This window comes from Bacillus cereus group sp. BfR-BA-01381 (genome assembly GCF_022663555.1).
In the GTDB taxonomy this organism is placed as follows: Bacteria; Bacillota; Bacilli; order Bacillales; family Bacillaceae_G; genus Bacillus_A; species Bacillus_A pacificus.
Genome location: NZ_JAKUFR010000008.1, coordinates 57,263 through 100,697, shown reverse-complemented (window position 1 = coordinate 100,697; position 43,435 = coordinate 57,263). Strand labels below are relative to the sequence as shown.

The following is a 43,435-nucleotide window of genomic DNA, read 5'->3' as shown; positions in this document are numbered from 1 at the left end:
GAAGAAGAAAAGAAACAAAATGAACAAAATAATGGTAATGGTCAAGGAACGACCCCTCCAGCAAATAACGGAGGAGGCCAAGGAAATACAACCCCTCCAGCGAATAACGGAGGAGGTCAAGGAAATACGACCCCTCCAGCAAATAACGGAGGAGGCCAAGGAAATACGACCCCTCCAGCAAATAACGGGGGAGGTCAAGGAAATACGACCCCTCCAGCGAATAACGGAGGAGGTCAAGGAAATACGACTCCACCAGCGACCACAGAACCCAATACTGGCGGTAATGCAGGAGAGGCCCCTGCTAATAATGGGCAGTAAGAAAAAATTATTAAAAAGCACTTAAGATTTGTAAAAATTACAATCTTAAGTGCTTTTTTCTTTTAAATGCATTAGCAGTGAGACAATGTATTTTAAATATTAAAAGTACCATAGAAGTTTTGAAAATAAATTGAAGGAAAATGATAAAAAATTTGAGACTGTGGTAACGGAGGATAAGCGTGGCTTTGAAAGGTGGTACTACTTGGATGTGCGCCATGATGCCAAAATGAGGGAGTAATTTGACCTGGAATTTGATATTGTTGCCAAGTTGCAGGAAGTTCAATTCCAACATCGGAACTAGCCGTATGAACGGCTGGAACGTGTATTTCCGGGGTCGAAGGAACTACGGCAGTTACTCTTGATGATACCCACATAAAAATATTCACTCCTAAGTTGCGATAATAAAGTAGTATATTCTTTTCACACATATAAAGGTACAAATAAATGGGACTTTAGGCTAAAACATACGTATAAAGTTGTAAGACCAATTTAAATTGATTTTGGACCATTTATTATAAAAAGATACGTCTATTTACGGAAGGCAAAGGAACGAAGAAAATGTAAAATGGAGGTGTTAATTGCAATAACTTATGTGTTTATGGAGGAATATGAATGGAACGATTATGGACGAAATCATTTATTCAAATGACTTTCGCAATGTTATTTTTATTTACAGGATTTTATTTACTTGTTCCAACGCTTCCGATTTTTATTAAAGAGATAGGTGGCAATGAATCTCAAGTCGGACTCATGATGGGAATGTTTACAATAGCTGCAGTTGTAGTACGACCGATTATTGGAGGGATATTGGATCAATATGGTAGAAGATCCTTTATTATTTTCGGACTCATCTTTTTTGGGTTAACGATGTACTCTTATAATTTAGCAACGACTATTGTCTTTTTGGCTGTTTTACGTATTATTCATGGAGTAACATGGGCTGTTTCTACAACAGCTGTTGGAACAGCGATAACGGATATTATTCCAGATTCACGCCGTGGTGAAGGTATGGGGTGGTATGGGATGGCTATGACGATTGCAATGGCAATCGGTCCAATGATTGGATTATCGGTTGTACAAAATTATTCATTTCATGGCCTTTTCTTATTAGCCACTCTTTTATCCTTTATGGCAGTCTTATTATCGTTAATGACGAAAATGCCATTCACACCACAAAAAGAAAAAGGGAAAATGCAACTGTTTGAGAAATCCGTTCTATCCATTACGGTAGTTGTATTCTTTTTATCATTTGCATATGGAGGGATTACGACGTTTTTACCGCTATTTGCATCGTCAATTGATGTGAATCCTGGGACATTCTTTCTTGTATATGCAATTGCATTAACAATTATAAGGCCAATTTCAGGAAAACTATTAGATAAGTATGGAGAAGTATTTATCATACTTCCGGCACTATGCATTACTATTGTTGCAATAGTTGTATTAACGATTTCAAATAATTTAATAGGTATAGTTATAGCAGCTACATTATATGGTGTTGGATTCGGTTCCGCACAGCCAGCATTGCAAGCCTCGATGCTCTCAATTGTTGACCCGAGTAAAAGAGGAGTTGCTAACGCATCGTTCTTTACCGCATTTGATTTAGGGATTGGACTTGGGGCGATTTTACTTGGAGTTGTTTCACAAATGTTTGGTTACCGTATTTTATTTGCTAGTAGTGCAATTTCAGGATTAATTGCTTTCATTATTTTTATCTTTTTTGTAAAACAGCAATTAAGTAAAAAAGAATTTGCGTAAACTGGAGGAAACAAAGATGGAAATTTCAATTGATTATAAGGCTCTACAATGGTTTAAAGATGAATTACGTATAAAAACGTGGAGAGTCTATACGGTTTAATGTAAGATACGGAGGAGATAGCTCCATTCAGCCTGGATATTCTTTAGAGATTGTTGCAGAGAAACCAGATGGGGAAATCGTGTCATTTGAGAAAGAAGGCATTCTATTTTTTGTAGATGTTGATGACCTTTGGTATTTTCAAAACGATGATTTAGTTGTAGGTTATCATGAGGAAATAGAAGAAATTTAATTTAATTACGTAAAATAATAACTTTATTAAAAATAAATAAATTTTATATGGAAATTATATTTAGAGAATAGTGAAATAAATATAATGCGAAAAACGAGCTGTATATGAATACAGCTCGTTTTTTTATTTAGTAAAAGAAATTGTAAAGTAGGTATATATTTAACGGGATTATATGAATCAACTTTATATTTTGTTTTAAAGATAAATAAAGAGAAGTCTGTCCTTTCTTTATAAAATATGAAAATTATTGTTGAAAAACTGTATTGTTACATCGGTAAAAGTATAGGAAACTTATCATTATAAAATAAATTGAAATCTTCTAAAAACTCTGATACATTGAAATAGAAATGTAGTTTCACAATATTGTAAAGGCTTACAGTTATGTGCACGAAGATCTATTAGGATTGGAGGAAATAATGATGAAAGCTGAAGAAAAATTTTCCCCGGGATTAGATGGTATAGTGGCAGCGGAGACGAAGATCTCGTTTCTTGACACAGTGAAAGGTGAAATTGTAATTCAAGGGTATGATTTAATCGAACTCTCAAAAACAAAAGAGTATCTAGACATTGTGCACCTTTTATTGGAAGAACATCTACCGAATGAAGATGAAAAAGCAACACTTGAAAAGAAATTAAAAGAAGAATACGCAGTACCAGAAGGTGTATTCAACGTACTGAAGGCATTACCGAAAGAAACGCACCCTATGGATGGATTGCGTACAGGTGTGTCCGCATTAGCTGGTTACGATAATGATATTGAAAACCGCTCGTTAGAAGTAAACAAAAGCCGCGGATACAAATTATTGAGTAAAGTACCAAACATTGTAGCGAATAGCTATCATATTTTAAATAATGAAGAGCCAATCGAACCACTTAAAGAATTATCATATAGCGCGAATTTCTTCTATATGTTAACAGGTAAAAAACCAACTGAACTTGAGGAGAAGATCTTTGATCGTTCCCTTGTTTTATATAGTGAACATGAAATGCCAAACTCTACATTTACAGCGCGCGTTATTGCATCTACACAATCCGACTTATATGGTGCTTTAACAGGTGCGGTTGCATCTTTAAAAGGTAGCTTACATGGCGGTGCGAACGAAGCGGTTATGTACATGCTTTTAGAAGCTGGTAATGTTGAAAAGTTTGAAGAGTTATTACAGAAGAAACTATATAACAAAGAAAAAATTATGGGATTTGGACACCGTGTATATATGAAGAAGATGGATCCAAGAGCTTTAATGATGAAGGAAGCTTTAAAGCAGTTATGTGATGTAAAAGGTGATTATACACTATATGAAATGTGTGAAGCTGGAGAAAAGATTATGGAGAAGGAAAAAGGAATTTATCCAAACCTTGATTATTACGCAGCTCCAGTATATTGGATGCTTGGTATTCCAATTCAACTGTACACACCAATCTTCTTTAGCTCTAGAACAGTAGGACTTTGTGCGCACGTTATTGAGCAACACGCGAACAATCGTTTATTCCGTCCACGTGTAAATTATATTGGCGAGCGACATGTGCTTAGTAAATAAGAACAACTGGGGAGTTGTTAGCGCCGCCCGCCAGATGGGTGTTTGACCGACACCCATCATTAATAATAACGAATTTTCGACAGAAAGGGAAGAATAGCATGATTAAAACAAATGAAATTAAACAAAAAGATGCATTATTAGAAGAGATTACGGATTATGTATTAAATAAAGAGGTAACAAGTGCAGAAGCATTCAGTACTGCTCGTTATGTATTACTTGATACACTTGGATGCGGAATTTTAGCATTACAATATCCAGAATGTACGAAATTATTAGGACCAGTTGTACCAGGAACAATCGTGCCAAACGGTACACGTGTACCAGGTACGTCTTATGTGCTAGATCCAGTGAAAGGTGCATTTAATATCGGATGTATGATCCGTTGGTTAGACTATAACGATACTTGGCTTGCAGCAGAATGGGGACATCCATCTGATAACTTAGGCGGAATTTTAGCAGTTGCAGATTATATTAGCCGAGTTCGTATTTCGGAAGGAAAAGAACCGTTAAAAGTACGTGAAGTATTAGAAATGATGATTAAAGCACATGAAATTCAAGGTGTACTTGCTTTAGAAAACAGCTTAAACCGCGTTGGCCTTGACCACGTGTTATATGTAAAAGTAGCAACAACTGCTGTAGTTGCAAAAATGCTTGGCGGAACACGTGAAGAAATCTTTAATGCATTATCACATGCGTGGATTGATAATTCTAGTCTTCGTACATATCGTCATGCTCCAAATACAGGCTCACGTAAATCATGGGCAGCAGGTGATGCAACGAGCCGCGGTGTTCATCTTGCAATGACTGCCTTAAAAGGTGAAATGGGTTATCCGACAGCATTATCTGCACCGGGCTGGGGATTCCAAGATGTATTATTTAATAAACAAGAATTAAAATTAGCAAGACCACTAGAGTCATATGTAATGGAAAATGTATTATTTAAAGTTTCATATCCTGCAGAATTCCATGCACAAACAGCTGCAGAATGTGCTGTGAAATTACATCCAGAAATTAAAGAAAGATTAGATGAAATTGACCGTATTACAATTACAACTCATGAATCAGCAATTCGTATTATTGATAAAGAAGGTCCATTAAATAACCCGGCTGATCGTGATCACTGCTTACAATACATTACGGCAATTGGTTTATTAAAAGGAGATATCGTTGCGGATGATTATGAGGATGCAGTAGCAAATGATCCACGTGTAGATGAATTACGTAATAAGATGGTTGTTGTTGAAAACAAACAGTACAGTTTAGATTACCTTGACCCGAACAAGCGCTCAATCGCCAACGCTGTTCAAGTTCATTTCAAAGATGGAACTGTAACAGAAAACGTGGAATGTGAATATCCACTTGGTCACCGTTTCCGTAGAGACGAAGCAATTCCAAAAGTTGTTCAAAAATTCACTGCAAATATGGCAGGTCATTATTCTAGTAAGCAACAAGAACAAATTCATGAAGCTTGTTTAAATGAAGAGAAACTAGAAAATATGAATGTAAATGAATTTGTAGATCTATTCTTAATTTAATAATAGGGGGAATTTAGAATGGCTTGGGTTGTGAATAAACAGTCAACACAAGAGGAGCTTGCGAATCGCTTCCGAGCTTTAGTAGAAGCAAATGAAATTTTGCAAATTCCAGGTGCTCATGACGCAATGGCAGCTTTAGTTGCGAGAAATACAGGTTTTTCAGCTCTTTATTTATCAGGAGCTGCTTATACTGCAAGTAAAGGGCTACCGGATTTAGGAATCGTGACTTCTACTGAAGTAGCAGAGCGAGCGAGGGATCTAGTAAGAGCTACAGACTTACCAGTTCTTGTTGATATTGATACTGGATTCGGTGGTGTCCTAAATGTAGCGAGAACAGCAGTAGAAATGGTGGAAGCAAAAGTAGCAGCTGTTCAAATTGAAGATCAACAATTACCAAAGAAATGTGGACATTTAAATGGTAAAAAACTCGTTACGACAGAAGAATTAGTTCAAAAGATTAAAGCGATTAAAGAAGTTGCACCGAGCTTATATATTGTAGCGCGCACAGATGCTCGCGGTGTAGAGGGCTTGGATGAAGCAATTGAAAGAGCAAATGCCTATGTAAAAGCAGGTGCAGATGCGATATTCCCTGAAGCGCTTCAATCAGAAGAGGAGTTCCGTCTATTTAATAGTAAAGTAAATGCACCTTTACTTGCCAATATGACTGAGTTTGGGAAAACGCCATATTATAGTGCAGAGGAATTTGCGAATATGGGCTTCCAAATGGTTATTTATCCTGTAACTTCACTTCGTGTTGCAGCGAAAGCGTATGAGAATGTGTTTACTTTAATTAAGGAAACTGGTTCTCAAAAAGATGCACTTTCAAATATGCAAACGAGAAGTGAGTTATATGAAACAATTTCATATCATGACTTTGAAGAATTAGATACTGGAATTGCAAAAACAGTATTATCAGAAGATCAATAGATAAAACAACTAAGGCGATGAGAGTACATCTTTGGCAAAATAAACTGCTTGATGTGAAAATTCATCGCCTTCTGTTTTCAAAAATAAGATATTCCACTCATCGTAGACGAGTATATGTAGTAGCAAGTAAGGCCGAAATGATAGGGGGATTCAGATGGAGAAAACGAAGTTACCGTGGGATGAATTTTTTTCACTTAATAAAGATGTGAATCATGCTTTCTTTACGCCAGAAGATTTTTCAGGAGATGAAGATTTAATCGCAAAAACGACAGAACAATTCGTTAAACAAGAAATTGTTTCACAAATGGAGAATATTGAACAACATAACTATAAAGTTTCTCGTCAATTGTTTGAGAAAGCTGGAGAACTTGGATTATTAAGTATCGAAGTCCCAGAAGAATATGGCGGATTCGAATTAGGAAAGGCAGTTTCAGGGCTTGTAGCAGAAAAAATGGGATACGCTGGTGCATTTAGCGTTTCATTTAATATACACGCTGGTGTAGGTACATTGCCTTACATATATTACGGAACGAAAGAACAAAAAGAAAAATATTTGCCGAAAATTGCATCAGGAGAATGGGTTGGGGCTTATGCTTTAACTGAGCCAAATGCCGGTTCTGATGCATTAAGCGCAAAAACGAGCGCAGTATTAAATGAAGATGGAACTGCTTGGAAGTTAAATGGTGAGAAGCAGTGGATTACAAATGCTCATATGGCAGATGTATACGTTGTTTTTGCGAAGACAAATAAAGGAATGACAGCGTTTATTATCGAAAGAACATGTGAAGGCGTATCCATTGGACTAGAAGAAAAGAAAATGGGGATCAAAGGTTCTTCAACGGCTACCCTTATTTTAGAAGATGTAGTTATACCAGCTGAAAATGTTTTAGGGGAAGTTGGAAAAGGGCATCACGTAGCTCTTAATATTCTAAACTTCGCTAGACTAAAGCTCGCTTTTGGAAATATTGGAACAGCAAAACAAGCAATTGGCTTGTCAGTTCAATATGGAAAAGAACGAAAACAGTTCCAAACAGAATTAGTAGACTTTACGATGATTCAAGAGAAAATTGCAAATATGATCATTGCTACATATGGAGCAGAAAGTGCAGCTTATCGTACAGCAGGTGTAATTGATGAAGCGATTCATGAGAGTGATGAAGATCTTATGAAAAAAATGTCTCAATTTGCTATTGAATGTGCACTGAATAAAGTAAATGCTTCTGAAACACTTGGTCATATCGTAGATGAAGCTGTACAAATTCATGGTGGTTACGGTTATATGCAAGAGTATGAAGTAGAACGATTATACCGTGATGCTAGAATTAGTCGTATTTTTGAAGGGACGAACGAAATTAATAGATTAACAGTTGCCAAAATGTTAATGAAACAAATGGAACAAATTGAAGATACTGAAATACAGATTGATGTAGAAAATGTCGAAAGAAACCATCGTTACATTTTATTAGCGAAAAAATTGTTGAAACAATCTTTGAAAACGCTCTCTAAAACTCCAGGTTTAAAAATTGATCAAGAGCAAGAATATTCACGTGTATTATCAAATATGTTAACGGACGTGTACGTCATGGAATCAGCATTTTTACGTACGAGTAAAGCAATTAGTAAAAATGGTGCAGAAAAAGAGCGTACGAAACAAATGATAACTGACGTTATTTGTGAAGAAGGCTATCGCAAAGTAGAAGAAGCAGCGATTTCTATACTTTCCGCGGCTATTACAGAAGAACAAGATAGACACGTGATTTTAACTGAAATTCGTCAATTACTAGTGCCTTTATACACGAACGTATTTACAAAAAAGAGAGAAATTGCGAAAGCTATTATAAATCGCGGAAAGTATATTGTGTAAATAGGAGGAAAGCGATATGAAAAAGATTGGTTTTATCGGTTTAGGTAACATGGGTCTTCCGATGTCTAAAAATTTAGTTAAATCAAGTTACACAGTATATGGTGTGGATTTAAATAAAAATGCTGAAGCTTCTTTTGAAAAAGAAGGCGGAATTATCGGCTTATCAATTTCAAAACTAGCAGAAACATGCGATGTAATTTTTACAAGTTTACCTTCACCTCGCGCTGTTGAAGCGGTATATTTTGGCGAAGAAGGATTATTTGAAAATAGTCACTCGAATGTAGTTTTAATTGATACAAGTACTGTATCTCCACAGTTAAACAAACAGTTAGAGGAAGCTGCAAAGGAAAAGAAAGTAGACTTTTTAGCAGCACCTGTTAGTGGTGGGGTAATTGGAGCTGAAAACCGTACATTAACATTTATGGTTGGTGGATCAAAAGAGGTATATGAGAAAACGGAATCTATCATGGCTGTACTAGGTGCGAACATTTTCCATGTTAGTGAGCAAATTGATAGTGGTACAACAGTTAAATTAATTAATAACCTATTAATTGGTTTTTATACAGCTGGTGTGAGTGAAGCTTTAACATTAGCGAAAAAGAACAATATGGATTTAGATAAAATGTTTGATATTTTAAATGTAAGCTATGGTCAAAGTAGAATTTATGAACGTAATTATAAAAGTTTTATAGCACCCGAAAACTACGAGCCAGGATTTACTGTGAATTTATTAAAGAAAGATTTAGGCTTTGCAGTTGACTTAGCTAAGGAAAGCGAACTCCATTTACCAGTAAGCGAAATGTTATTAAACGTATATGACGAAGCGAGTCAAGCTGGATATGGAGAAAACGATATGGCTGCATTATATAAGAAAGTTAGCGAGCAATTAATTTCTAATCAAAAATAAATTATACAAAGGAGAGAATACAATGATTACAACTGAAATTAAACGAGTAAAAAATCATATTAATGGTGAGTGGGTAGAATCTACTGGTACAGAAGTAGAAGCAGTTCCAAATCCGGCGACTGGAAAAATTATCGCTTACGTGCCGCTATCTCCGAAAGAAGATGTTGAAAAGGCTGTTGAAGCAGCAAAAGCAGCATACGAAACATGGTCTAAAGTACCAGTTCCGAATCGTTCAAGACAATTGTATAAATATTTACAGCTTTTACAAGAAAACAAAGAAGAACTTGCAAAAATCATTACGCTTGAAAATGGTAAAACATTAACGGATGCAACTGGTGAAGTACAACGTGGTATTGAAGCAGTAGAACTTGCAACATCTACGCCCAATTTAATGATGGGACAAGCACTTCCGAATATTGCTAGCGGCATTGATGGATCAATTTGGCGCTACCCAATTGGAGTTGTTGCTGGAATTACGCCGTTTAACTTCCCGATGATGATTCCATTATGGATGTTCCCGCTTGCAATTGCTTGTGGTAATACATTCGTATTAAAAACATCTGAAAGAACACCACTTTTAGCAGAGCGACTTGTAGAGTTATTCTATGAAGCTGGTTTTCCAAAAGGGGTATTAAATTTAGTACAAGGCGGAAAAGATGTTGTAAATAGCATTTTAGAAAATAAAGATATTCAAGCTGTTTCGTTCGTTGGATCTGAGCCGGTAGCTCGTTACGTTTATGAAACAGGTACGAAACACGGGAAACGTGTACAAGCGTTAGCTGGTGCGAAAAACCATGCGATTGTAATGCCAGATTGCAATCTTGAGAAAACAGTACAAGGTGTAATCGGATCTGCATTTGCAAGTAGTGGAGAGCGCTGCATGGCTTGTTCAGTAGTAGCAGTAGTTGATGAAATTGCAGATGAATTCATCGATGTATTAGTGGCAGAGACGAAGAAGTTAAAAGTAGGAGACGGTTTCCACGAAGATAATTATGTTGGACCATTAATTCGTGAATCTCATAAAGAACGCGTATTAGGCTATATTAATAGCGGTGTAGCAGATGGAGCTACTTTATTAGTAGATGGCCGTAAAATTAAGGAAGAAGTTGGAGAAGGTTACTTTGTAGGTGCGACAATCTTTGATGGTGTAAATCAAGAAATGAAAATTTGGCAAGATGAGATTTTTGCTCCAGTATTAAGCATTGTACGTGTTAAAGATTTAGAAGAAGGTATTAAACTAACAAACCAATCTAAATTTGCAAATGGAGCGGTTATTTATACATCAAGCGGTAAACATGCACAAACGTTCCGTGATAACATCGATGCGGGCATGATCGGTGTAAACGTAAACGTTCCAGCACCAATGGCATTCTTCGCATTCGCAGGAAATAAAGCTTCATTCTTTGGGGATTTAGGTACAAATGGTACAGATGGCGTTCAATTCTATACACGTAAAAAAGTTGTAACTGAGCGCTGGTTTTAATATAAAGTAGACAGCCAAATCAGTTGTTAAGAAGAAAACCACCACTATGAATAGTGGTGGTTTTCTTCTTGTTAATTGCTTTTTTCAAAAGCTAGTTTAATACCAAAACCAATTAAGACAATTCCCGTTAACCCTTGAATATAACGTTGTGTCTTCGGTTTTTTCATAAAAGCACTAATTTTATCAATTAAAAATATATAAAAAGCGAACCAAATAACTGTTAAAACTAGGTAAGTAAGGCCCATTATAAGAAGTTGGATAAACGTATTATGATTTGGATTTAAAAATTGCGGTAAAAATGTTAAAAAGAAGACTGCGATTTTAGGGTTTAATAAATTTGTAAGAAACCCTTGGCGAAAGCAAGAAGTATGCTCGTTTGCGTTATTCAAAGATATATCGTTCGTATTGACGCCTTCTTTATTTCTTACTGCTAAAAGGGCTTTAATACCAATATAAATTAAATATAGAGCTCCAACGTACTTGAAAATAGAAAATAAAAGAGCTGACTTTACAATAAGTGCGGAAAGTCCGATTACTGCTGCTAAAGTATGAATCAATAGTGCAACACATGTACCGAACACTGTTTTCACCCCGCCTACCTTACCAGCAACTAATGTGTTTTTCGTAGCCATTGCAGTATCAGGACCAGGTAAAATAATAAGACAAATAGACATAATGATGAAAAGAAAATAATTTTCAATCATAGTCGCTCCTCCTTCTTTTATTTTTAGAATATTTAATTAAAAATAGTGTAGCACATAATTTGATTTAATAAAATTAAATTTTATTAAAATTTATTAAATAGGAAAAAGGCTATATAGGCGTGTAATTATACGACCCTATAGCCTCAATTTTATCCCGTATGAAAGGGCGATTGCTTCTACTAATAATAAGAGGGAGATCAACCCTACTTATTAAATTTTCACTTTACGCATTAAGTAAGTTAAAGAACCGGTTTACATCTTCTTCTGAAACATCACTTAACAGCTTATATTTATAATTTGGATTTTGGTCTTTATCAACGACAACAGATCGTACTCCTTCAAAGAAATCTTCATGTCTCATGAAGTTTTTAGCAAGTACAAGGTCAGTAGCGAAACATTCTTCAACGGACTTATCTTGTCCATCAATAAACTGTTTTAATGTTACTTTTAGTGAAATAGGAGATTTTGATAATAACGTTTCTTTCGTTTGTAAAGCAAAGGAACTTTGATCTTTTTCTAATGAATGAATAATTTCTTCAATTGTATCGAATGCAAAATGTGAATTAATTTCTTCTAATGAAGGGGAAAGCTCGCTTTCTAATGTTGGAGCAGTTGCAAATGTACGAATGACTTCTTTTAAATGAGTATGTACATCATCTTCTTTATGCCAATGTACACTTTCCAGTTCAGTAAGGAAATTTGGTAATGAATCAGATGCCATAAAATAATCAGCAGCGTTTATAAATAATACGTCAGAAGCTTTTAAAATAGATGCTGTTAAAGCGACATAGCGGCCAGCATACCCTGGAGCTTTATTTAAGAAATAAGCAGCACCGACGTCTGGGAAGAAGCCAATATTCATCTCTGGCATTGCCCATTTCGTACGCTCAGTTACAATTCGATATTTCGCACCATTTGTAAGACCGACACCACCACCCATTACAATTCCATCTAAACAAGCGATAATCGGTTTTTTATATTGATAAATATATGTATCAATTTCATACTCTTCTTCAAAAAAACGTTCCGCATGCTGCAATGCAGCTTCATTTGAACGTGCTTCATAAAGAGTTTTAATGTCGCCACCTGCACAAAAACCTTTTGTGCCAGCTCCTTTTAATACGATAAGCGCAATTCGCTCATCATGTTCCCACTCTTTCAGCTTTTGCCCAATTGGTTGCAACATGTCATAAGATAAAGAATTAAGTGCTTTTGGGCGGTTTAAAGTAATTGATGCAACGCCGTTTTCGCTAACAGAAAATAAAACGTGTTCAGTCATAATTCATCCTCCCTTACATATCTTCTTATTCTTAATTCTTTATACGTACTGAAATGTCCTTTATAAATTTTGTCTAAAGTTAGCGGTATATGTTAATTTGTCCACTGCATATTTTGACGAGTTATATTTGCAGGATTTTGGAGGTTGAAAATGAATATTACAACATTACTGTAATTGTAATTATTTGAAGTTACCATGATAAACAAGCTATTATATATGTGTAAATTGTACATAATCACTTCGAAAAGAGTATTTGAAGTGATTATAATGAAAGAAAAATTGCTTTTCATTAGAAATAGAGAAAGGAGAAATCGGAATGCCAGTACCTTTACTATTGTCGGTGATTATTTTGTCTTCTTTAATGATAGGGATAACGCAGTATTTTCATCATACAGATACGACAGAGGAAGTGAAGGATAAAGTACGACTTGTATTTCCGATTTTTATCATATCTATTTCTTTTTGCATTTTATTAAATAAAGATGGGTACATTGTTGCAGTATTTTCATTTTTTGTAGCGATTGTTTTCATTACAGTTTTATATTATGTAATGAAAGACTTTATCCAAAAATAAAGATGTCATATGAGACATCTTTATTTTTGGAAAGAATAAAATTTCACATACCGTACTATATGTAAAAATAAAAAAACATATCGCAATAGAAAAGTATGTACTTTACCGTGTATTTACTTGTCAATCTTGCATAGCCAATATACTATTAATAGTGTAGAGATTAGAAAAAGGGGTTGTATCTATCATGAAATTTGAGATGCACACAAAAATTATTTCAAATGAAAAAGAAGTAAGATTACATATAGAAGAAAACATATTTCAATTAAAATTGGATGGTTATCACTTATTTACAGTTCAAGAAATATTACCTTTATATAAATCAAATGAAGAAAGAATCGGTAGTGCAATGATACAAAAGTTAGAATGGGAGAACGGAAAAACTACAATAAACTATCAACTTGTATCACTAAATTCAGTAAATTAAAAGGAGCAGGAAACCATGAAGTTATTTCATACAGCCGATTGGCATTTAGGAAAGCTTGTTCATGGCGTGTATATGACTGAAGATCAAAAGATTGTACTAGATCAGTTTGTACAAGCTGTTGAAGAAGAAAAACCAGATGCCGTAATTATTGCAGGGGATTTATATGACCGAGCAATTCCACCTACAGAAGCAGTAGACTTATTAAATGATGTGCTGCAAAAAATAGTGATTGATTTACAAACACCAGTTATTGCAGTTGCTGGGAACCATGATAGTCCAGATCGTATTCATTTTGGAAGTAGTTTAATGAAAAAACAAGGCTTATTTATTGTAGGGCAATTTCAATTTCCCTATGAACCAATTATTTTAAATGATGAATATGGCGAGGTTCACTTCCATCTCATTCCATACGCGGATCCAAGTATAGTTAGACATGTATTGAAAAATGAAGACGTACGTTCTCATGATGATGCGATGCGTATTTTTATGAATGAGCTATCTGAAGCGATGGATAAAGAAGCTAGACATGTATTTGTTGGTCATGCATTTGTAACTTCTGCTGGAGAAGCGGAAGAGAATACAAGTGATGCTGAACGACCACTTTCAATTGGTGGTGCTGAATACGTAAATAGTCATTATTTTGATAAATTTCATTACACAGCGCTTGGACATTTACATCAAGCGCATTTCGTACGTAATGAGACAATTCGATATTCCGGTTCGCCACTTGCCTATTCTATTTCTGAAGAAAAGCATAAAAAAGGATATTATATTGTGGAACTGAACGAGCAAGGTGAAGCAACAATTGAAAAAAGGTTACTTACTCCACGCCGTAAAATGCGAACAGTAGAAGCGAAAATAGATGAATTGTTACAACATCCAGTAAGTGAAGATTACGTGTTTGTAAAATTATTAGATGAAAATCCTGTCTTGCAGCCAATGGAAAAAATACGCTCTGTTTATCCAAATGCAATGCATGTTGAAAGAGCCATTCAAAGACGAGAGTTCACTGAGTCAAATGAAGTAACTGTTTCAAGACATAAAATGGATGATTTATCATTATTAAAGGCTTTTTATAAAGAAATGAAAGGCTTAGATTTATCAGAAGAGAAAGAACGTCTATTTGTAGAAGTATTACAAACAGTGCAAGAACGGGAAGGTGAACGAGGATGAGACCGATTCAGCTTATTATGACGGCATTTGGCCCATATAAACAGAAAGAAGTAATTGATTTTGACGATTTGGGAGAGCATCGTATTTTCGCCATTTCTGGGAACACGGGCGCTGGAAAGACAACGATTTTTGATGCGATTTGTTATGTTTTATATGGTGAGGCAAGCGGAGAAGAACGAAGTGATACGAGCATGCTCCGCAGTCAATTTGCTGATGATAATGTGTATACAAGCGTAGAATTAACCTTTCAGTTAAAAGGGAAACGTTATGAAATAAAACGACAACTGGGACATAAAAAACAAGGGAACAAGACGATTACGGGACATGCAGTAGAATTATATGAAGTAATTGATGAAGAGAAGATTCCGGCTGTTGATCGTTTCCATGTAACGGATGTAAATAAAAAAGTAGAAGATTTAATTGGTTTAAGTAAACATCAATTCAGCCAAATTGTTATGTTACCGCAAGGGGAATTCCGAAAACTATTAACATCTGAGACAGAAAACAAAGAAGAAATTTTGCGTCGTATTTTTAAAACAGATCGTTATAAGTTAATGCGTGAGTTACTTGATCAAAAACGAAAACAATGGAAAGACGTCTTACAAGAAAAACAGAAAGAGCGAGAGCTATATTTCCGTAATGTTTTTAAATTACCAATTCGAGATGGAGCATTATTAGAGACTTTAGTGGAACAAGAGCATGTAAATACACATCAAGTAGTAGAAGCATTAGAACAAGAAACAGCTGTGTATAAGGCAGAGGTTGAGCAATTACAAGTAGAACAAGATGTTCAAACGAAGCAATTAAAGGATGCTGAAACACGTTTTCATGCAGCGAAGTCTGTAAATGAGAAATTTATAGATTTACAACAAAAGAATGAGAAATATAATAATTTACAAGAAAACCGTTCAGTAATTGAAATGAAAGAAATATCTTTTAAGCGTGCGGAACAAGCGAAGCGCTTATTACCATTTGAACAATGGCACGAAGAAGCGATGGAAAATGAGCAGAAAGCTGAAAGTTTGTTAAAACAAATTATCGCTAAAAAAGAAAATATAATGAATAATTTTGAACTTGCTCAGGAGAAATATGAAGCAATAAAGAATAAAGAACCTGAGAGAGAAAATGCAAAAAAACTTGTTCAAAGATTAGAAGAGTTACAACCGATTATTGCATCATTAGCTGAGAAACAATTGAATTTACAAAATGCAGAAATTCAACTAGGAAAATTAAAAGAAAGTATGAAAAACTTAGATCGACAATTAGAAGAGCATACAAATCAAAAACAGCTAATGTCTGGTGAATTACAGCAATTGGAGCGAGCGCTTGAACGATATGTAGATAAAGTAGAAGAACTAACGAATATGCGAGAAGATGCAAAAGTTTTAAAGCAAGCATATGATGTATGGCAAGAAAAACAAAAATTCGAGCAAGAAAAAGAAACTGCATTTACTAAGATGCAAGAGACAGTTCGTGCATATGAGAATATGGAGCGTCGCTGGTTAAGTGAACAAGCTGGTATATTGGCTCTTCATCTACATGATGGTGAATCTTGTCCAGTATGTGGCAGCACGAACCATCCGAAAAAAGCTTCAGAGCAAAGTGATGCCATCAATGAAAAAGAGTTAAATGATTTAAGAGACAAGAAGAATATTGCCGAAAAATTACATGTGCAAGTAGAGGAGAAATGGAATTTCTATCATCTTCAATATGAGCAAGTAATAGAAGAGGTTAAGAAGCGAGGCTACCAATCGGAAGAATTAGCTGAAACATATAGTGCGCTTGTTCAAAAAGGAAAACAATTAGCAACTGAAGTGAATACGTTAAAAGCAAGTGAAGAAACGCGTAAGCAAACAGCTGTGAAAATAAAAAGCATAGAAGAAAAAGTAGATGCACTTCAGAAACAAAAACATGAGGTAGAAACAGAGCAGCACCGTATAGAAATGGATTGTATGCAGCTTCGTACGTCATATGAACATGATAAGAAAAACATTCCTGAAAACTTACAAACAGTCCAAGCTTGGAAAGTCCAGTTTGACCAAGCTATGCATGAGCTCAAATTAATGGAGGACGAATGGAAGAAAGTGCAGGAGGCGTATCAACATTGGCAAAATGAAAATATACGTATTCAAGCAGAACAGGAAGGTGCTTCTAATCAATTTGAAAGTGCAAAATCGAAGAAAGAAGAGACTTTCACGCGCTTTATGAGAGAGCTTGAACAGAGTGGATTTACAGCTCAAATTACGTATAAAGAAGCGAAATTAAGTGATGCCGAGATGGATATGTTACAAAAAGAAATTCAAAGCTATTATTCATCTCTTGAAGTACTTGCAAAACAAATTGAAGAGTTACATGCTGAATTAAAAGATAAAGAGTATATGGATATTACGACGTTAGGTGAACACATTAAAGAACTAGAAATTAACCTTGATATCATTAAAGAAAAACGTCAACGTGCGCAAAATGCGGTAACATATATTTCTGATTTACATGAAAATATTAGACGTATCGATGAGCAAATTCATGAGGAAGAAAAAGCTTTCCAAGAACTTGTTGACTTATATGAAGTAATGAAAGGTGATAACGAAAGCCGTATATCATTTGAACGTTACATCTTAATTGAGTATTTAGAACAAATCGTTCAAATCGCAAACGAACGATTACGCAAATTATCAAATGGACAATTTTATTTAAAACGAAGTGAACGAGTAGAAAAGAGAAATCGTCAAAGTGGATTAGGGTTAGATGTATACGACGCATATACTGGCCAAACACGCGATGTAAAAACACTATCTGGCGGCGAGAAATTTAATGCCTCACTTTGCTTAGCGCTCGGCATGGCAGACGTCATTCAAGCGTATGAAGGCGGTATTTCAATCGAAACGATGTTTATCGACGAAGGATTCGGTTCATTAGATGAGGAGTCATTAACAAAAGCGGTTGACGCCTTAATTGACTTACAAAAATCAGGTCGATTTATCGGTGTCATTTCACACGTGCAAGAGCTAAAAAACGCAATGCCAGCTGTATTAGAAGTAACGAAGCAGAAGGATGGGTGTAGTCAGACAAGGTTTGTGGTGAAGTAAGTTCAATTGTAATTCATATTATTTGTGATTCTTTAGTATAGAACTTTTGATAAAATAAATGCCTCCTCTGTATTGAGGAGGCATTTATTTGTTATTCAAAATTAGATAATTTATCTATGAGTTATCTGTAGACGGCGGCGTATTTTCCAAACGGTTATAAGTTTTAAAAGCCGAAATTGCAGATATAACACCACCTACTAAAAATAAAGCCGATCCACCGACCAAGATGATACGACTGACATATGTTTCGCGCGCTTCTTCAACTTCTTCTTGTAACATTGTTGGCATTTGAAATCCCCCTTAACAACATTTATTTTGTAGATAGTATATACAAATGCCTAAAATATGTTAAAATCACTGGATAGTGTTAGGAGGAAGTGAATAGTTACATGTGAATTGTTTGAAAAATCTTCATTACAAATTTATGCGAACTTCACATAGAGCACATATTAACATTGTATTATGTATATGTACCAAATAAATAAAGTGAATTGTATTTCGTTCTGTTTTTAAAAATTTAAAATTCTATTATTTTTATATAAAGGTTTCCCGTCGGAGTTTTAAATATTTTGGAAATAGATCTAAATAAGAGAAATTCACATAAAAGGGGAATGTCTTATGACAACATATACGAGTGAAATGAGAAAAAGTTTAGTTTCAGAAGAAGATGTAGATATTTTAAAAATTATGGCTCACCCAATCCGATTACAAATTGTAAATGAATTAAGTACGAGAAAAACTTGTAATGTAACGCAATTAACAGAATTACTAAATATTCCACAATCGACGGTTTCACAACATTTATCAAAAATGAAGGGTAAAGTGTTACGAGCTGAGAGAAGAGGTTTGGAAATTTATTACCATATTAATAATTTAAAAGCGAGTAAGATTGTAAGTGTTTTAGGATATATAAACTAATGAATTATTTTCATATATAATAGCCGCTGCTGATGAGCAGGGGCTATTTTGTGTTGTTTTATCCCGCGTTAACGGAAAGTAAAACTCCCATCTCAAAATTCAGTTGGAGCAAAGAAGTTAGATGGGAGTCGGGCTGTCCGTAAACGTCCGATTGGTTCAACTAATAATCAGTGGGGGATGAACAAAACCCCCACTGATTAAAGTTTCACTTTATGTATTCGCATTTAAAATTTTATAGTTTTTATGATTTACAATTGTTCGATCAAATTCAAAAGTACCACCGCTTACATTTGTAATTTCAACTAAGACCGATTCAGTATAAAGTTTTAGTACAGATCCTGTAATCTTTAAATTGTTTCGTTGAAAAAGTATAGTATCCCCTACGTTTGCTTTCATAGTACCTCCTCATTAAAGACAGAAATATTTTTTATTATATATATTAAACCACGTATAAGTATATTAGTGAATATTTAGTTTTATTTATCAAAAAAATATTTGTTGTCTATGTGTGCAGAATGAAAAGAAATTTTAACAAGACTTATTAAAAATGCTTTCATTATGGTGGGATTTGTAGAGCCAATTGTTACATTTGAAGAAACAATGATAAACGTATAAAGAAAGTCAAGCTTATGAATTGATCTAATAAAACCGTCTTTTTAATAAATATTAAAGAGACGGTTTTTTTGTTTCACTTTTTAAAAAGGGGTTCAAAAACAAATGTAAATCGAACTTATACAAACCAATATAAATAACTGTTACGTATTTAATAAGTGCTTTTTTGTATTTCGTCCTTCGTTTTCTGTAACTGATTCCATGTTTTTAACGCTCTATCTTGTAAGTGCTTACATAAGTGGAAACATCTTATACAATGAAGGTGTTAAATCAAAAGAGGTGACCAAAATGAACATAAAAAAACAAGACTTAGCGAAAAGCATTGAAATAGAAAGAGGAGGCGAAAAGGTATGAAAAAATCAAATGTTAATCCATGGCTTGTTGTCCTTGGTACAGTCATAGTTCAAATGGGACTTGGGACGATATACACATGGAGTTTATTCAATCAGCCTTTAGTTAGTAAATACGGTTGGAGTCTTAACGCAGTTGCGATAACTTTCTCAATTACTAGTCTTTCCTTAGCATTTTCAACTTTATTTGCGAGTAAATTGCAAGAAAAATGGGGACTTCGTAAACTTATTATGATAGCTGGACTAGCATTAGGACTAGGATTAGTACTTAGTTCACAAGCTTCCTCATTAATTTTGCTTTATGTACTAGCGGGGGTTGTTGTGGGTTATGCAGATGGTACAGCATATATCACTTCATTATCTAATTTAATAAAGTGGTTTCCAGAGCGTAAAGGTTTAATTGCTGGAATTTCTGTCTCTGCATATGGTTCAGGTAGTTTAATCTTTAAATACGTTAACGCACAGTTAATCGAATCAGTTGGTGTATCCCAAGCATTTATATACTGGGGTTTAATTGTTACAGCTATGATTGTCCTTGGATCTTGTTTAATCCATCAAGCTGCTGATCAAGGTGCAGTTCAGGAAACAAACACTCATGAATATACAACGAAAGAAATGTTAGGCACAAAACAAGTATACTTATTATTTATTATGTTATTTACATCATGTATGAGTGGCTTATACTTAATTGGTATGGTAAAAGATATTGGTGTTCAACTTGTAGGACTTAACGCAGCAACAGCAGCTAATGCGGTGGCTATGGTTGCAATCTTCAATACATTAGGTCGTATTATTCTAGGACCGTTATCAGATAAAATCGGCCGCTTAAAAATCGTTACTGGTACTTTTGTTGTTATGGCAAGTTCAGTCTTAGTTCTAAGTTTTGTAGATTTAAATTACGGTATCTATTTCGTATGTGTAGCAAGTGTAGCGTTTTGCTTTGGTGGAAATATCACGATTTTCCCAGCTATTGTTGGTGATTTCTACGGTATGAAAAATCATAGTAAGAACTACGGAATTGTGTATCAAGGATTTGGATTTGGAGCGCTTGCAGGTTCCTTTATCGGTGCACTTCTGGGTGGATTCAAACCAACATTCATGGTGATCGGTGTATTATGTGTCGTGTCATTCATTATCGCAATTTTAATTCAAGCACCTAAACAGAAAAAAGAACAAGAAGAAGAGTATCGCAGTGTAGCATAAGTATATAAATCTTCTATAACACTATAGTTACGAAAAAGCATCCTGTTAAATAGGGTGCTTTTTTTGAGTTATTTTAACAAGGTTAAATTACTTTTTATTTTTTTTGATATAAAAGTGAGTGAAATGTCCATTTGGATTATATTGGAATATAATAAATCGATACATCATATTCGAAATATGTATTAAATCTTAAATAATAAAGAAAATATGCATTGATGTTTGCAAGATATATTTTCAGAAAAATATTGAGAAAATAAATGCTCGATTTTTTGTTAAGGATTTGTAACTGAAGGGATCTCCAGTTTATCATCTTTAATTTTTACAAAGAGGAGTAAGAATTAAAGTATTAATGTAAGTGTTTATTAATACTTTTAGATGTAATTGTATTGAAAATCACTAAAGTATTTATCTGAAAAATAAAAATATGTTGACAAGTTTATTGAGAAAGATTATCATTTCGGTGTAAGAACGTTAAATGAAAAACATTATCAATGAATAACATTTTAATGAAAAGTACACTTGACCAATTACTTTAGTAAGTGTATTATTTTTTACATCGATAATGATAATCATTATCATTATTTGTTTGATTAGATTAATTTTCAAATGAAAGGATAGAGGAAATGAACGTAGGGGAATTTGATGGGAAAACTGTTTTAGTAACAGGTGCAGCCCAAGGTATAGGTAGTGTTGTTGCCAAAATGTTTTTAGAAAGAGGAGCTACAGTTATTGCGGTTGATCAAAATGAAGAGGGATTAAACGAACTCTTAAATGAAATACATTTGAAAACGTTTTGCTTAGATGTAAGTGATAGTACCGCAGTTGAACAGATGGTAAATGATATTGAAAATGAAATAGCACCGATAGATATATTAGTGAATGTTGCAGGGGTTTTATGTATGGGAGTGATTCACTCGTTAAGTGATGAAGATTGGAATAAAACATTTTCTGTAAATTCTACAGGAGTTTTCTATATGTCCCGAGCGGTAAGTAAACATATGATGCAAAGAAAGTCAGGGGCAATTGTTACAGTTGGTTCAAATGCAGCAAATACTCCGAGAATGGAGATGGCTGCGTATGCTGCATCAAAAGCTGCAACGACGATGTTTATGAAATGTTTAGGATTAGAACTTGCAGCATACAACATTCGCTGTAACGTAGTTTCTCCAGGTTCAACTGAAACTGAAATGCAAAGGTTACTATGGGCTGATGAGAATGGCGCAAAAAATATAATAGCAGGTACTCAAAGTGCATATAGACTCGGTATACCGTTACAAAAAATTGCACAGCCTTCAGAAATTGCTGAAGCGGTATTGTTTTTAGCTTCAGATAAAGCAAGTCATATTACAATGCACAATTTATGTGTCGATGGCGGAGCGACATTAGGAGTTTAATAAAAAAATTCAGGGGGTTAGTATACAATGAATGAATTTACGGCTGTAAAGGAACTGTCAGAAAAATTACTAGAAGATTATAAGACTGAATCTTCATTCTTTTTCGCTTCACCAACTCGAACGATATTAGCAGAGGGAGAGTTTACTACAATAAAGCATCATGAAATTGAAAGTTTTCCAGAGTTTGTGCAAGCAGAATTACGTAATGCAAAACAAGCAGGAAATCCGAATCCTATCGTTGTCGGTGCTTTGCCATTTGATCGTAGAAAAGAAGTTCAACTTATCGTACCAGAATATAGTAGGACTTCTGAGCGATTACAATTGGATACAACAAATCAGCTTGAAATAAATGAGAACTTAACATTCGAAATGACGCCTGTACCAGCGCCTGAAGTGTATATGAATGGTGTGAAGCAAGGGATTAAAAAAATACAGGACGGGGATTTAAAGAAAATCGTTCTATCCAGATCGTTAGATGTAAAATCTTCCGAAAAGATTGATAAGCAAAAACTTCTTCGAGAATTAGCAGCGCATAATAAGCGCGGATATACATTTGCTGTGAATTTACCGAAAGATGAAAAGGAGAATAGTAAGACGTTAATTGGAGCGAGCCCTGAATTACTCGTCTCACGTAATGGTATGCAAGTTATTTCTAATCCGTTAGCTGGTTCAAGGCCACGTAGTGAGGATTCAGTTGAAGATAAGAGAAGAGCAGAGGAATTACTTTCTTCTCCAAAAGATTTACATGAACATGCGGTAGTAGTAGAAGCAGTTGTTGCAGCGCTTCGTCCGTACTGTCATACATTACATGTTCCGGAAAAGCCATCCGTTATTCATAGTGAAGCGATGTGGCATTTATCTACTGAAGTGAAAGGTGAACTAAAAGATCCGAATACTACTTCTTTGGAATTAGCAATTGTTCTTCATCCGACGCCAGCAGTTTGCGGAACACCGATGGAAGAAGCGAGAGAGGCGATTCAAAAAATTGAGCCATTTGACCGTGAATTCTTTACAGGAATGCTAGGGTGGAGTGATTTAAATGGAGACGGTGAATGGATTGTTACAATTCGTTGTGCTGAAGTACAAGAAAATACACTCCGTTTATATGCAGGAGCGGGCGTTGTTGCTGAGTCAAAACCAGAAGATGAATTAGCAGAAACATCAGCTAAGTTCCAAACAATGTTGAAAGCTTTAGGGTTAAATGATAGTTCACTTAATGAAAAGTAGGGGGCAGAAAGAATGCTAACAGGTTATACAAAATGGCCAAAAGAATTTGCTGATCGTTATCGAGAGGAAGGGTGTTGGCTTGGGGAAACATTTGGCGTGATGTTAAGAGAGCGAGCTGAAAAATATGGCGATCAAATTGCAGTTGTAAGTGGTAATACGCATATTACGTATAGTGAGCTTGATAAAAAAGTAGATCGATTAGCTTCAGGTCTACTGAATTTAGGAATAAAGCAAGAGGATCGAGTTGTAATCCAGCTACCTAACGTTATTGAGTTTTTCGAAGTATGTTTTGCGCTATTTCGAATTGGGGCACTTCCTGTTTTTGCATTACCTTCACATCGAAGCAGTGAAATTAGTTATTTTTGTGAGTTTGGTGAGGCGAGTGCTTACGTTATTTCAGATAAAGCTCTCGGTTTTGATTATCGAAAACTAGCAAGAGAAGTGAAAGAGAAAGTGCCGACTTTACAACATGTAATTGTAGTGGGAGAAGAAGAAGAATTTGTGAACATAAGTGATTTATATATAGATCCCGTTCCATTACCAGACATTCAGCCAAGTGATGTTGCGTTTCTCCAATTATCAGGGGGGACAACAGGACTTTCTAAATTAATTCCTCGAACGCATGATGATTATATTTATAGTTTACGTGTTAGCGCTGAAATTTGTAATTTAAGTGCAAAGAGTGTCTATATGGCCGTTCTTCCAGTAGCACATAATTACCCGATGAGCTCTCCTGGAACATTTGGAACTTTCTATGCGGGTGGAAAAGTAGTGCTGGCAACTGGAGGTAGTCCAGATGAGGCATTTGCACTTATTGAAAAAGAAAAAGTTACGATTACTGCTCTCGTACCGCCATTAGCAATGATATGGCTTGATGCTGCATCTTCACGTAATAACGATTTATCGAGTCTAGAAGTGATTCAAGTAGGTGGTGCGAAATTTAGTGCTGAAGTTGCAAAACGTATACGCCCTACATTTGGATGTACATTACAGCAAGTATTCGGTATGGCGGAAGGATTAGTGAACTATACAAGATTAGATGATCCTGAAGAAATTATTATTCATACACAAGGTAGACCAATGTCTGCACTCGATGAAGTACGAGTTGTTGATGAAAATGACAACGATGTAAAACCGGGCGAAGTAGGTAGTTTATTAACAAGAGGGCCGTATACAATTCGTGGTTATTATAAAGCAGAAGAGCATAATGCACGATCGTTTACAAAGGATGGATTTTATCGTACAGGAGATCTTGTGAAAGTAAATGAACAAGGTTACATCATTGTAGAAGGAAGAGATAAAGATCAAATTAATCGTGGTGGTGAGAAAGTTGCCGCAGAAGAAGTTGAAAATCATCTATTAGCACATGATGCAGTACATGATGTAGCGATTGTATCTATGCCTGACGATTATTTAGGAGAACGTACTTGTGCATTTGTTATAGCTCGTGGACAAGCTCCGGCAGTAAGTGAATTAAAAATGTTTTTAAGAGAACGCGGTATAGCAGCTTATAAGATTCCAGATCGAATTGAATTTATTGAATCATTCCCGCAAACAGGCGTTGGAAAGGTAAGTAAAAAAGAATTACGTAAAGTCATTGCTGAAAAACTTATTACAGTAAAACAATAATAAAAACAGGAAGGAAGTGATTAGATGGCTATCCCATCTATTTCAGTATATAAAATGCCAATTGAATCAGAACTACCAAAAAATAAAGTGAATTGGACACCAGATCCGAAACGTGCAGTACTTTTAATTCATGACATGCAAGAATATTTTCTTGATGCATATAACGATAAAGAATCACCGAAAGTAGAACTTATTTCAAATATTAAAATGATAAGAGAAAAATGTAAGGAACTTGGTATACCAGTTGTTTATACAGCGCAACCTGGTGGGCAAACGTTAGAACAACGAGGTTTATTACAAGACTTTTGGGGTGACGGTATTCCTGCTGGACCAGATAAAAAGAAAATTGTTGATGAACTTACTCCTGATGAGGATGATATATTCCTAACAAAATGGAGATATAGTGCATTTAAAAAGACAAATCTATTAGAAATTTTACATGAACAAGGAAGAGATCAACTCATTATTTGCGGTATTTATGCGCATATTGGCTGCCTTTTAACAGCTTGTGAAGCATTTATGGATGGTATAGAGCCGTTCTTTGTAGCAGATGCAGTTGCTGATTTTTCACTAGAGCATCATAAACAAGCATTGGAGTATGCATCAAATAGATGTGCAGTAACGACATCAACAAGCCTACTGTTAAACGATTTACAAAGTGTCAAAGGTGATGAGAGTGAAGGGATCACTATACAGGAAGTGCATGAATTAGTTGCACAACTACTTCGTGAGCCAGTAGAGAGTATTGATATTGATGAGGACTTATTAAATAGAGGGCTTGATTCGGTCAGAATTATGAGTTTAGTAGAGAAGTGGCGTCGTGAAGGGAAAGAAATCACTTTTGCAGATTTAGCAGAACGTCCAACTGTTGCGGGTTGGTACAGTTTACTATCTTCACAAACAGCACAGGTGCTGTAACAAATAGACTACATAATAAAGGGGTAGTAAAGAATGCCTAACAGTCAAAAGATTCGTCATTCGTTATCATCTGCGCAGTCTGGCATGTGGTTTGCGCAACAATTAGATCCGCTTAATCCAATTTACAATACTGGGGAATATGTAGAAATAAACGGAAATATTCATCAAGAAATTTTCGAATTAGCTGTACGTAAAGTTGTAATGGAAGCTGAGGCACTTCATGTTCGTTTCGAAGAAGATGAAATTGGCCCATGGCAAGTTATTGAAGAATCACAGTTTCATATGCATTTTATTGACGTTCGTAAAGAAGAAAATCCTGAAGAGGCTGCTAAAGCATGGATGAAAAATGATTTATCTATGCCAGTCGATTTGAAAAAAGATACTTTATTTATTGAAGCGCTTATTCAAGTTGAAAATAATCGTTTCTTTTGGTATCAGCGCATCCATCACATTGTGATGGATGGCTATGGATTTTCACTTCTTAGCCAAAAGGTAGCGAATGAGTATACATCACTTATAGAAGAAACAAACAAGAATGAAAAGACATTTGGCTCTCTTGCAAAAGTTGTGCAAGAAGATATGGAGTATCGTGAGTCTAAACAATTTCAGGAAGATCGTGCTTTTTGGTTAGAAAAATTTGCGGATGAACCAGAAGTTGTAAGTTTGGCAGAACGAGCACCGAGAACATCAAATGGATTTTTACGCGAAACAGCTTGTTTATCTAGTTCTAGTACAAAAACTTTACTAGAAGATATCAATATTTCGTTAACAAGTTGGCCGGAATTCATTGTCGCTGTAACAAGTATTTATATGCATAAATTAACAGGTGAAAATGATATTGTTTTAGGTTTACCGATGATGGGGCGTCTAGGTTCTGCATCTATTCATACACCTAGTATGGTAATGAATTTAGTACCACTTCGTCTTACTGTAACTCCAAATATAACTCTCGTAGAATTATTACAGCAAGTTTCTAAAGAAATGCGAGATGTACGTCGCCATCATAAATACCGTCATGAGGAATTAAGAAGAGACTTTAAGTTATTAGGTGAAAATCAAAGATTATTTGGACCGTTAGTGAATGTTATGCCTTTTGATTACGGGCTTAACTTTGGTGGGAATCGTGGGATAACACATAATTTATCAGCGGGACCTGTCGATGATTTATCAATAAATGTATATAAACGTTTTGATCAAAATGAGCTAATGATTCATTTTGATGCGAATCCGGAAGTATATAATGGTGCGGAGCTAGCATTGCATAAAGAAAGATTTATGCAATTATTAGAATTAATGATAAATGCTTATCAAAAAGACGAGTCGATTGGAAAGATAAACATTACTCTTCCTGAAGAAAATCATAAAGTTTTATTGGAATGGAATGAAACGAAGGAAGACGATGAGTTAATCAGTCTACCTATATCATTTGAAAAACAAGTGCAAAAAAATCCCAATAAACTAGCGATTACTTGTGACGGTGTAAACTTTACGTATAAAGAGCTAAATGAACGAGCGAATGAACTAGCACATTATTTAGTAGAAGAAGGAATACGACCAAATCAGTTTGTAGCTTTAGTATTTCCAAGATCAACGGAAATGGTAGTTAGTATGCTAGCAGTTTTAAAGGCTGGTGCAGCGTATTTACCAATAGATCCAGAATATCCAGCTGAGCGAATAAATTATATAGTAAATGATGCAAAACCAATTTGTATCATAACACATTCATCTGTTTCATCTAAGTTAGTTATAAAAAATGATATAAAAAAAATTGTATTAGATGACGAAGAAACGAAACTAGCATTACTTACATATTCTCGTATGAATATAGCATGTAAGAATGATGTATCGCTTTTAAACTCAGCCTATACAATATATACTTCAGGCTCAACAGGAAACCCAAAAGGTGTAATTGTTCCTATGAGAGGTTTAAGTAACTTTTTAATGTTCATGCAACAAAAGTTTTTGTTACATGAACATGATCATTTATTAGCAGTTACAACATTTGCGTTTGATATTTCTACTCTAGAAATTTATTTACCTCTTATTAGTGGTGCAAGTTTAACAATTGCGCAAAAGGAAGACATACAAGAGCCTTCTGCATTAACGACACTTTTACATGAAGAAAGAGTGACCATTATGCAGGCTACACCGACGCTTTGGCAGGCGTTAGTAACTGATTATCCAGAGAAGCTACAAGGGCTAAACATACTTGTTGGTGGTGAAGCTCTTCCAGGGCATTTAGCAAATAAATTAAGAGAATTAGGCTGCTCAATAACTAATTTATATGGACCAACTGAAACGACGATTTGGTCTACCTTCATGAACATTGATGAAAGTGAAAATGGGATACCTCCTATCGGTAAGCCAATTTGCAATACAGAAGTGTATGTATTGGATGCAGGGTTACAACCAGTTCCACCTGAAGTTATTGGTGAATTATATATTGCAGGGGAAGGACTTGCAAGCGGATATTTAGGAAAACCAGAGTTAACAGCTGAACGGTTTGTTGCAAATCCTTATGGAAAACCAGGACAACGTATGTACCGTACAGGTGATCTAGTAAAATGGCGCAAAGATGGTGTTTTAGAGTACATGAACCGCGCAGATCATCAAATTAAAATTCGTGGTTTCCGAATTGAATTAGCTGAAATTGAAATGGTAATACAACGACATGAAAATGTTAAGCAAGCAGTGGTTATGGTACGAGAAGACCGCCCGAACGATAAACGAATCATTGCGTATATTGTTGCCGAAGAGAAGGAAACGATTAATCTTTCAGAACTTCGTTTTTATGTTTCAGAAAGTTTAGCGAATTATATGGTACCATCAGCATTTGTGTTGCTAGAAGAATTACCATTAACACCAAACGGAAAGATCGATAGAAAGAAATTACCTGCGCCAGATTTTAATGGAACAAATAATGAGAGAGTTGCTAGAAATCCGAAAGAAGAAATATTATGTGATTTATTTGCAGAAGTACTTGGAGTTTCTCGCATTAGCATTGATGATAATTTCTTTGAAATGGGTGGACATTCGCTTCTTGCATCTCGTTTAATGGCAAGAATTCGTGAAACGTTAAGTGCTGAATTAGGAATTGGAAAACTATTTGAATCGCCAACTGTTGCTGAACTAGCGAAGCAATTGGATCAAGCGAAAACTGCAAGACCAGCGATTAAGAAAGTAAGAAGACCAAATGAAGTTCCACTTTCATTTGCACAACGTAGGTTATGGTTCTTGAATTGTTTAGAAGGTCCAAGCCCTACTTATAATATTCCGTTAGTTATACGTTTGTCTGGAAAGTTGAACGAGGAAGCATTGCAAGGTGCCTTTAATGATGTAGTCGAGAAACATGAAACACTTAGAACAATTTTCCCTAACGTATTAGGTAGTTCCTACCAGGAAATTTTAGATATGGAAAATTTAAATCTAGAAATGATTAAAACAAAAACATGTAAAGGTGAATTAGAGAGTGCACTTGCGGAAGCGGTAAGATATAGCTTTAGCCTCGATGTTGAACCAGCAGTTCGTTTGCAACTTTTTACAGTGAGTGAAAACGAACATGTAATACTAATTCTATTACACCATATTGTAGGGGATGGCTGGTCATTACAACCGTTAACTAGAGATTTTACAGCGGCGTATAAAGCGCGATGTCAAGGTAACAAAGTACAGCTAGAGACACTTCCGGTTCAATACGCAGATTATGCACTTTGGCAACAACAATTGTTAGGGGATGAAACTACACAAGAAAGTCTCATTTCAACACAATTAGATTTTTGGAAGAAAGAGTTAAAGGGATTACCAGATCAATTGGAGTTGCCTACAGATTATCAGCGTCCAATGGAAACGAGTTACAGAGGAGAAACCATTCATTTTCATATAGATGCAGGTATGCATAGTAGGTTAGTAGAGCTCGCACGGAAAAACGGAGTTAGTTTGTTTATGGTATTGCAAGCAGGACTAAGTGCGCTATTTACAAGATTAGGTGCAGGTACTGATATACCAATCGGTAGTCCGATTGCTGGAAGAAATGATGATGCACTCTCTGACATAGTCGGTTTATTTGTAAATACGTTAGTGTTACGTACAAATACATCAGGAGATCCAAGTTTTAAAGAATTATTGAATAGAGTGAAGCAGGCAAATCTTGCAGCTTATGAAAATCAAGATGTTCCATTTGAACGACTCGTTGAAGTGTTAAACCCGGTGCGTACTCGAAATAGTCATCCGCTATTTCAAGTTATGTTAGCTTTCCAAAATACGCCAGAAGCAATCTTTGATGTCCCGGATATAGAAGCGAGCCTTGAAATTCAAAGTGTTGGCTCTGCGAAGTTTGATCTAACATTTGAAATTAGTGAGAGTAACGGGGGTGAAGGTACTCCGAACGGTTTACATGGATTACTAGAGTTTAGTACCGATTTATATAAACGTGAAACGGTTCAAAAACTAATAGAACGATTCATTTTGTTATTAGATGATGCAGTGATAAATCCGGATCAATCCATTGGCAGATTAGAAATATTAACTTTAGCAGAGAAAAATACAGTGTTAGAAAAGTGGAATGGTGGTTTTCAAATTGCACCAGAAATGACATTATCACAATTATTTGAAAAGCAAGTTCATATAAATCCAAATTCTATTGCTGTCGTCTTTGAAGATGAAAAGTTAACTTATGAAGAGTTAAATAAAAAAGCGAATAAACTAGCTCGTTTGTTAATAGCAAAAGGAATTGGTCCTGATCAACTCGTTGCTTTAGCGATGCCAAGATCATTAAACATGGTTGTAAGCTTATTAGCTGTTCTTAAAGCTGGTGCTGGATACCTTCCGTTAGATCCAGATTACCCAGCAGACCGTATTTCATTTATGCTGCACGATGCGAAACCATCATGTGTTTTAACGAATTCAGAAGTGGAAATTGAATGTAATGAGGCACTAAAAGTTTTAGTTGATAATGTAAAAGTAATAGAAGAAATTGAGAAACATAGTGAAGACAATATTGATGAAATGGAGCGCGTGAAGCCATTAACTCCATCACATATTGCTTACGTTATTTATACATCAGGTTCAACAGGTAGACCGAAAGGCGTTATGATACCTCATCAAAATGTAGTAAGACTTTTAGGAGCAACTGATCATTGGTTTCAGTTTGACGGAAACGATGTGTGGACGATGTTCCATTCATACGCTTTTGATTTCTCGGTTTGGGAAATTTGGGGGCCTTTATTATATGGAGGTCGTCTAGTCGTAGTACCACATACTGTAAGTCGCTCACCGAAAGAATTTTTACAACTTCTTGTGAAAGAAAAGGTAACTGTTTTAAACCAAACTCCATCAGCGTTCTATCAATTGATGCAAGCAGATCGTGAAAATGAAGAAATTGGCCAAAAATTATCTTTACGATATGTTGTTTTTGGAGGTGAAGCACTTGAGCTAAGTCGATTAGAAGATTGGTATAGTCGACATCCTCATAACGCACCGAAGCTTATTAATATGTACGGTATTACTGAGACGACAGTACATGTTAGTTATATTGAGTTAGATGAAACAATCGTTTCTTTACGAGCAAACAGTTTAATTGGGTGCAGTATACCTGACCTTAAAGTATACGTATTAGATCATTATTTACAACCAGTGCCACCTGGAGTAGTTGGAGAAATGTATGTTGCAGGTGCAGGGCTTGCTCGTGGATATTTAGGAAGGGCAGGTTTAACTGCAGAACGTTTTATTGCAGATCCATTTGGCAAGCCAGGTACAAGAATGTATCGTACTGGAGACTTAGCACGTTGGCGTCAAGATGGGACGCTAGATTATATAGGACGTGCAGATCATCAAATAAAAATTCGTGGATTCCGAATTGAATTAGGAGAAATAGAAGCGGTCATAATGAAACACCCTACAGTTGAGCAAGTAGCAGTTATTGTACGGGAAGATCAACCAGGGGATAAACGATTAGTTTCTTATATCGTCGCATCAAATAATGAAGCGATTGATACGAATGAAATGCGTCTGTTTGCTAGTGGTAGTCTACCAGATTACATGGTTCCATATGCTTTTGTAGTAGTAAATGAGTTGCCTTTAACTCCAAACGGTAAATTAGATAGAAAGGCATTGCCAGCTCCAGAATTTATCGCATCATCTTCTAGTCGTGGACCAAGAACACCGCAAGAAGAAATGCTATGTGACTTGTTTACAGAAGTGCTAAGTGTGCCTCAAATTGGAATTGATGACGGATTCTTTGATCTTGGTGGCCATTCACTCCTTGCAGTGCAGCTTATGAGTCGCATGAAAGAAGCACTTGGGGTCGAATTAAATATCGGAACTTTATTTGCAGCACCTACTGTTGCAGGCCTTGCTGAAAGACTCGAAGTGGGAAATGGACAAAGTGCACTCGATGTGTTGCTTCCGTTACGAGCAAGCGGGGACCAATTGCCACTATTTTGTGTACACCCGGCTGGTGGATTAAGTTGGTGCTATGCAGGACTTATGAAATCTTTAGGAACAGATTATCCAATCTATGGTGTACAAGCACGAGGTATCGCTAAAAATGAAGAACTTCCCAAAAGTTTAGAGGAAATGGCAGCGGATTATTTAAAACACGTTCGTGAAGTACAGCCTCACGGACCATATCGTTTACTCGGTTGGTCGCTCGGAGGAAATGTTGTGCATGCAATGGCAGCACAACTACAAAATGAAGGGGAAGAAGTAGAATTACTCGTTATGCTAGATTCTTATCCTGGTCACTTTCTACCGAATACGGAAGCGCCTACTGAAGAAGAAGCGTTAATCGCACTACTGGCTCTAGGTGGATATGATCCAGACAACATGGATGGCAAACCACTTACGATGGAAAGTGCGATTGAAATACTTCGTAAAGATGGAAGTGCATTAGCAAGTCTTGAAACAGAGACCATTTTAAATTTGAAAGAAACATATGTAAATTCGGTAGGATTGTTAGGGGGATACGTACCGGAAGTTTATAACGGAGATATTTTATTCTTTAGATCTACTGTAATACCGGACTGGTTTGATCCTATCTCTCCAAATACGTGGTTAAATTATTTAGACGGACAAATTGTGCAACATGATATTGATTGTAGACATAAAGATTTATGTCAACCAGGGCCACTTACAGAAATTGGACAAGTATTAGCGCAATATTTGCAGAATAAGAAAGGGGTAAGTACAGTATGACGAATCCGTTTGAAAATGATAATTACACATATAAAGTATTAAAAAATGAGGAGGGCCAGTATTCTCTCTGGCCTGTCTTTCTTGATGTACCTATTGGGTGGAATGTCGTACATGAAGAAGCTAGCAGGCACGATTGCTTACAATATGTTGAGAATAACTGGAAAGATTTGGATCCGAAAAGTAATCAAGCTGGCGAAAAAATAGTAGTAGGAAAACGATAATGAAGGAAAAAATAAATCCAAAAGTAGTGGTAAGTATCGTATATATAACAGCGATGTTTATGGCTGCTATGGATGCAACAATTGTGAACGTAGCACTACAAACGATAAGTAAAGAATTACAAGTAGCTTCATCTGCAATGGGGACGGTTAATGTTGGGTATTTAGTTAGTTTAGCTGTTTTCCTTCCGATTTCTGGTTGGCTAGGAGATCGATTCGGTACGAAAAGAGTATTTTTAATTGCTCTTTTCGTATTTACAATTGCCTCTGCTTTATGCGGAATGGCTAACGATATTACTTTATTGAATATTTTCCGTATCATTCAAGGTGCTGGTGGAGGGCTTTTAACACCGGTCGGAATGGCGATGTTATTTCGAACATTTTCACCAGAGGAAAGACCGAAGATTTCCCGGTTCATTGTACTTCCAATTGCTGTAGCACCAGCAATTGGTCCTATCATTGGTGGTTTCTTTGTAGATCAAATGTCTTGGCGTTGGGCATTTTATATTAATCTACCGTTTGGAATCGTTGCATTGCTATTTGGACTTCTATTTTTAGCAGAGCATGTTGAAAAATCAGCTGGTCGATTTGATTCTCTCGGCTTTATTTTATCAGCACCAGGGTTTGCGATGCTAATCTATGCGCTCAGTCAAGGACCATCAAGAGGCTGGATTTCTACAGAGGTTATAAGTACTGGAATAGCTGGGATTGTATTTATTACACTGTTTATCATTGTAGAACTTAAAGTAAAGCAACCGATGTTAGATTTCCGCTTATTAAAAGAACCAGTCTTTAGAAAGATGAGCCTTATATCATTATTTTCATCAGCTGGTTTACTAGGAATGTTATTTGTTTTTCCGCTTATGTACCAAAATGTAATAGGGGTATCCGCACTGGAATCAGGTCTTACTACATTCCCAGAGGCAATTGGATTAATGATATCGTCACAGATTGTACCATGGTCATATAAGAAATTAGGTGCTCGTAAGGTAATTTCTATCGGGTTAATTTGTACGGCGATTATCTTTGTTTTATTAAGCTTTGTAAATCACGATACGAATCCTTGGCAAATACGGGCATTATTGTTTGGCGTAGGTATTTTCTTAGGTCAGTCAGTTGGAGCAGTTCAATTTTCTGCATTTAACAATATAACGCCACCTTCTATGGGAAGAGCAACTACTATATTTAATGTGCAAAATCGATTAGGTTCAGCGATAGGAGTCGCTGTTTTAGCTAGTATACTAGCTGGTTTTGGAAATAACAGTGCACAACATAATGCTCATTCAGATTTCTTGCCATATCAAGCGGCATTAATTGGATCAGCAATATTTTTACTCGTAGCATTACTATTTTCTTTACGTATTTCTGATAAAGAGGTAATGTCAAAAAAGAAGAAAAAACAGTTACCTGTATTACAAAAAGAGAAAGAAATTGTAAATGAATAAGTTTGATAATGGTCTTTTGAAATAAAATGATATTGGTATTTAGAAGGAGAGAGTTTACATGATAGAAAGTAAAGTTGTAGATTCAATACCGATTTTGAATGAGAATGATTGTCAAATATGGTGGGGAAGGATTTCGGATTTACAATCATGGCATTACAATTTACTAAATGATGTTGAACGAGAAAAAGCAAATTCATATCATCATTCGGCAGATCGTGCCCGTTTTATAATAGGCTGTGTAATTAGTAGATTAGTTCTAGGTAAAATGCTTTCTATGTCGCCAGTTCAAGTTCCAATTAATCGAATGTGCCCAGTATGTAAGCTACAACATGGTAGACCACAATTACCAGAGGGTATGCCGCAGTTATCGGTTTCACATTCGGGTGAGTGGGTTGTTGTTGCATTTACAAAGTCTGCACCTGTAGGCGTTGATGTTGAACAAATGAATCCAAATGTTGATGTTATGAAAATGGCAGAAGGCGTATTAACCGACATTGAAATAGCGCAAGTTATGAAATTAACTTATGAACAGAAAATAGAAGGTTTTTTAACATATTGGACTAGAAAGGAAGCTGTGCTCAAAGCGACAGGTGAAGGTCTAATGATTCCACCAGTGGATATTACTATATCAGCTCCAAATGATTCTCCAAACTTGTTGGTTTTTAAGGATAGACAAGAGTTAGTAGAAAATACAGTGATGAGAGATTTAAGGCCCAGTGTAGATTATATGGCTTCAATTGCAATATTTAGTAAAGAAGTCACCGAAATCATACAGCTGGATGCAGTAGCGTTTTTAAATTATAAATAAGTTTAATAAAATATTTTATAGAAGAGGTGTTCCTCATGCTAGTAGCGGAAAATAGAACAAATGAATTCACTTATCATGTACAAGCAATTAAAAATATTTTATTTTCTGGAGATACATCATCTATTCATGCTTTAGAAAAGTTATTGAATAATACAGTTCAGTTTGATGTTCTAGAACAAGAGGTGCTTGATAGACAGTATATCCCGAAAGAAGCAAAGAGTTTCTTTGATAAAAACGGAACATTTCTTTACCGTGTATCCAATATTAGTTATAAAGGAAAAGTATTATCTGAAAATCTCATTTTTGCGGATACCTCGTTTTTACCAAATACAATAAAGAGGGAGTTAGAGAGTGGAAACATTCCAGTTGAAAAACTTATAGAAAAGATGGAAGTAAGAAGGAACGTATTATATGAAGGATATCAGCCTTCTGGGAATATTATTGAATTGTTCGATGGATGCTCTGTTACAGCGAATGTGTATCCAACTAGAAAATATCAAATTGTAAGTAACTGTAAATGTATATTTTATATTTGTGAAGTATATCATGCTGAGAATATAAAAGAATTACTTAAATAAACAAGAAACCAGCCTATAAAATGGCTGGTTTCTTGTTTATTTGACAGCTTCTTTTAACTCTTTACCTGCTTTAAATGCAGGAACTTTACCAGCGGCGATTTGAATTTCTTCGCCAGTTTGTGGATTACGTCCTGTACGAGCAGATCTTTCACGCACTTCAAAAGTTCCAAAGCCGATTAATTGAACTTTATCACCAGATTGTAATGCAGTAGCAATTGTGTCAAATACAGATTGTACAGCTGCAGAAGCATCTTTTTGAGAAATATCAGCTGATTGTGCAACATTTTTAATTAATTCTGTTTTGTTCATGTTTTCACCTCATAAAAAAATTTTTTGGAATGAATGATTTAGTATAATAGATAGTAAAGATAAAGCTATTTATATTGTTAGAAAGAATGCTATATAGTTATGTTAATTTCGTTGCAAGAAACTGAATCCCTGCTAACAATTAGGGATTAATTAAGAATTGATGAATAGAAAACGCTGTAATATGAGGATGAGGGGGAGTATACGGATGATTTTTCGTGAAAAGGATGAGAAAGAAAGTATATTAATTCGTCAACATGATCATGGTTTTTTAGCTGGAGAGATTGCAAAGCATATAAAAGAAGATTTTTTTGAAGATGATACATATTTAAAAGAGACAATTGATGCAATATATGAGCATGATAGAGGATGGATAGAACTTGATAAAGTACCAATTTTGAATGATGCTAAAAATATCCCATATACATTTATGGATTGTCCAAGTTCATTACGCTTTGTCTTTTATACGATTGGTTTGAATGAAATTGAAGATTCCAATCCATACGGAGCATTACTTTGTAGTAAGCATTTTTTATCATTTCCATTAAATGAGGAAGATGAAGAGATGATGTCATTTTATACAGGGGAATTGGAACGACAAAAAAGAATATTGACAACGCTAACAAAAGAACAATTTGCGATGTTCGATAAACATTATAGATTATTAAAGTTTTGCGATGAACTTTCTTTGTATGTCTGTATGAATAAACCTGGTGTAGAAAAGGAAGAGGAAATTGATTTGTTTAAAGATGGTTTTGAAGGAACAGAAATGTTTAATAGTAAGGAGGAGAAACCTATACAAGCTGAATGGGTGGACAAGGAAACAATTCGGATTACACCGTTTCCATTTCAAACGGAATTTCATACGTATGTAAAATATAAAACTATAAATAAACAAGAAATTGAAGAAAAAGGAATTGCAAAAGCTGATAGAGAATCAGAAATAAAGAAACAAACTATTCGTTTCATACAATAAGGAGGCGATTTCGATTGAAAGAGTACATGTTAAAACAAGTGGATTACCATGCTTGGGCTAATCTACGATTATTCAATCGACTAAAAGAATTACCAAACTATGATACTATTTTTACTGAACAGATGCAGAGTGTATTTCCATCAATCAAGGATACGTTTGCCCATATTTATATTACAGATCAAGTGTGGTTACACATATTGCATGGTAAAAGTATGAATGAAGCAATACAAGGCCGAGAAGAATTACGAAAACAAATGGAAAACAAATCGTTACATGAATTAGAAAAAATGTTTGAAAACATGGCAAATCAATATAAAGACTTTTTAAGTACAATACAAGATGTGAATGCTGTATTTGTTATCGAGAATCCATATGTAGGAAAATTAGAAACTTCAATTTTAGAGTTAGTACAACATGTTGTAAATCATGGTACATATCATAGAGGAAATATAACAGCGATGATCCGTCAACTTGGTCATTCGTCGACAATGATGGATTTTGTTCTGTATTTACATATGGTTAAAAAGCAGGGAGAGTAATATAGTTTATAAGAAGGAGAGGGAGAGGCTTTAGTTGTGGAAGTCTCTCCTTCTATTTTAGTAGATCAACTGATTAAAGTTTTACTTTATTTCTTAAGAAGCTTTATTTTCTTGTAATTGCTTCGCATATTGTACAGCCTTATATGCATTGACTCTACCGTTTTTCCAGTACGTACCTGTACCACTAATTTTATCAGAAGTTGACTCAATAATTTGGCGAATTTGTGTATTGCTATATCCTTGATTTGCTAAAAGAGCAGCAACTCCTGCGACATGAGGTGTTGCCATAGATGTACCACTTAATGATTGATACGTGCTTCCTTTATAAGTGGAATATATATTTGATCCTGGAGCTGCAACATCTACCCAGCTACCATAAGTAGAGAATGAAGATTTCTTATCTGATTGATCTGTAGAAGCGACTGAAATAACTTCGTTGTAATAAGCAGGGTAATTAGCTTTTGTGTTTCCAGCATTTCCAGCAGCTGCAACAATAACAGAGCCTTTATTCCAAGCATATTGTACAGCTTGTTGTAATGCAGTACCACCATTTGGAGCACCTAAACTTAAACTAATTACTTTTGCACCTGAATCTGCAGCTTCTCTAATACCTTGGGCAACAGCGTCAAGAGTACCACTTCCTTGGCTGTCTAATACACGAACAGCATAAATCGATGCTTGTGGTGCAACACCAGCTATTCCGACGCCATTATTCGTAAGTGCCCCAGTAATTCCTGCACAGTGTGTACCGTGTCCATTGCCATCATCAGAGATATTGTCATTATCAACATAATCATGTCCGTAAATAACTTTAGAAGCTAAATCGGGATGTGATCCTTGAACTCCTGTATCAATAATAGCCACTTTTACACCAGAATCGCTTCTTTGACTATCCCAAGCTTGCGGGGCTTGAATTTTTTGTAATCCGTATTGATTATTAAAATAAGGATCGTTCGGAGTCCAAAATGCATGAACATAATAGTTAGGCTCCGCATATTCTACATCTGGATTATTTTTATAACTTTTTATTTTTTCTTTTACAGTACCTTTTGAAAATTGAACGACTTCAAAACCTAACTTATCATCTTTAGATAAGACATTAGCTCCGACAGATTTATGAAAAGATTGCACATTACTTAAAGATGCATTTTGCTTGAACTTAACGATTAATTGGTTAGGAACGTAATCAGTAGATGATGTTTCAGCGCTTGAAGTACTTGTGTTAAAGAAGAAACCACCAATAATAAATGATAAAACAGATAGGAAAACAATGATTTTGTTTTTCAAAAGATTTTTCCTCCCTTTTCTTGGATGAGTTTTTCAGCGACACTTTAATGTCGCATTCCTTTTCAACTATATAGTTAGACCATACGATTTATGACATTTATGTGAAAAACTTTTGGAGGAATAAAAAGGAGTAAACATTGATATAAATATATTTTTAATGATAGTAATAAAGTAAAAGAGGGGATGAAAAAAGGAATACTCATCATGTATGAGTCATTCCTTTTTCCATAGATTAACTTGCCTGTTTTTTATTATTTTCTTTCAATTTCTCTGCTTGTAAAAAGCGATTCGTTTCAGCAACAACAATACCACTTAACCCAATAAGACCAATTAAGTTTGGAATCGCCATAAGTCCATTTGCAATATCCGCAAATGTCCATACGATGCCTAATTTTAAATTCGCACCAATAGCAATCATGACAATAAAGATTGCTTTATAATATTTAACAGCACTTTCTCCAAATAAATAAGCCACGCATTTCTCACCGTAATACGACCAGCCTAAAATAGTAGAGTAGGCGAATAAAATAATTGCGATACCAAGAATCATACTACCAGCAGTACCGAATACAGATTGGAACGCAAGTGTTGTAGCTTCAACCCCAGTTTTACCAGACTTCCATGCGCCTGTAGTAATTAATACTAGCCCTGTAATTGTACATACAATAAACGTATCTAGAAAAGTACCAGTCATTGAAACTAAAGCTTGCTTTGCAGGGGAATCTGTTTTTGCCGCAGCCGCGGCAATAGGGGCACTCCCTAACCCAGCTTCGTTCGCAAATACGCCGCGCGCCATTCCAATTTGAATAGCTGATGCAACTGTTGCACCGATAAAACCACCAGCAGCTGCAGTACCATTAAACGCACCAGAAAAAATAAGTGAAAATGCTTCAGGAATTTGATCGTAGTGATAGAAAATAATGATAAGACCAGCAATGATATAAAAGAAAGCTTTAATAGGAACTACATATCCTGTTACTTTCCCGATTTTTTTTACACCTCCTAAAATAACGATAGCGATTAAAAATGACATTACTATACCAGTTAAAGCAGGAGGGAAAGAGAAATTAATTCGCATTGCCTCTGCAACTGAATTAGATTGCACCATATTCCCGATACCGAAAGAAGCAGTTGTACCGAATATAGCGAATAAAACTGCAAGCCATTTCTTACCTAAACCACGTTCTAAATAGTACATAGGCCCACCTGAATATTCGCCATTTTCATTACTAACACGGTATTTCACTGCAAGAATTGCTTCGGCATATTTTGTTGCCATACCGAACAAAGCAGTAATCCACATCCAAAAGATTGCACCGGGTCCACCGATCGTCACAGCAGTTGCAACACCAGCTATATTTCCCATACCAATCGTTGCCGCCATAGCTGTCATAAGTGCTTGGAAGTGGCTAATATCTCCAGAGGAAGATGTATCTTCTGATTTTTTAAAAGCTAGTTTGTGAGCGTATAATAGTTTACTAAACTGTAAACCTTTTAAACGCACTGTGAGAATGATACCAGTACCAACGAGTAACAACAACGTTGGTAGTCCCCACACATAGTGATTGATTTGTTCTAATACTTTACTTACTGTCTCCATCTTTATTCTCCTTTTTTAGAAAAAATAAAAACCACTTCAAGTAAATGAAATGGTCTCTGGAGAAACAAGGGATAGAAAAATAAACCGATACAAATCGGCATTTTCTTTCGCTTGTCTCTGTCCTTTTACCTGAGAGATTATCCGCTATAGTAGCGGATTTGCTCCTTCGGTGCTCGTTTTCCTCTACGCTATAAAGCGAGAGGGAGTCTCTCCAGAGATTCGTCCCCATGCAGTTCTACTTGTAAACAAGACCTGAGAGTTTCAAAGTCGGTTAACAACTTTTTGCCCCGTCGGTAGATCAATAGACCTTCTCCTGAATGGTTCATCCGAATTATACAATTTATAAAAACATTGATTGTAAATCAATAAAAATATTATAGACAGACAAAATGTGAATTGCAATCTTTTTTTATTGTAAAATAGTAAACAGACTTATTGTTTTGCAAGTGCTAATTTCTCTTCAACTTCAGTTAAAGTAGATAAAGCGATGACAATATGTTGATCCGCAAGTCCTAAAGCATGTTTCGTATTTTCAATTATTGCACTGTTTAGAGTAGAGTTAGTGGCCCCGTCTATAATTAAATCTGCCGCGTTTTTCATAAATTTAGAAGCAGCCTTAAATTCAGTTGTAAAATAAACTAGTTGTTCTTGTATTTGTACTTCCGATATATTTTCTTTAATTTTCAATGTGTCTATTTCATTCATAATGTTTTCATATTGTTTGGAAACAGCATTCATTGTAACTAATAGTTTATTTCGATCTACTGAATCTCCATTCGTGTTAATCTCTTCCCAGGCAGGCAACCAATCTTTTTCGATGATGTCATTATAATTAGTAGTTAATTCATCGATTTTAGGTTGTAATTTAGTTTTAAAAATTTTTGTATCCACTGTTTCTACAGTTGCTTTTTTGTTGTTATTTTTCACATTAGTAACGTAGAAAATCGTACCGAAAATGATGAAAATAGAAATAACAACTGTCCATTTAGTAAAAAGAAATTTCTGCAATATGTAACGCCTCCAAAATTAAAAACTTATAATTATAATATATAACAATAATGTTTTTTGGAGTAGAGAAAATAGGAGTTTTAGTGAAAATGAATAGAAGAAAACTAGTTTCAAATATTTTAATGACTGTATTATTAGTTGGTTTAATTGCATTCATATTTATGAATAAAGAATATAAAATTAAAGATTTTCCAGTGCTAATGTCAGCAATTCATATTAACTATGATAATGAAGAGGATTATAAATATATGAGTGTAATGCCTATTACAATGGCAAGTGGAGGGGGAAACTGAGGGGAAGACGGGGATACTGATAGTTTTAAAAAAGCGGAAAGAAAGATAAAAGAAATTACATACCCAGGAGAAATTACGTATTATATATTTGAAAAATAATTGATAATAAAAGAGTTAGGAAGTGAATGATATTGTAGGATTGTTTACTTTCTATCTCTTTTAATTTTTTATTCTGAATTATTTAACTTATAATTATTATGTGAATAGAATAAAATACTATTTAGTATGGAGATGAGATGATAATTTGCCAAGTATAAAAAAGATAGGTCGTTTTTGTCCTATTGATGATGAAGGATATATTATAAATGATGCACATATTGAAAAAGTTCAACCTATATTTATGGAGGTAATACAAGAAATAAAAAATACTTGTTGTGAATTGCTACAGGATGATTTACACAGTGTTTATATAAGAGGCTCAATTCCAAGGGGGATTGGAATTGAAGGAATTGCCGATATAGATGTGATTATAGTAGTGCGAAAGGATCCTAAATTAATAGACTTAAGCTGGCGAAAGAAACTAGAAGTTCAAAGTTTGCAAAAGTTTAATTGTATAACAGGAGTGGAATTGAGTTTTTACAGTGAAAAAGAAGTGATAAATTCCAAGAGTTTTTCTTTTATAAGCTTTATGATACAGACACATGGAGTATGTATATTTGGTGAAGATGTAACATTGTCTTTACCTAAATATAAAGTAAGTGAGGAGTTAGCCTATGAACACCTTATTCAATTGCGGAAACAAATTGGACAAGCACGCGAAGAATTAATTCATAATAAAGGCGTGGAAGATATAGCGGATTGTTGTCGTTGGATTATGAAGATAATAATCAGGTCAGGTCTAGCATTGACAATTGAGAGAGAAGGACTTTACTCCAGAGACTTATATCCTGCCTATGAATTATTTAGTAAGCATTTTCCCGAACAAGAAAAAAATATGGGAAAGGCATTACAATATGTAATTGAACCGATAAATGATATAAATGAAATTTTATTATTTTTAAGTACGTTTGGTGAATGGCTGATAGAAAGAGCGGATGCTTTTTTGAATACTATAGATAACTAGAAGGATATAATT

The 43,435-nt window shown here is 35.2% G+C and carries 34 protein-coding genes, 3 pseudogenes and 1 riboswitch; of the genes and pseudogenes, 28 read left to right on the top strand and 9 right to left on the bottom strand.

From position 1 onward, the window contains the following. Positions 1-318, top strand: a pseudogene (locus MR079_RS04815) (penicillin-binding protein); the annotation flags it as partial. Positions 319-410: 92 nt separating this feature from the next. On the opposite strand, the gene MR079_RS04810 reads toward MR079_RS04815, so the two are convergent. Next, positions 411-692 (bottom strand): hypothetical protein, encoded by a 282-nt coding sequence (locus MR079_RS04810; RefSeq protein WP_139867251.1) that lies wholly within the window; start codon positions 690-692, stop codon positions 411-413. 238 nt (positions 693-930) lie between these two features. Here MR079_RS04810 and MR079_RS04805 point away from each other — a divergent pair, with 238 nt between their 5' ends. From MR079_RS04805 to MR079_RS04770, 8 genes and pseudogenes are all read left to right on the top strand, one after another. Next, positions 931-2,076 (top strand): MFS transporter, encoded by a 1,146-nt coding sequence (locus tag MR079_RS04805; RefSeq protein ID WP_139867249.1) that lies wholly within the window; start codon positions 931-933, stop codon positions 2,074-2,076. Between the two features lie 16 nt (positions 2,077-2,092). Further along, positions 2,093-2,366: pseudogene (locus tag MR079_RS04800) on the top strand (HesB/YadR/YfhF family protein). A gap of 416 nt (positions 2,367-2,782) precedes the next feature. After that, positions 2,783-3,904, top strand: coding sequence for a citrate synthase (gene mmgD, locus MR079_RS04795; protein ID WP_001987369.1), 1,122 nt, complete (start codon positions 2,783-2,785; stop codon positions 3,902-3,904). 98 nt (positions 3,905-4,002) lie between these two features. Beyond that, positions 4,003-5,439, top strand: a complete 1,437-nt coding sequence (gene prpD, locus MR079_RS04790; RefSeq protein WP_000598132.1) for a 2-methylcitrate dehydratase — start codon at positions 4,003-4,005, stop codon at positions 5,437-5,439. An 18-nt stretch (positions 5,440-5,457) separates the two neighbouring features. After that, complete coding sequence (gene prpB / locus MR079_RS04785) at positions 5,458-6,366, top strand: methylisocitrate lyase (protein WP_000312655.1); 909 nt, start codon at positions 5,458-5,460, stop codon at positions 6,364-6,366. A 154-nt stretch (positions 6,367-6,520) separates the two neighbouring features. Next, positions 6,521-8,230: an acyl-CoA dehydrogenase family protein gene (locus MR079_RS04780; RefSeq protein WP_242293637.1), complete on the top strand. Its 1,710-nt coding sequence runs from the start codon at positions 6,521-6,523 to the stop codon at positions 8,228-8,230. A gap of 16 nt (positions 8,231-8,246) precedes the next feature. Then, on the top strand, positions 8,247-9,137 hold the full coding sequence (locus tag MR079_RS04775; RefSeq protein WP_139867245.1) for an NAD(P)-dependent oxidoreductase: 891 nt from the start codon (positions 8,247-8,249) through the stop codon (positions 9,135-9,137). Between the two features lie 22 nt (positions 9,138-9,159). Then, positions 9,160-10,620, top strand: a complete 1,461-nt coding sequence (locus tag MR079_RS04770; protein ID WP_000633358.1) for a CoA-acylating methylmalonate-semialdehyde dehydrogenase — start codon at positions 9,160-9,162, stop codon at positions 10,618-10,620. A 71-nt stretch (positions 10,621-10,691) separates the two neighbouring features. Here the strand turns inward: MR079_RS04770 and MR079_RS04765 are convergent, their stop codons facing one another. After that, the gene (locus tag MR079_RS04765; RefSeq protein ID WP_000572338.1) at positions 10,692-11,324 is read right to left on the bottom strand and encodes a LysE family translocator; all 633 of its coding nucleotides are present in this window, start codon (positions 11,322-11,324) and stop codon (positions 10,692-10,694) included. A gap of 223 nt (positions 11,325-11,547) precedes the next feature. Beyond that, positions 11,548-12,603, bottom strand: coding sequence for an enoyl-CoA hydratase/isomerase family protein (locus MR079_RS04760; RefSeq protein ID WP_242293636.1), 1,056 nt, complete (start codon positions 12,601-12,603; stop codon positions 11,548-11,550). Between the two features lie 316 nt (positions 12,604-12,919). Here MR079_RS04760 and MR079_RS04755 point away from each other — a divergent pair, with 316 nt between their 5' ends. The 4 genes from MR079_RS04755 (at position 12,920) to MR079_RS04740 (ending at position 17,860) form a co-directional block, all read left to right on the top strand. Continuing rightward, complete coding sequence (locus MR079_RS04755) at positions 12,920-13,177, top strand: hypothetical protein (protein ID WP_001145040.1); 258 nt, start codon at positions 12,920-12,922, stop codon at positions 13,175-13,177. A 184-nt stretch (positions 13,178-13,361) separates the two neighbouring features. Continuing rightward, entirely contained in the window at positions 13,362-13,601 is a 240-nt protein-coding gene (locus MR079_RS04750; RefSeq protein ID WP_000667348.1) for a DUF2584 domain-containing protein, read from the top strand. A 15-nt stretch (positions 13,602-13,616) separates the two neighbouring features. Next, on the top strand, positions 13,617-14,774 hold the full coding sequence (locus tag MR079_RS04745; RefSeq protein ID WP_139867239.1) for an exonuclease SbcCD subunit D: 1,158 nt from the start codon (positions 13,617-13,619) through the stop codon (positions 14,772-14,774). Continuing rightward, the gene (locus MR079_RS04740; RefSeq protein WP_242293635.1) at positions 14,771-17,860 is read left to right on the top strand and encodes an AAA family ATPase; all 3,090 of its coding nucleotides are present in this window, start codon (positions 14,771-14,773) and stop codon (positions 17,858-17,860) included. The genes MR079_RS04745 and MR079_RS04740 overlap by 4 nt, the downstream gene beginning before the upstream one ends. 114 nt (positions 17,861-17,974) lie before the next feature. On the opposite strand, the gene MR079_RS04735 is transcribed toward MR079_RS04740, so the two are convergent. Beyond that, complete coding sequence (locus tag MR079_RS04735) at positions 17,975-18,148, bottom strand: hypothetical protein (RefSeq protein ID WP_001142748.1); 174 nt, start codon at positions 18,146-18,148, stop codon at positions 17,975-17,977. Between the two features lie 330 nt (positions 18,149-18,478). Here MR079_RS04735 and MR079_RS04730 point away from each other — a divergent pair, with 330 nt between their 5' ends. Then, positions 18,479-18,778 (top strand): ArsR/SmtB family transcription factor, encoded by a 300-nt coding sequence (locus MR079_RS04730; RefSeq protein WP_000214798.1) that lies wholly within the window; start codon positions 18,479-18,481, stop codon positions 18,776-18,778. Positions 18,779-18,988: 210 nt separating this feature from the next. Here MR079_RS04730 and MR079_RS04725 read toward each other — a convergent pair whose 3' ends face one another. Further along, the gene (locus MR079_RS04725; protein ID WP_000646789.1) at positions 18,989-19,174 is read right to left on the bottom strand and encodes a YkvS family protein; all 186 of its coding nucleotides are present in this window, start codon (positions 19,172-19,174) and stop codon (positions 18,989-18,991) included. A 566-nt stretch (positions 19,175-19,740) separates the two neighbouring features. On the opposite strand from MR079_RS04725, the gene MR079_RS04720 reads away from it, so the two are divergent. From MR079_RS04720 to MR079_RS04675, 10 genes are all read left to right on the top strand, one after another. After that, positions 19,741-20,943 carry an L-lactate MFS transporter gene (locus MR079_RS04720; RefSeq protein ID WP_139867235.1) on the top strand — a complete coding sequence of 401 codons (1,203 nt, stop codon included), beginning with the start codon at positions 19,741-19,743 and terminating at the stop codon, positions 20,941-20,943. A gap of 623 nt (positions 20,944-21,566) precedes the next feature. After that, positions 21,567-22,337, top strand: coding sequence for a 2,3-dihydro-2,3-dihydroxybenzoate dehydrogenase (gene dhbA / locus MR079_RS04715; RefSeq protein ID WP_139867233.1), 771 nt, complete (start codon positions 21,567-21,569; stop codon positions 22,335-22,337). Positions 22,338-22,364: 27 nt separating this feature from the next. Further along, on the top strand, positions 22,365-23,564 hold the full coding sequence (dhbC, locus tag MR079_RS04710) for an isochorismate synthase DhbC (protein ID WP_242293634.1): 1,200 nt from the start codon (positions 22,365-22,367) through the stop codon (positions 23,562-23,564). Between the two features lie 12 nt (positions 23,565-23,576). Beyond that, on the top strand, positions 23,577-25,193 hold the full coding sequence (locus MR079_RS04705; protein ID WP_242293633.1) for a (2,3-dihydroxybenzoyl)adenylate synthase: 1,617 nt from the start codon (positions 23,577-23,579) through the stop codon (positions 25,191-25,193). 24 nt (positions 25,194-25,217) lie between these two features. After that, positions 25,218-26,111 carry an isochorismatase family protein gene (locus tag MR079_RS04700; protein WP_242293632.1) on the top strand — a complete coding sequence of 298 codons (894 nt, stop codon included), beginning with the start codon at positions 25,218-25,220 and terminating at the stop codon, positions 26,109-26,111. Between the two features lie 33 nt (positions 26,112-26,144). Then, positions 26,145-33,302, top strand: a complete 7,158-nt coding sequence (locus MR079_RS04695; RefSeq protein ID WP_242293631.1) for an amino acid adenylation domain-containing protein — start codon at positions 26,145-26,147, stop codon at positions 33,300-33,302. Continuing rightward, on the top strand, positions 33,299-33,523 hold the full coding sequence (locus MR079_RS04690; RefSeq protein WP_242293630.1) for an MbtH family protein: 225 nt from the start codon (positions 33,299-33,301) through the stop codon (positions 33,521-33,523). Before MR079_RS04695 ends, MR079_RS04690 begins: the two co-directional genes overlap by 4 nt. Further along, the gene (locus MR079_RS04685; protein ID WP_242293629.1) at positions 33,523-34,965 is read left to right on the top strand and encodes an MDR family MFS transporter; all 1,443 of its coding nucleotides are present in this window, start codon (positions 33,523-33,525) and stop codon (positions 34,963-34,965) included. The genes MR079_RS04690 and MR079_RS04685 overlap by 1 nt, the downstream gene beginning before the upstream one ends. 58 nt (positions 34,966-35,023) lie before the next feature. Next, positions 35,024-35,773 carry a 4'-phosphopantetheinyl transferase Sfp gene (gene sfp, locus MR079_RS04680; protein ID WP_139867219.1) on the top strand — a complete coding sequence of 250 codons (750 nt, stop codon included), beginning with the start codon at positions 35,024-35,026 and terminating at the stop codon, positions 35,771-35,773. A gap of 35 nt (positions 35,774-35,808) precedes the next feature. Continuing rightward, positions 35,809-36,351, top strand: coding sequence for a cold-shock protein (locus MR079_RS04675; protein ID WP_139867217.1), 543 nt, complete (start codon positions 35,809-35,811; stop codon positions 36,349-36,351). Positions 36,352-36,387: 36 nt separating this feature from the next. Here the strand turns inward: MR079_RS04675 and MR079_RS04670 are convergent, their stop codons facing one another. Beyond that, positions 36,388-36,660 carry an HU family DNA-binding protein gene (locus tag MR079_RS04670; RefSeq protein ID WP_001043907.1) on the bottom strand — a complete coding sequence of 91 codons (273 nt, stop codon included), beginning with the start codon at positions 36,658-36,660 and terminating at the stop codon, positions 36,388-36,390. A gap of 205 nt (positions 36,661-36,865) precedes the next feature. Here MR079_RS04670 and MR079_RS04665 point away from each other — a divergent pair, with 205 nt between their 5' ends. Together MR079_RS04665 and MR079_RS04660 are read left to right on the top strand one after the other, a co-directional pair. Then, positions 36,866-37,633 (top strand): DUF3891 family protein, encoded by a 768-nt coding sequence (locus MR079_RS04665; RefSeq protein WP_242293628.1) that lies wholly within the window; start codon positions 36,866-36,868, stop codon positions 37,631-37,633. Positions 37,634-37,647: 14 nt separating this feature from the next. Further along, positions 37,648-38,172, top strand: coding sequence for a DinB family protein (locus MR079_RS04660; protein WP_000666444.1), 525 nt, complete (start codon positions 37,648-37,650; stop codon positions 38,170-38,172). Positions 38,173-38,265: 93 nt separating this feature from the next. On the opposite strand, the gene MR079_RS04655 is transcribed toward MR079_RS04660, so the two are convergent. The 3 genes from MR079_RS04655 to MR079_RS04645 form a co-directional block, all read right to left on the bottom strand. After that, complete coding sequence (locus MR079_RS04655; RefSeq protein WP_242293627.1) at positions 38,266-39,459, bottom strand: S8 family peptidase; 1,194 nt, start codon at positions 39,457-39,459, stop codon at positions 38,266-38,268. Between the two features lie 232 nt (positions 39,460-39,691). After that, positions 39,692-41,059, bottom strand: a complete 1,368-nt coding sequence (locus MR079_RS04650; RefSeq protein ID WP_000451019.1) for an alanine/glycine:cation symporter family protein — start codon at positions 41,057-41,059, stop codon at positions 39,692-39,694. Between the two features lie 107 nt (positions 41,060-41,166). Next, positions 41,167-41,284: riboswitch (glycine riboswitch) on the bottom strand. 207 nt (positions 41,285-41,491) lie between these two features. Further along, positions 41,492-42,067, bottom strand: coding sequence for a hypothetical protein (locus MR079_RS04645; RefSeq protein WP_242293626.1), 576 nt, complete (start codon positions 42,065-42,067; stop codon positions 41,492-41,494). 50 nt (positions 42,068-42,117) lie between these two features. Here MR079_RS04645 and MR079_RS04640 point away from each other — a divergent pair. Beyond that, positions 42,118-42,459 (top strand): annotated as a pseudogene (locus MR079_RS04640) (hypothetical protein). A 145-nt stretch (positions 42,460-42,604) separates the two neighbouring features. Continuing rightward, positions 42,605-43,423: a nucleotidyltransferase family protein gene (locus MR079_RS04635; protein WP_139867207.1), complete on the top strand. Its 819-nt coding sequence runs from the start codon at positions 42,605-42,607 to the stop codon at positions 43,421-43,423. Positions 43,424-43,435 lie beyond the last annotated feature (12 nt).

Bases quoted from the DNA above. Each gene is read 5' to 3' on its own strand.
- MR079_RS04740 (WP_242293635.1), top strand. From the start codon at position 14,771: ATGAGACCGATTCAGCTTATTATGACGGCATTTGGCCCATATAAACAG.
- MR079_RS04705 (WP_242293633.1), top strand. From the start codon at position 23,577: ATGCTAACAGGTTATACAAAATGGCCAAAAGAATTTGCTGATCGTTAT.
- prpD (WP_000598132.1), top strand. From the start codon at position 4,003: ATGATTAAAACAAATGAAATTAAACAAAAAGATGCATTATTAGAAGAG.
- MR079_RS04685 (WP_242293629.1), top strand. From the start codon at position 33,523: ATGAAGGAAAAAATAAATCCAAAAGTAGTGGTAAGTATCGTATATATA.
- MR079_RS04770 (WP_000633358.1), top strand. From the start codon at position 9,160: ATGATTACAACTGAAATTAAACGAGTAAAAAATCATATTAATGGTGAG.
- MR079_RS04755 (WP_001145040.1), top strand. From the start codon at position 12,920: ATGCCAGTACCTTTACTATTGTCGGTGATTATTTTGTCTTCTTTAATG.
- MR079_RS04690 (WP_242293630.1), top strand. From the start codon at position 33,299: ATGACGAATCCGTTTGAAAATGATAATTACACATATAAAGTATTAAAA.
- MR079_RS04665 (WP_242293628.1), top strand. From the start codon at position 36,866: ATGATTTTTCGTGAAAAGGATGAGAAAGAAAGTATATTAATTCGTCAA.
- prpB (WP_000312655.1), top strand. From the start codon at position 5,458: ATGGCTTGGGTTGTGAATAAACAGTCAACACAAGAGGAGCTTGCGAAT.
- MR079_RS04675 (WP_139867217.1), top strand. From the start codon at position 35,809: ATGCTAGTAGCGGAAAATAGAACAAATGAATTCACTTATCATGTACAA.
- MR079_RS04780 (WP_242293637.1), top strand. From the start codon at position 6,521: ATGGAGAAAACGAAGTTACCGTGGGATGAATTTTTTTCACTTAATAAA.
- MR079_RS04805 (WP_139867249.1), top strand. From the start codon at position 931: ATGGAACGATTATGGACGAAATCATTTATTCAAATGACTTTCGCAATG.
- MR079_RS04760 (WP_242293636.1), bottom strand. From the start codon at position 12,603: ATGACTGAACACGTTTTATTTTCTGTTAGCGAAAACGGCGTTGCATCA.
- mmgD (WP_001987369.1), top strand. From the start codon at position 2,783: ATGATGAAAGCTGAAGAAAAATTTTCCCCGGGATTAGATGGTATAGTG.
- dhbC (WP_242293634.1), top strand. From the start codon at position 22,365: ATGAATGAATTTACGGCTGTAAAGGAACTGTCAGAAAAATTACTAGAA.
- MR079_RS04750 (WP_000667348.1), top strand. From the start codon at position 13,362: ATGAAATTTGAGATGCACACAAAAATTATTTCAAATGAAAAAGAAGTA.
- dhbA (WP_139867233.1), top strand. From the start codon at position 21,567: ATGAACGTAGGGGAATTTGATGGGAAAACTGTTTTAGTAACAGGTGCA.
- MR079_RS04700 (WP_242293632.1), top strand. From the start codon at position 25,218: ATGGCTATCCCATCTATTTCAGTATATAAAATGCCAATTGAATCAGAA.
- MR079_RS04730 (WP_000214798.1), top strand. From the start codon at position 18,479: ATGACAACATATACGAGTGAAATGAGAAAAAGTTTAGTTTCAGAAGAA.
- MR079_RS04810 (WP_139867251.1), bottom strand. From the start codon at position 692: ATGTGGGTATCATCAAGAGTAACTGCCGTAGTTCCTTCGACCCCGGAA.
- sfp (WP_139867219.1), top strand. From the start codon at position 35,024: ATGATAGAAAGTAAAGTTGTAGATTCAATACCGATTTTGAATGAGAAT.
- MR079_RS04765 (WP_000572338.1), bottom strand. From the start codon at position 11,324: ATGATTGAAAATTATTTTCTTTTCATCATTATGTCTATTTGTCTTATT.
- MR079_RS04745 (WP_139867239.1), top strand. From the start codon at position 13,617: ATGAAGTTATTTCATACAGCCGATTGGCATTTAGGAAAGCTTGTTCAT.
- MR079_RS04735 (WP_001142748.1), bottom strand. From the start codon at position 18,148: ATGCCAACAATGTTACAAGAAGAAGTTGAAGAAGCGCGCGAAACATAT.
- MR079_RS04650 (WP_000451019.1), bottom strand. From the start codon at position 41,059: ATGGAGACAGTAAGTAAAGTATTAGAACAAATCAATCACTATGTGTGG.
- MR079_RS04775 (WP_139867245.1), top strand. From the start codon at position 8,247: ATGAAAAAGATTGGTTTTATCGGTTTAGGTAACATGGGTCTTCCGATG.
- MR079_RS04720 (WP_139867235.1), top strand. From the start codon at position 19,741: ATGAAAAAATCAAATGTTAATCCATGGCTTGTTGTCCTTGGTACAGTC.
- MR079_RS04725 (WP_000646789.1), bottom strand. From the start codon at position 19,174: ATGAAAGCAAACGTAGGGGATACTATACTTTTTCAACGAAACAATTTA.
- MR079_RS04670 (WP_001043907.1), bottom strand. From the start codon at position 36,660: ATGAACAAAACAGAATTAATTAAAAATGTTGCACAATCAGCTGATATT.
- MR079_RS04695 (WP_242293631.1), top strand. From the start codon at position 26,145: ATGCCTAACAGTCAAAAGATTCGTCATTCGTTATCATCTGCGCAGTCT.